Genomic DNA, 57,236 nt, shown 5'->3' with positions numbered 1-57,236 from the left:
CACGTCGCCCTGCGTCACCGTGTAGGTATCGATCTTTCCATCCGGATCCAGAATGGTCATGCGGGCGGTGCCCGCCGCGACATAACCCATTTCGGCGGTCTCAGGATGCCAGTGCGGCTCGCGCATGCCCCGATCGGTTATCCGTACCGAGAACATGGCAATGTCGCGCAGCGCTGGCCAGAGGGCGGCCTTAGTCGTGTGGGCGGTGCCGGCCGGGAAATCGATCTGCGGCGGCGTGGCCTCAACGCTATACTTGTAAGCATTGACATGGCGCGCCTGGCCCTCGACCAGGGTGTGGCCCTGCACAGCAACGATCTCAAGGTCAGCCTGCTGGCGATCAAAGTCCTCGAAGGCAGCGCTGGGCAGGTCATAGGTATTGCCCAGAACCGCATTGCTCATGGCGCCGAAGGCGGCCTTTAGGCCGAAGTCTTCGGGATGTTCATGGGAAAAAGCGAGGACGAACTCGGCAGGTTCGCTGCCGATGTTTTCGATACTGTGCATCGCCCCGCTGGGCACGAAGAACATCTCGCCCTGGCCAACCACAAAACTCTCACGCTGGGCGTGGTTGGCGGCGATGGTGATGAGTGCCTCGCCGCGCAGGCAATAACCCAATTCGTGCGCATTGGCGTGCCAGTGCGGCTCGCGCACCCCGTTTGGAGCCAGGCGCAACCCACGGATCGACAGGCCTCGCATGATCGGCAAATCGCCTGCATCTACATGGGTTATCGAACCCATCGGGCCGTCGAACCGTGGCTGGCCCGACAGTGTTGCAACGTGGCGGCTGGTGCTCTTGGTCATGGTCATCGTCTCATCCCCTGCTGGTTTCAAACCCGATGGCCACAAATTACGGCGGCCCCACTCAGCGCACTATCGGACGCGGGTTTGGCCGGCTCATACGTGCGTATAGGGCGACGGCTTGCGGTCGCTGCGGCTAGGTTCTGGCCAGCTATTTCCGAGCGGGGCGCTGCGCGCGCCCAGGAGCATGTTGATGCTGACCAAGAACGACGCCAGCGCTGCGCAACGCAGCGACACCGGACTATCGGTGATGCTGGCGCTCGTCGCCGGCTATGTCGATGTCTGCACCTTTCTGGCATTCGCGGGCTTCTTCGTCGCCCAGGTGACAGGCAGCTACGTCGTGGCTGGATCAGGCCTCTTCGGCGACGGTGACGGTCTGGGCGTCAAGGTGCTCGCCATCCCCGTTTTCCTCCTCGCTGGCATGGTGACCACCGCCATCGTTCGACTATCCGGACCGCGTCAGCACCTGGCGATGGTCGGCTTGCTCGGCCTTGAGGCCGCGCTCCTGTGCGGCCTCACCATTGCGAGCCTGCACGACGGCGCGAACCCCATCACGGCCGGGCCGGCCCTGTTTGGTCTGGCGGCGATGGGCATCCAGAGCGCGACCGTGCGGCTGCTGCTCCCCAGCTCGGCCTCTACCAATGTCATGACCAGCAATACCACCCAGATGGCGATTGAGCTTGTCGACAGCTGCCGCAGCCGCCGGCCCACAGTCAGGCTGCTGCAGACCGGCAGTGTGATGCTGGGGTTTCTCGCCGGCATCATCGCAGGCGCTCTCGCCCATCGCGTCGCTGGTCTCGCCTGCCTTGGCCTTGCGGCGCTGGCGCTCTGCGCGCTGGTGGCCCGCGAAATTCTTGTGGTCACCGCAAAAACGCGTCCCCACGCCGGAAGCCTATGATATGTCTCGGCCATATGTTCCGGCTGGGGGCACCATGTCACGCTATGCCTTTGTCGCGGCTATCGTTCTGGCCACAGGCATCTTCATCTTCGATACGCTGACACCGCTCAATATCGCCGTCGCCGTGCTCTATGTGGCCGTCGTCCTGCTGTCGCTCAACTTCACCAACCGGCGCGGTACCCTGCTGGTCGGAGCCGGCTGCATGGGCCTGACCATCCTCAGCTTTGCCATTACCCACAGTGCCGATTTCGAGGCCGGCGCCACAGCACGTGGGCTGTTCAGCCTGGCGGCCATCGGCGTCACAACCTTTCTGGCGCTGCGGCTGGCCTCGACCATCACGGTGATCGCCGACAGCGAACAGCGCTATCGCTCGATCTTCCGGGCGGCCGGCGTGGCCATTCTCGAGATGGACTTTTCGGCCCTCAAGGCGCGACTGGAGGCCCTGCGGGCCGAAGGCTTCACCAGCGTCGCGGCCATCGCGCGCCAAAGGCCCGATCTAGTTGGCGAGGTCACTGGCCTGATGCGGCTGATCAATGCCAACGACCGGACGCTGACCATGTTCCGCGCCCCCACCCTGGCAGTATTTGCCCAGCGCCTGCCGTCGCTGATTCCGCCCGAGATAGCGCCATCGACCTGGCGACTTCTCGAGGCCATCTGGTCGGAACAATCCAGTTTCGAGACCGAAAGCGTGTTCGATACCGTCGACGGCAAGCGGCTCAATGTTCTGTATACCGTGGCCATGCCAACAGACCGTCCGGCGCTCGACAGGGTATTGGTCAGCTTCATGGACGTCACAGCCAGGCATCAGGCCGAGAACGATCTGCACCAGGCGCAGGCCGAGCTGGCGCACGTGTCGCGCGTGGCGACCCTGGGCGAACTGACCGTTTCGATTGCCCATGAGGTGAACCAGCCGCTGGCGGGCGTGGTGACCAATGGCGAAGCCGGACTTCGCTGGCTGCGGCGGCCCGAGCCTGATCTTGCCGAGGTTTCCGCCGCCATCGAACGCATGATCGCCGATGCGCGCCGCGCCAGCGAAGTGATCAAGCGTCTGCGCGCGCTCGCCAGCAAAGCCGTGCCACAGGCCGCGCCGGTCGATGTCAACGAGCTGGTGCACGACACGCTGGGAGTGGTGCAGCGCGAGATCGCCGGCCACCAGGTCAGCCTCAAGTTGGCCTTGGCGGACGGGTTGCCACCGGCGTTGGGCGATCGCGTGCAATTGCAGCAGGTGCTGATCAACCTGATCGTCAACGCCATCCAGGCCATGGCCGCGACAGGCACCACCCAGCGCGATCTGACCATCCGTTCGAGACCCACGGACACTGGATTGTCCGTTGAAATCACCGACACCGGCCCGGGGTTCAGCAGCGATGCCGCCGCAAAGCTCTTCACGCCCTTTTTCACCACCAAGGACGAAGGCATGGGCATGGGCTTGCCGATCTGCCGCTCGATCGTGGAAGCCCATGGCGGCACCCTGCGGGCCCACTTGCTCGCAGAGGGCGGCGCTGCGTTCGAGTTCAATCTACCTGCACATACGGAGACACAACCATGACGGCTGTCGCACCCACGGTCTTCGTCGTTGATGATGACGCCTCGCTCGGCGATGCCCTCGATAGCCTGTTCCGCTCGGTGGGCATGCGGGTAGAGCAGTTTGCCTCGCCAAACGACTTCCTGGCACGGGGCCCGGTCATCTCGGAAAGCTGCCTGGTGCTCGATATCCGCCTGCCCGGCGTCAGTGGCCTCGAGTTCCAGACCCAGCTGGCCCAGATGGGCAACGCCATCCCTATCGTGTTCATGACCGGCCATGGCGACGTTCCCATGTCGGTCAAGGCAATGAAAGCGGGCGCCCTCGACTTCCTGACCAAGCCCTTCCGCGATCAGGACATGCTCGATGCAGTTTCGGCGGCCCTAGCGCTTGATCGTGAGCGCCGTGCCGGCGATGCCCAACTGGCCTCCCTCCGGGCGCGCCACGCCACCCTCACCCCGCGCGAGCGCGAGGTGATGGATCTGGTCACCACCGGCCTGATGAACAAGCAGGTCGCCGGCGAACTGGGCGTCAGCGAGATTACCGTCAAGATCCACCGGGGTCATGTCATGGAAAAGATGGCCGCGCGTTCGCTTGCCGAGCTAGTCAAGATGGGCGAGGCCCTGCGCCCGTCAGGGTAACGCCGACGACACTAAACCTGTGTATGATTGAACTGGCGCCCCGGTGGGCGCATTTGGATGGCATTAGCGCAGCGCGCTCCAGTATGCTGCGCGAGGAATTTCAATGTCACACGTCAAGACCATTGCCATTGTCGACGATGACCCTTCGGTGCGTCAGGCGACATCCAGCCTGATCCGCTCGCTGGGCATGCACGCCACCACCTTTGCGTCGGCAGAGGACTATCTTGCCGCGCTCGGCACGTCCGATGTCAACTGCCTGATAACTGATGTCCAGATGGATGGGATCGGCGGCGTGGAACTATCCCAGATCCTGCGCGACCGGGGCAATGCAACGCCTGTCATCTTCATAACGGCCTTCCCCGACGAGCGTATCCGCGAACGGGTCATGGCCGCCGGCGCCATTGGCTTCCTGGGCAAGCCCTTCGAGAGCCAGATGCTGATCGACTGCATCGAAACCGCCCTTGCGGCGTGAGGTCGGCTTCCCTCTGACGCGTGTTCCACATGCAAAAATGGCCGCCCGACACGGGGCGACCCTTTCTGCGATACTGGCAGCACTTGCCTAGCGCTGGCGCAGCGCCCAGGCCATGCCCAGCGCGCTGAGCCCTTGGAAGATCAGGTCCACACTCAGGATGGCGCCCAGAAGCCACAGGCTGACCCCGGGCCATGCCAGAAGGACCGCCAGACCAGCCAAGGCGGTCACCGTTCCCATGGCAGCGAGCGACCAGGAAGGACTGCCCTTGTGTTCAAGCGCGGCCGAGCCGATGCGGGATGCGCCGCCAATCACCAGCAACACGCCGATCAGCAACGTCAACCCGGCACTGGCCAGCAGCGGGTTGGTAAATGCCAAAACGCCCGCGACGGTGTAGAGCACGCCGCCAACCGTCCAAAGGATCTTGGCCTGCCAGCCCGGGGCGGTGAAGGCAAAGCCCACCTGCGCAAGACCGGCAATGATCATCATTGCGGCAATATAGATGATCGAAAAGACGGTTGCGAGCATCAGGCTTGCGCTGCCAGCAGACCGGCGACGAGCAGGGCCAAGCCCAGCGTAGCCAGCCAGATCCGGCCGTTGCGGGGTTTGTCGGAAACAATGCTGCTGGCGGTTGAGGTGGATATGTCGTCCATTTTCATCTCCTGTCTTCAAGGGTTGGAGGGACGGTCTGGTGCAATGCGTACCCGCGATCAGCCCGCGTCGGCGGCGATGAACTCCGCCCCGACATACCGTCCTCTCGATGACTACAAGGATCGCATGGGCACCATCGTGGGGTCTGTCATACGTGTAGGCGGCCCGGACGTGTCTTGGTTTGATTGCCCCATACGCAGGTATGGGTCGCCCGCCGTGACAGGAGGTCGCCCGGCCGCAAGGCCTGCCGATCATCGGTTAGGCCGGACGGCTTTTGACCCATCAAGGGGCAGAAGAGCGGGCAGCCAGCGCGGCATGGATCTGGGCGATTACGGCAGCCCCTTCGCCGACCGCCGCAGCAATGCGCTTGGTGGAGCCTGCCCGCACGTCGCCTATGGCAAACACGCCCGACATGGAGGTCTCCAGCGGCAAACGACCGGCCGGCGGCGGGATGGCAGCCATACCCGCACCCGTCACAATGAACCCGTGGCTGTCCGTTTCGACACAGCCGTCCATCCAGCTAGTGTTGGGATCGGCGCCGATGAACAGGAACAGGTGTCGCAGCGCCAGCCTGCTGTCCTGCCCACTCTTCCGATGGCGCAGGACCACTGCATCGAGCCCGGCGACCTCATCGCCCTCCAGCGCCGACACCTCGGAGCTGGCATGCAGCACCACATTGGGCAGCGATGCGATGCGGTCGATCAGATAGCGCGACATGGTGGCCGTCAGATCGGGCCGGCGGATCATCCCCCATTGAAGCCAGGCTGTGCGAGGGCGAGGAGATTGCGCTGGTTGGCGGCGGCAATTCCGCTGGCCAGGCTGTGGCCTTTCTGGCGCCGCGGGTGAAAAAGCTGCATCTGGTGCGCCCCGGAGGCCACCACCGTGGTCCGGGCCCGGATGACCTGCCCGTCAGACAACGTCAGGGCGGTCAGGCGCTGATCCGTCAGAGACTTCAGGGCGGTCACCGACTGCGCCAGCGCTATTTTCGTGCCAAATTTGAGCGCCTGGCTGAAGGCGCGCCCGGCCAGCGCCTGGCCGGAAATGCCACTGGGAAAGCCGAGATAGTTTTCGATTCGGGCCGATGCGCCGGCCTGCCCACCAATGGCATGGCCTCCAGCACGACTACGCTGAGCCCTTCTGACGCGGCATAGACCGCCGCCGCCAGTCCCGAGGGACCAGCACCGATGATGGCTGTGTCATAGACGACGTCCGTGTCGATGGTCGGCGATATGCCGATGCAATGCGCCAGCGCAGCATCGTCCGGACAGCGCAGCGTGCTGCCGTCAGCGCAGACCACCAGCGGCAGAGTGGCCCCGCCGGGCTGCATCTGCGCAACGAAGGCCCGAGCCCTCTCATCAACTGATACGTCCAGCACGACATGGGGAAAGCCATTGCGGGCCAGAAAGCCACGCAGGCGCACCATGTCCGGACTATTGGGAACACCGATGAGGATCGGTCCCCCGCTGCCGGCGTCGATCAGCGCAGCCCGCCGAAGCATGAACGCACGCATCACCATTTCGCCAATATCGGCCGAACCGATCACCAGCGCCCGCACCTGCGCCGCCGTCAATAGCACCGCCTGACACCCCTGCGCACCGGCGCGGCCGCCGGCCAGCGTCGGCTGCCCCGTCAGCTGGTTGATTTCCCCGCTGAACTGCCCGGGGCCAAGCGTCTGGATCAGGCGCTCATCGTCGAGGCCCGCATGCGAAAAAATGTCCATCGTGCCGGCGACGATGAACCAGGCAGGCGCGTCTGTCGCGCCCACTGCATAGGCCAGGGCACCTGGCGTCAATGTCGCCGGGGCACCGCCGCTCCGCCGCTCGACCACAGCGAGTTGATCAAGCCGTCAGGGTGGGAAAGCGTCGATCCTCAGTGGTCTCGCTGGTAGCCATGGCCCAAACCCTCCTGGCAATAATTCAGTAGTAGCGGGGGATTGGCCCCAGCTGCGGCGTCTGGGAAGGCAGATCGATCATCATCTCGTCGACATAGCACCAGCCCCAGCCCTCGGGCGGGTCATAGCCTTCGATGATCGGGTGACCGGTATGGTGGAAATGGGCGGTGGCATGGCGTCCGGGCGACTGATCGCAGCAACCGACATGGCCGCAGGTGCGACAGATGCGCAGGTGCAGCCAGCGCTGCCCGCTCCTAAGACACTCCTCGCAGCCGCGGCTACCGGGCGTCACCTCGCGTATGGTCTGTACATGCGTGCAATGGCTGGACATGGGAGTCTCTCCTGGGCCGAAAGAAAGTGGGCCACACAGTGGCTGCGTGGCCCCGGGCGCTGATCAGGCCCTGATGAAGGCGAGCACGTCAGCATTGAATTTTTCGGCCTCGGTTTCGGCCAGACCATGCGGCGCGCCGGGATAGATCTTGAGCTCGGCGCCCTTGACGATCTTGGCCGTCTTGAGGCCGGCCGCTGCAATCGGCACGATCTGGTCAGCATCGCCGTGCACCACCAGCGTGGGCTTGTCGATCTTCTTGAGGTCCTCGGTGTAGTCGACCTCGGAGAATTCGCGGATGCAGTCATACTCGGCCTTGATGCTGCCCTGCATGCCCAGCCGCCAGAAGGTGTCGCGCAGACCCTGGTTGACCTTGGCGTCTTCCTTGTTGAAGCCGTAGAACGGCATCGACAGGTCCTTGAAGAACTGCGACCGGTCGGTGGCCGTTCCCTTGCGGAGTCCGTCGAACGCCTCAATCGGCGTACCCTCGGGATTGGCTTCGGTCTTGAGCATCAAGGGCGGCACGGCACCAACCAGCACCATCTTGGCGACCCGTGCCGTGCCGTGCCGGCCAACGTAATGGGCGATCTCGCCGCCGCCGGTCGAGTGCCCGACCATGATCATGTCCTTGAGATCGAGCGCCTCGATCAGCTCGGCCAGATCGTCGGCATACTGGTCCATGTTGTTGCCGGCCCATGGCTGGTCCGATTTGCCGTGGCCGCGGCGGTCATGGGCGATCACGCGGTAGCCCTGCGAAGCAAAGAACAGCATTTGCGGCGCCCACGCGTCGCCGGCCAGCGGCCAGCCATGCGAGAACAGGATCGGCTGACCCGTGCCCCAGTCGGTGTAGGAAATTGCGGTGCCGTCGGTGACCTGAAAAATGCTCATTTTGCTCTCCACTGTCGCGAACCCGCCGGTGCGGCCGGTTGATAGGGAGAGCATCGGCCAGACGATGATTTGGCACCATTCTACGAGTGGTTCGTGGCATCATACTTGTGTATGCCTGTTGATTTCCGTCGAGAAGTGACCCTGGCTTTCCACTGAGAAGTGACCCGCCTTTTAATTGTGTTCTTGGTCAAATGTGGTGGTCAAGGGTCTGGGTTTCTCCTTCGTTTTTGGCGGCGCATGGGCCGAGCTGTTCTTGAAGCGGAAGCTGTCGTTTCCGGTCTCGAGGATGTGGCAATGATGGGTGAGCCGGTCGAGCAGCGCCGTCGTCATCTTGGCATCGCTGAAGACGCTGGCCCATTCACTGAAGCTGAGATTGGTGGTGATGACCACGCTGGTATGCTCGTAAAGCCTGCTGAGCAGGTGGAAGAGCAAGGCGCCGCCTGAGGCACTGAACGGCAGGTAGCCGAGCTCATCGAGGATGACCAGATCACAGTGAGCCAGGCGGCCGGCAATCTGGCCAGCTCGCCCCTGCATTTTCTCCTGCTCGAGCGCATTGACCAGCTCGACGGTCGAGAAGAAGCGGACGCGTTTCTGATGATGCTCGATGGCCTGCACCCCGATGGCGGTGGAGACATGGGTCTTGCCGGTACCAGGGCCACCGACCAGAACGATGTTATTGGCTTCCTTGAGGAAGTCGCAGCGATGAAGCTGGCGCACCAGGGCCTCATTGATCTCGCTGCTGGAGAAGTCGAAGCCATTGAGGTCGCGATAGGCCGGGAAGCGAGCGGTCTTGAGCTGGTAGGCTGTCGATCGAACCTCACGCTCCGCCGTCTCGGCCTTGAGCAGTTGCGACAGGATGGGGATGGCAGCCTCGAAGGCCGGAGCACCTTGCTCGTCAACTCGCCTACGGCCTGGGCAATGCCGTGCATCTTGAGGCTCTTGAGCATGATGATGATCGCGCCGGCGGCGGGGTTATGACGCATGGCGGTTCTCCGAGGCTTTGCGCAGGGCGTCATAGCGCTCGACATTTTGGCTCATTGGTCAGCATCAGGGCTTGGGGCGCATCGATGGTCGGCGGCGTGATGGCTTTGTCGTCAACCAGGCGGTGCAGCAGGTTCAACACGTGAGTCTCGGTTGGGACGCCTGGAGCGGCTCACTGGCGGAGTCGCCAATGAGGTTTGGAGCATGCAAGTCGGTGGGTGGTTTGCAGTCGACCGCGTTGGCACGCGGAGCGACGCTGATCTGGCTTTGGAGACCGGGCTCCTCCAGCACCCGGAGGGTTGTGGTGCGCGGGATCGATCCCGCACTTGTCCACTGTCCCGGGACTGAGGACGAGACTGGAGGACTGCGGTTGCTGGCGGCATGCCGAGCGGTTGCTGTGGAAACGGTCGACCCACCGCCGAGACCACCAGTTTGCAGCCGTGATCGTTGACACTCAGTGTGTACGATGATTAGGTGTCCTCTGTCCGAGGACAGAGGACATGATGAAGAGCCAGGATGTTGTCGTTCTGCTCAAGCTGGCGAGCTTGGAGGACTACTCAAAGGATATCGGTGACGAATCTACGCCGCTCGGGCTAGCCGCGGGCGAGGATCCCTATTCTGTGCGCGGACTCGAGGCAGCCCTCGGAATCAGCAAGACGGAGATCGGCGCTTCGCTCAAGCGCAGCATTGCGGCGGGCCTCGCGATCAAGGACAGGAAGACAGACCGGCCTAAACCGAGCCGGCGCCATCTCCGCGAGTTCATTGTCCACGGTGTGAAATTCGTCTTTCCGGCGAAACCAGGCGCCATGCAGCGCGGGTTGCCGACGGCATTCGCGGCCCCCGTGCTACGTGAATCCCTGCACAGCGCTGGCAATCTCATCTTCGTTTGGCCCTACGCGCATGCAAAAGAAATGGGTCAGTCGGTCGACCCGCTGTTCAAAAGCGTGCCGGAGGCCTGCGAGAAAGACAGGCGGCTCTACGCCTATCTGGCCCTCATCGACGCGATCCGCGTCGGCAATCAACGCGAAAGCAAGCTCGCCGCCGACCTGCTCGTACAGAGGCTGGGATGACCGTCCAAGGTCAGTTGAAGGCCATGTTGAAGGCCGTCGCCGAGGCACTCGGCGAGGAGTTGCGCGCGCGCCTGGTCTTCGTCGGCGGCTGCACGACCGCGCTCTACATTACTGACCCCATCGTTCTCGAAGGGGTGAGAGCGACCGATGATGTCGACCTTATCGTCGATCTCGCTGGTTTCGCAGAATGGGTCGAGCTGACGGAGCACTTGCGCGCACGCGGCTTCACCGAGGCGGCTGACGATTCCGTCATCTGCCGTATGAAACTCGGCGAGCTCAAGGTCGACTTCATGCCGGACGACGAGGCGATCCTCGGGTTCAGCAATCGCTGGTATGCAAAGGGGATCGCGACGGCCGTACCAGAACAGCTGGAGGAGGCGCTCGAGATCCGGCGCCTCACGCCGCCGCTGTTTGTCGCGACCAAGTTGGAGGCATACCGCGGACGCGGCGAAGGCGATCTCATCGCCAGCCGCGATGCCGAGGACATTCTGCTTTTGGTCGACGGGCGGGAGGAGATCGTCGAGGAAATCGCAAACGGCGAGCCGGAGATCCGGGCCTACATCGCCGAACAGGTTACCATGCTGCTCGCTGATCCAAGCTTCGACCATTTCCTGGAGGGAAACATTCGCGGACCAGTGGGCCGCACCGACATCGTCTACGACCGGCTGGTCGCGATCAGCACGCTGGATCTGGATATGCAAGACTGCAGATTATCCGACACTCAAAACGGGTAGATTGCCCCATCACCACCGCCGAGTCCGACGTTGTCGGCGGCGAATGGAATGGCGAGGTCACGGACGACACAGGCTGCGGAAGGCCACACGGGACGTGATATACACGACCTCCACTTTTTGTCACACCAACTAACCGTGCGCTATTCAAACTGACGCGACTGCGGTGTAATCTAGCGTCAATTCGCGGCAACCAAGCTTCAAAAGAGAGGGCATATCGCTGCCAACGCTCAGCGCAGAGCGCAGCAGGAGAACCGCGATGAACCAGCAGGCGAACCTAGCCGATAATCTTAAAACTCTATGCGAGCAGCACGGCACCGTATCGGAAGCATGCCGAAAGTTGGGCATCAATCGTCAGCAATTCAATAAGTATCTCGCCGGAACTCACGCGCCGTCGCAGAAGAATCTCCGCTTGATCGCGAATTTCTTCGGATTGAGCGTCGATGTCATGACATACAATCCGCATGACTTTCAATCGCTTGTCGAGGGAAACCACTTCCATCTGTTCAAGCGGATACAAAAATCGCCTAAGATGATGATGTTTATCACAGAAATACTGTCCGCGAATGCGACAGACGCGGCAGATTTTCTTGGGGCCTACGAACGCTACCACTACTCCTCGATCTACAAAGGTCAGATACTCAGGTCAATATTTTATCTCTATTCGAAAGACGGGATATTGATGCATAGCTACGTTGAACGGTTCCCGAACCTCGATGGCTCTAATAAGATTGACTATATTTTCAAATACCACGGATTCAGTTTCTATATTTCCAATCGCCTGTTCTCAATCGATTTCGAGACCATCCAACGTAACGAGATGACATTCAGCAATCTCGCCTCAATCGACCGAAATTCGAAGAAGTTCATGTTCGGGGTAACCAGCGGAATCGCGGCGAGCATGGTGCGACAGCCGGTTGCGCAAAAGGTGGCCATGCATTTTGTGGGAGACCGGAAGACTCGGAAAGGCGACCTGCGCCGTGCCACGGTGCTTTCACCGAGCGACGCTTCGATACCCAAGGAAGTGATCACCTATCTTACATCCGGAACGTCGACGATAGACTCCATTTGAGATTGACCGTCACCGCTCAAGCGAAGTGCGTCAGAGTGCTCAAGTGTCATGCCGCCTGCGAAATTGCGCTGAGCGCTGCTTGCGGGTGAAGTCAGCTGCCGTCGATGCCTGTCAGCCGCGCGCGTCCACGCCAGTTGGTGGGTGCAGATGGTAAGCACCATCGCAGACGTGCCGGAGCCGCATATGTCGAGAACCGTCAATTCCTACATGATGCCGTTCTCGAACGTAGCGCATCTGTCTTTAACGGACAAATTCCGGGCGACGCAACTTGCCGGCTTCAAGGAGCTGTCGCTCATGCCGCGTGACGTCGAGAGACTGATCGAGGGCGGCAAACCGGCATCGGACATCGTCGCGGAGGCCGCGGATCATGGTGTGCGCATCACCCGGCTCGACCCGTTGAACACCTGGCCGCGGATCTGGCGCCCGGATAATATGGACGAGGCCTACATCGCCACAGTTAACACGCCACCGGACCAGTTTTTTCGCCTGACCGACGCGCTCGGCTGCACCCATGCGAGCCTGAACGCCACCTTTCCGTTGAATGCAATGTCGACAGACGAGATCACGGAGCACTATGTGGCGATCTGCGCCCGCGCGGCTGCGCATGGCCTGAAGTGTGATCTCGAATTCATCCCGCTGTGGGGCGTTCCAACGCTGGAAATGGCATGGAATGTCGTCCGTGATTCCGGCGCGTCGAATGGCGGGCTGGTGTTCGACGTGTGGCATTTCGTGCGCGGAGGCTCCGACATTGGGCTCCTCAAGACGATCCCCGGCGACATGATCCATTGCGTGCAGGTCAACGATGGCCCTCTGGCGCTGCCGAAGGGGGTGACGATCAAAGACAATTGCTACGACCGCCAGTTTCCTGGCGACGGTGAATTCCCGAATGCCGAAATCCTGCGAATCCTGGCGGACACAGGCGGCCTCAACCAGGTCGGACCCGAGGTGTTTTCGCCTACGCTCACGTCAATGAGCGTCGAGGACGTGGCGCGCAAGTCTGCGGAATCGACACGAAACGTGCTTCTGGCCGCAGGTCTGGCGGTCTGAGCTTGAGAAAAGGCTCGACGGGTTCGATCCGACGCCACGCCCCACTCACTGACTGGACGAGGTGTTTCGTTGAAACGGCAAGAGCGACCCAATCAGGCTCCAATCTGGCATTCCTTAACAGCGGTGCAAACGATGGCGACGAAAAACTCGGCCATTTGGAAGGAGGATTTGTGACAATTCAAATTTGCGTTGTAGGCCTGGGCAAGATCGCACAGGATCAGCATCTGCCGGTAGCTGCCAAGAACGCTGACTTCAACCTCGCAGCGGTAGTCAGTTCGCGCGGCTCTTACGGAAATGTGAAAACCTTCAAGACTTTTTCGGAACTCGTCGCAAGCGGGATCAAACTCGATGCCGTCACGCTGTGTATGCCTCCGAAACCGCGCTTCGATATCGCACACCGAGCAATCGACGCCGGATTTCACCTTCTTCTCGAGAGGCCGCCGACATCGACAATCGGTGAACTGGAGGCACTGCTGGCCCATGCTGCCGCCCACAAACGCATTGTCTTCACAGCATGGCATTCGCAACACAACGCGGCGGTCGACGAGGCAAAACGCCTCCTTGCTGGTTTGACGGTCCGCCGTCTGCATGTGTCGTGGAAGGAGGACGTCCGCTACTGGCACCCTGGTCAAGAATGGATCTGGGAGCCAGGCGGGTTCGGCGTGTTTGATCCTGGCATCAACGCATTCTCCATCATCTCGAAAATCATGCCGGTTCCGATCCTTGTAGCCGATGCGCTCCTGATGATCCCGTCGAACAAGGCAACACCCATTGCTGCCTCCATTCGCTTCAAGTCGCCCATTGGGATTGACGCCGATTTGACCGCCGAACTCGACTGGCAACAAACCGGTGAACCATCCTGGGACATAGACGTCGAAACCAACGAAGGCACGACTCTTCAGCTGAGCAACGGCGGGACGCAACTCCGTGTTAATGGCGAGGTTACTCTCGCCGGTTCATCGTCCCAGGAATACGAAGGCATCTATGCCCATTTCGCCGCGCTGTTGAAGTCCGGGAAATCGGATGTAGATTCAACGCCGCTACAACTGGTCTCCGACTGCTTCATGCTGGGGCGACGGGTCGACGCGGACCCGTTTGTCTGAAGGCGACACTTGCTCGGGTGCGCCCAATCCAAGCCATCTGACTGACTGAATCCGCGATTGGGTCGTGGAGTAGTTTGTGGACAAGTCGGAGGGCACTCGTCGCCGCCCAGTTCTTCTGCGCCCGCCCATCTGCACACACAAATGCGCCCCGCAGCCGGGCTGTCCGGACTACGGAGCGCACTTCGCCTTGGGAGGCAATCGAACCCGATTTGGATCGGGGTGGCGGATAGATAGCGGTGGACCTAGTGGCTAGATTGTGTCGGGTTCCACAGCCGCATTCCTGCATTTGCCTCATAGGCCTTGCCGGATGGATAGCTGATAAGTTCCATTTGAAGGCCCCATGGCGCTTCGAAATAGACCCACGACTCGCCCGCTCCGGGACCGTGTTTTTCGAACTCCGGTTTGTCGTAGACTTTAACCCCATGGCTGCGGAGATGTTCGCTGGCTGCGTTGATATCATCCACATAAAAGCACAGATGATAGCCGCCAATGTCGCTGTTTCGGGGGAATACTGTCTTTTGATCAGGGGCCTCGAAATCGAAAAGTTCAATGTTGCTCCCATTGCCACAGCGCATGAAGACGACCTCTTTCATGTGTGCGCGCGGGTGGATATTCATTTTGTCTTGCATGAAATTCCCGGTGTCGTCCTTCAACGATCCGCCGGAGTAGATGAATTCGCATCCGATGATGTCTCGAAAGAAGGCGATCGCCTCTTGCATGTTCGGCACCACCAAACCGGCGTGATCGATCCCTGCCAGTCCAGGGAGGCCCTTCGTCTGATTGTTCATGTCTGTCTCCTTTTTTGAATCCGAAAGATCAAGTTTCCCGGCGCGCCGCCTTCATGGAATGGTGGCAGAAAGGCGCAGCAACCGGCGTGTCAGGTCAATGAGCGCAAGATAAAGTCCGCCCCTCGTTCCCCGATCATTATTGTCGGAGCATTCGTGTTGCCCGACACCACGGACGGCATCGCTGAAGCGTCGATGACGCGCAGGCCGTCGAGGCCGCGGACGCGTAGTTCCGGATCCAGGACGGCGAGGTCGTCGGTCCCCATTCTGCAGGTGCCGCTGGGATGCAAGGACGACTGCGCATACTGCCGTATGTACTGCTCGTAATCGGCTTTCGTCATAAGTTGCTTGCCCGGCATATGCTCACGTTCGATGTATTTTGAGAGCGCCTTCTGGGACATGATCTCTTGGCCGCGTTGAACTGCCTCGACCAGGCAACCGAGATCGGAAGGCTCGGAAAGATAGTTGGGCACGATATGCGGAGGCTGCGCGGGGTCGGAACTTCGTAGCCCCAACCATCCTCTGGACTTCGGTCGGATGTGGGTCGCGTTCAAGGTGCAGCCGAACCCGCCAGGAACCGGGGCGCCGGATTCTATGCCGCTGCCGCACAGGAATATGTACTGAATATCCGGCCGATCGGTGGATTGGCTCGAGCTCCAGAACGCCCCCGAATCCATGACGTTCGACGTAACCGGCCCGCGTCGGAAAAGCAGATACTCCAGGCCTGCCCAAGACTGCCACAGAGGGCTTTTGTAGCGATCGTAGCTGTAGGGTCCCGACAGTTGATAGGTCATATAGATGTCGACATGATCACAGAGATTTTGTCCGACACCAGGCAAATCGTGCACCACGTCGACACCGCAGGATCGCAAATGCGCCGCGGGACCGACGCCGGAAAGCATCAGCAGGTGGGGTGAGTTGATCGCTCCCGCGGATATGATGACTTCACGATCGGCATAGATAGTCGACGTCCGTTGCCCGTCGGCTATCTCTACCCCTACGGCGCGTCCCTGTTTGAAGACGATGCGCAAGACGCGACAATCTGTTCGCACCTTCAGATTTGATCGCCTCTGCGCCGGCTTCAGAAAGGCAACGGCTGCACTCGAGCGCCGGGCGTTGCGAATTGTCAGCTGATAGAAACCACATCCAGCCTGCTCCCCGGAGTTGAAATCCGCATTGAAGGCAAGGCCAGCCTCCTGACAGGCTTTCAGCCATGAACGGCTCAGCGGGTGGACATAGCAGGGATCCGAGACGCCCAGCGGGCCGCCCTCACCATGAGCTTCGTTGGACAGCCGGTCATTGTCCTCGGAGCGTTTGAAAAACGGCAAGACCTCCTTGTAGGACCAACCCGTGGCCCCTTGCTCCACCCAGCGTTCGTAGTCGTCCGGCGCGCCTCGAATGTAGAGCATGGCATTGACGGAACTGCCTCCACCAAGAACCCTGGGCTGGACCATTGTTTGAGCGCCAAGATGCTTGTCCGCCTCGCTGCGGACCTGCTCAAAGCGCTGCAGCAGATTGCCCTGTGCGGTCTTGTAGTAGGTGACCGGCATATGGATGTAGGGGCTGTTGTCTCGGGGGCCTTGTTCAAGCAAGAGCACCGAAACATCGGGATTCTCGCTGAGCCTGGAAGCCACCACGCAACCGGCAGACCCTCCTCCAACCACGATGAAATCGACCATACTCCCTCCAAACAATAGTAGCGCCACGCGTGAGAACGGATTTCCTCTCCGAATTAGGCGTAGCGCCGGGCGCCGGTCCCATAGGGCAGATTCAAGCCGCCATAGCGCCGAAGACGGATGTTGGCCTGTTCCGCGTGACCAACGAAGCCTTCGAGCATGCACAGACGCGAGCAATAGGCTCCGACTTCCGCGGAAGCAGCGTCAGTGTCGATGCGCTGGAATGTGCAGGTCTTGAGGAACTTGCCCACCCACAGCCCACCGGTGTAGCGCGCCGCAAGCTTCGTAGGCAGCGTGTGGTTGGTGCCGATCACCTTGTCGCCATAGGCGACCGTCGTGCGCGGCCCGAGAAACAGCGCGCCATAGTTGGTGAGATTCTCCTGGAAGTAGCGGTCATCCCTTGTCATCACCTGCACGTGCTCACTGGCGATCCTGTCGGCCACCTGGAGCATTTCCACTGCGTCCTCGCACAGAATGACCTCCCCATGATTGGCCCACGCCTTGGCCGCGACCGCCGCCGTCGGCAGGATGGCCAGCAACCGATCGATCTCGTTGAGCGTGTCTCGAGCGAGTTTTTCGGAATTCGTGATCAGAATCGCCGGGGTATCGACGCCATGTTCGGCCTGGCCAAGCAGATCGGTCGCGCAAAGTTCGCCATCCACGGTTTCGTCGGCGATCAAAAGCGTCTCGGTCGGGCCTGCGAAGAGATCGATGCCGACCCGCCCGAAGAGTTGCCGCTTGGCCTCCGCGACAAAGGCGTTACCGGGGCCTACGATCATATCGACGGAGGCGATCGTCTCGGTGCCGAGGGCCATCGCCGCAACGGCTTGCACGCCACCCAGACAATAAATGACGTCGGCGCCCGCCAGATGCTGTGCGGCCACGATCGCCGGCGCCGGCTTGCCTCGAAAGGGCGGCGCGCAACTGATCACCCGCGGACATCCCGCCACCTTTGCCGTGATGATCGACATATGTGCGGAAGCAAGCAATGGGTAGCGGCCTCCCGGTACGTAGCAGCCAACATTCTCGACCGGTATGTTCTTGTGACCGAGGAAAACGCCCGGCAGCGTTTCGACCTCAAGGTCGAGCAGACACGCCCTTTGTTTCTCCGCAAAATTGCGCACCTGTGCTTGAGCAAAACGGATATCGCTGAGTTCACCCATCGAAAGCTGGGACAGGCAATCCTCGATCTCCTGCTCGCTCAGGCGAAAATCTTCACGGTCCCAGCTGTCGAATTTCGCCGAGAGCGCCCGCACCGCCGCGTCACCATGCTCTGCGACGTCGGTGATGATCGCCTCGACCGTCGCGCGCAGTTCGCCTTCGAACACAGCGGGGCGCAAGTTCTCGTCTGCTCGCTTCAAATGGCGTGCCATGGTCATCTCGTCTTTCCGGTTGGCAGGATGCGACACCGCCGGCTTTCGCACCGGCGGCGTCCAAGGAGGGTCAGAGGGAATTCAACCCTTCGACAAGCTTGTCGACTGCCTGCTGCGAGGTCATGTCGGGCGTATTTGCGAACTGTGTAATGACGTCCATGTACGGAGCGCGGATGTCGCGCGGCAGCGCATTGTTTTCGACGAACGAGGGAATGAGCGTGCCGTCTTTCATGCCTTCCTCACGGTCAGCAAAGGCCTGCTTGGAGCAGTCATTGAACCTGTCACGCGGTACATCGAGGCGTGCCGGAATAGAGCCACCTTTGAGGTTCAGGTTCTCCTGAACTTCGATCGACATCGCCGCGCTGGCGAGAATTTCCTGCTTCCTCTGCGCTTCGGGATTCGGCTGCTTGAACATGCCAAAGAAGTCGGTGAGAAAGACGTACGTGTGGCCGTGTCCGGGCGCGGCCGTGCAGAGATAGTCAACGCCAGGCTTCATGTTGACGGCGACGAACTCGCCATTTGCCCAGTCACCCTGGAACTGCATTGCGGCTTCGCCCTTGATCACCTTGCCCGTCTCGATCGCCCAGTCGGTGCCGGCGCGGTTGGGGTCGGCATAGGCGAGCACCTTGCGGAAGGTGTCGAACACCTTGACCATCGTGTCGCTCTTGATGGCTGCGTGGTCGGTCGCCATCACTGCCTTCTTGTAGAAGTCGACGCCGGCCTGGCCGATCAGGATGTCTGTCCAGATTTCGCCCTCCTGCCAGTCGTCACCACCCAGCGCCAGCGGTATTATCCCACCCGCCTTGATCTTCTCGGCAAGCGTCAGGAACTCGTCCCAGCTTTCCGGTACCTTTCCGCCGAACCGGTCGAGAACCTTCTTGTTGATCCAGAGCATGTTCTCGCGCCGCTGGTTGAGCGGCACCGCAACGATCTTTCCATCGACCTTCATGTAGTCGAGCAGAGCGGGAGCGACGAGCTTTTCCCATCCTTCCTTCTCAGCGGTTGCCGACAGATCGCCGAGAGAACCGGCTTGCGCATATTCCAAGACGAACTGACCTGGCATCTGCGATGCGGCGGGCGGATTGCCGGCCGCGAAGCGCGCCTGCAGCGCCTGTGTCATGTTCTTGCCGCCGGCGCCGGCGATCGGCGAGTCCACCCACTTGAGACCCTGCGCGTCGACAGCGTCCTTCAACACCTTCATTGCCGCAGCTTCGCCCGCGGCGGTCCATTGATGGACGACCTCGATTTCGTTTTCGGCGGAGTAGGCCGGTATGCTGATTGCCATTGACGCGACGGCCGCTGCACTCAGCAGAACTGGCCCGAAATATTTCCGCTTCCCCTTGATGCTCATTATGGTTGCTCCTTGTTCGGCAGACATTGGTGCACGAAGGCTCAGACGCGCCGAAACGTCTGCCGCCTTTTTCATTGTCGGTTGTGGCGTGTTGCCTCGAAGGCCCTGGGTTGATCTACCCGGTCGCGAACCGCGTCACGTCGATCGGTGGCATGCCCGCGTCCTCTCCAGCCTGCTCGATGCGCATGCCTGTGTCGACGTCGAATATCTGGATGCCATCGATATCGACCAGGAAGGTTTCGCGGCCTGCCCTCAGCGCCGATTTCGGATGGCACCGCGCAATGACTTTGTTGCCGCCAAGGGTAAGCGTGACGAAAGTGTCGGAGCCCGTTGGCTCGACAAGGTCGACCACCGCATCGACTTTCTGGGTGTGTTCATGATTTTTCTCGTGCGGCAGAAAGATCGCCTCGGGGCGGATACCCGCAATGACCGCCGTCCCCTCTGGGGCGGCAGATGGATTGGCAGGACCCGAGATCGCAAGGTGGATCGGTTTGTCGCCAGCGCCCTCGATTTCAAGCAGCACACGGCCATCCTTTCGACGCATGCGAGCCGGGATCAGGTTCATTGGCGGCGAGCCAATGAACCCCGCGACGTAGGTGTTGGCGGGGCGACCGTAGATTTCGTCGGGCGAGCCGATCTGCTGTATCACCCCCGATTTCATCACCACGATCTTGGTCGCAAGCGTCATCGCTTCGACCTGGTCGTGCGTCACGTAGACGATTGTCGCCGAGAGACGCTGGTAGAGTTTCTTGATCTCGGCGCGCATTTCGACGCGAAGCTTTGCGTCCAGATTCGATAGCGGCTCGTCAAACAGGAAGATCTTGGGCGAGCGCACGAGCGCGCGGCCCATTGCGACACGCTGCCGCTGACCACCCGACAGTTGACCCGGCTTCCGGTCAAGCAGAGCGCCGATCTGCAGCGTCTCCGCGACACGGGCGATCGCCTTGTCGCGCTCTGGCTTTGCCACGCCGCGCACTTTCATGCCGAAGGCGATATTATCGCGAACCGTCATCGTCGGATAAAGCGCATAGGATTGGAACACCATGGCGATGTCGCGATCCTTTGGCTCAAGTCTGGCGACCGAGCGCCCGTCAATCAGAATGTCGCCGCTGCTGATTGGTTCGAGGCCTGCGATGGCGCCGAGCAGGGTCGACTTGCCGCAACCCGACGGGCCGAGCAATACGAGGAATTCGCCGTCCCTTGCCTCGACGTCGATGTTCTCGAGCACCGGGAGGTTGCCGTAGGACTTGTGAAGACTGCGGATGTTGAGTTGTGCCACGGCCCTACCCCTTTACAGATCCGGCCATCAGACCGCGGACGAAATACTTTCCGGCGAACACATAGACGAGGAGCGTCGGCAACGCGGCGAGCATGGCCAAAGCCATGTCGACGTTGTACGGACGCTCTCCGGTGCTGCTCGAGACGATGTTGTTGAGCGCCACCATGATCGGGACATTTCGTCCCGAGGTGAAAGCCACGCCAAACAGGAAGTCGTTCCAGATGCTGGTGAACTGCCAGATGATCACCACCACCATGATCGGCAGCGACATCGGCAGCATCACGTGGCGAAATGTCTGAAAGAAACCCGCGCCGTCTATCCTGGCGGCCTTGGCGAGATCGCTTGGCACAGAGATGAAGAAGTTCCGGAAAAACATCGTCGTAAACGGCAGACCATAGACGACGTGTGCAAGGATCAGGCCGTTGATCGTGCCGGCGAGGCCGAGTTTGCCGAGTGTTTGAGCAAGCGGAATCAGAATTGCCTGGTAGGGCGCAAAGCAGCCAAACAAGATGATCGCATAGACGATGTTCTGCCCGCGAAAATTGACCTGCGTGAGGGCGTAGCCGTTGAGTGCGCCGATTGCCGTGGGAATGAGCGTTGCCGGAACGACCAGGTAGATGGTGTTGAGAAAGAATGGGCTGAGGCCGGTGCATTCGACTCCCACGCACGCGTTCGACCACGCATCGATCCAGGGCTGAATGGTTGGGTGGCGCGGGATGCCGACCAAAGTGCCGAGACGTATCTCCTCCATCGATTTCAACGACGTGGTGATCATCACGAACAATGGCCCGACAAAGAAGAGAACGAAGATGAGAAGGGTGAAGTAGACCGCGGCCCATCCCAGGACTCGTGCGACATCGATACGCGCCGCCGAACGCGGCACCGGGCTAGCGAGCGTTGCGGCGTTCATGGCGTATTTCCGAATAGAGGTAAGGGACAATGATGGCGATCACCGTCATCGTGATCATCACCGCGCTTGCGGCGCCTTGAGCGAGCTGGCCACGTCCAAAAGTGTATTGGTACATGAAGGTCGTCGGCAGATCGCTGGAGAACCCCGGACCGCCATTCGTCAGAGACACGATGAGGTCGAACGAGCGTAGCGCCTGGTAGAGCAGGATGACGATGACGCTGAAGAAGACCGGGCGCAGCATCGGCAGAACGATCGACCAGTAGATTCTCGGCAGGCCAGCGCCGTCGATGCGAGCTGCCTTGAAGAGCTCCGCGTCGACACCTCTCAGGCCCGCCAGGAAAATCGCCATGACGAAACCACAGGACTGCCAGAAGGCGGCAAGCACTATGGTGTAGATGGCCATCTTCGGGTCGATCAGCCAGTCGAACTTGAAATCGACATAGCCCATATCGCGCACCAGTTTCTGGATGCCGAGGCCAGGGTTGAGTATCCATTTCCAGGCGATGCCGGTGACGATGAAGGAGATCGCCATCGGGTAGAGGTATATGCTGCGGATGACGTTCTCGAGCCGCACTTTCTGGTCAAGGAAGATCGCAAGCACCAGGCCGGCAACAACTGAAAGGCCGATGAAGAGCGATGCGAAGATCCAAAGATTGTCGACCGCGATCTGCCAGCGATCAGCCTTCCACAATTTTGCGTATTGCTCGATGCCGACGAAATCGTACTTGGGGAAGAAGCGCGACGAGGTCAGGGAAACGACGACCGTCCACAGGATGTAGCCGTAGACGACCAGCAACGTGACCAGCAAAGTCGGCAGCAACACCAGCCAGGATTTCGAGGGCCAGCCGGTCAAAATTTCTGTGATCGTTGCTCGGGGGCTATTCGTCGTCACGTGACTCTTGCGCCTCTCAGGTTTGGTGGCGGTATTGTCGCTGCTGCCCTGACCATGCGGTCAAAGATGCTGCTCTTGCGCACGTTCTCGCCAATAGTCGTCCTGACCTTCGTCGTGATAGGCGGGGATCGGGAAGTCCCACCAGCCTGGGACGAAAGCGCCTGCCGCATCGCGCGCCGTCGGCACTTCGACGAGCGCTGGGCCGCCGCAGGAAAATGCAGCTTCGAGGGCCGGCTTCAGCTTGTCGGCGCTCTCGACGCGCCAGGAGTCGATGCCGAAGCTCTTGGCAATTTCAGCGAATTGCGGCGAGTAGGCGCCGCCATTGCCCATATTGAATTCGCTGGCGACATGGCGGCCGAGGATCTTGCGCTGTCCGCCGCGGATCGACATGTAGCCGGAATTGTTTTGTACGACGATGACGATCGGGATGTTGTGCATCGCTGCCACCGCCATCTCTTGCATCGACATCATGAAGTCGCCGTCACCGAGGATGACGCAGACCTTTTGGTCCGGGCAGGCGAGCTTGGCGCCGAGGGCAGCAGGCAGCGCCCAACCCATCGAGGAGTAGCTGCCGGAGGTGATGTGCGTGCGTGGCTCGTAAACCGGATAGGTCTGTTTGACGACGCCTTGCGTGTTGCCTGAGCCGACCAGAAGAATGTCCTCGCGACCCATGATTTCGCGAAGTTCCTTCAGCGGACGCTGCGTCGTGAAAGGGAACTGGTTGCTGTCGCGACGTACGGCGAGCTGCGTTTCCCAATCGGCCTTCTCACGAGCGACCGCATTGTGGAATGCTTCCCGCCGGGCAAGCGTCTTCTTGGACTGCTCGGACGAAATGGCATCGATGATATCGGCAAGCGCCATCTTGGCGTCGGCGACAAGCCCGACCGCAGTCGGGTAATTCTTGCCGATCTCCTGATGGTCGATGTCGATGTGGACAAGCTTCGCCGGCGGGATCGAGAAACTGACGCCTTTGCGCCAGCTGGACGCGGACCAATCGGTGAAGCGGCAGCCGACGGAAACAACGAGGTCCGCCCCGGCAGCGATATTGTTGCCGGCCGAAGTTCCCGTCTGGCCTACCGCTCCTGCGAAAAGCACATGATCTTCCGGGAAGGCACTCTTGCCGTTCCAGGTCGTGACAACCACGGCGCCGGTCTTTTCGGCCAACTTCCTCACTTCCGGTGCTGCTTCCGCCGTGATGGCACCGCCGCCAACCACGATCACCGGACGCTCTGCCGCAAGCAACGCCGCGGCGGCAGCCTCGACTGCCCGCTGGTCAGGTCGGGCGCGGCCCATCGCCATCCTGAGATCTAGGTCGTGGATGTCCACCTCGGCTGCCTGCGACTGGATATCCATCGGCACTTCGACATGCACCGGACCCGGACGACCGCTGAGCATGGCGTTGAAGGCGCGATGCATGATGAAGGGCAATTCATCGACGCGACCAGCTTCGAAAGATCGTTTGACGGCGCCGCTGGCGATCTGCGGGAAGAAATTGGTGCGGTGGCGATCGAGCTCCTGCATGACCCCGTGGCCGCGCATATGCGTCGCCGGCCCGCCGGTGAAGAGCGGCACCGCCGTCGAGTCGGCGTAGGCTGTCGCCAGGCCGATGATGGTGTTAGCGGCACCGGGTCCAATCGAAGTCATCGCCGCCATCGGCTTGCCCGAGGCGCGCCAGTATCCATCGGCCATGTGGACGGCGCATTGCTCATGCATCACCTGGATGACCGGGATTTCGCTGCCCTTCTGCAGGAAGGCATCGAGCATCGCCCAGCATCCATGCCCCGGGATGGCTGCCACGTATTTGATGCCGTACTTCTTCAATGCGGTCGCGATGACCTGGCCGCCAGTAAGCTTCATGTCTGCAGAACTCCCCTCGTCAGCGGTCGGCCGTCGCACGTCTTCGTGCGCCGGCATGCATTTGCTCCGCTCTTTTCTGGCTTGCCTCCGGTATGCACGACCACTCCTCTGGGAGGTCGGTCCGGATCGGCTGATTGTCCTGCGATATGACTTCGCCGACAGCCAACTCGCAATTTCTCAATGATGTCTAATGTGACGCAAGCTGAAGCTGCCAGTGCGTAAAATGCTGTCAGCTTATGCTGCCGCCCGTTCTGCGATGGCGCCGGGCTTGCGAAGCGAAACCAAATCGGCCGTTGAAATTTCGGCGCCAGACCCTCTGCCCGCTGTTGGATCGACGGCTCGACCATTGCCGCTGACAGGGCAATGCCAGCCAGTGACGCAGGCATTGCGTCAGATCGCGCTGATCGAAGGGCGTCTGCGAAATTGCTGAAGCCCGCCCTTTCTGTCCTTTTGATCGTCAGTCGATGTGACATGGCGACAGCGGTCGCAGGACGGCATCGCCCTACGGTCGCGATGGGTGGAGGAACGATATGAGTGTTCATCGGGGCACCGGCCTGCTGCAGCATCGATCTCTGAATTTCGCGGACGATTTCGTCGCCGCCGATTTCTTCGAAAATGGCGCCGGCCTGCACGTCGAAAGCAGCATCGTCGTCAACCTGTCGAGCGACCGGCTGATCATCGACGATGCGATCAAGACTTCAATTGCGCCGTGGCGCTCGGCTATGCTGTCGAAAGCGACGATCGAACAGAGCGGCCGGATCGCTGTCCTGAAAGTTTGCAAGACAGTCGACCTGGGCGGCGTCATGTTCCGCGGCTGGGACTGGCTCGGCAACCGCATCCGGTCTTTCCCGCGCCAGACCCCGCTCTTCATCTCGCCGCAGGACACGATCGGCGAAGTCGAGGTCGACCCGCTGTTCTTTACAGGCGAGGTCGCCGTGGAACGGCAAATGCAGCGCTTCGTGCTCAAACTGAACCTCTGGTGGTCACCTGCTGAAACCGACTGCTTCATTCACGACAAACCATCCCTTCCTGGAGATCCACACGCAGATATTCGGAACCGGCCGCATGCAGAAATTCCGGGAGAACGACCAGGCGACGCTTTATCAAGATGTCCTCATGGCGCCGGGCTTTACCCATGAGGCGTTTTGCCGGGTCAGCGGAACGAACCAGTGGAAATATCCATGGCATCGCTATTTCGCCGACACCGATGCGGTTTGGTTGGCCATAGAACTGCACCCGATCGGCTGAGTTGATCGTTGCGTGGTGAGCGACTGTGGGCGGTTTTTGCCGTAAGCTCGAACCGTCCAGTCAATGGTAGAAAATGTCCAACCGCGTCAGATCGTTCACTGACTCGGCAATGGCCCGCAGGATCGCCCCGCGCCTCCCCGACGCTCTGGCGGCGGCCCCTTTTGTAAGATCCGACGCACGGCCCGCCCCATGTTTGTCAACAAGGCGACGAGCAAAGTCGTGAACCCTGGCCAGATATCGCCACCTTTGAGATACGCATTCGGCGAGTGCGCCGAAGTCAAAATGCTGCAATGTCAAGCTGTGCAGTGCTCTTATTTGCATTTTCGATCTCCATCGATGGAATTTTCAGAATTGACCTGAAGTCTTCTTGCGCTTGCGGAAACATTCCTGCCTTTGTGATTTTTATCTGGCGGCTTTTATTGTTTTGGAGTAGGCGCCCGCGAGCGGGCTCGATCTAGGAGCGTTTCTGCCGATTCCGGTAGACATCAATGGTCACGGCCGTGACGATGATCAGGCCCTTGACGATTTCCTGGTAGTAGGCGTCGACCCGCAGAAACGTGAAGCCTGACGACATCACGCCCAGGATCACCACGCCGATTACGGTGCCCCCTATCCGGCCCACCCCGCCGGCAAGCGACGTTCCGCCGATCACGGCTGCGGCAATCGCATCGAGCTCATACATGTATCCCATGCCGGACTGAGCCGTCTGCGCGCGCGCCGCGGTGACGATGCCGGCGAGACCGGCAAGCATTCCGGCGATCGCGTAGACCTTAACCAGATGCCTTTCGACATCTATGCCGGAGACCCGCGCTGCCTGGACGTTCGCGCCGATGGCATAGGTGTACTTGCCGTAGCGGGTGTAGCGAAGCGCAACATGGAAGATTATGGCGACGACTATGAAGACGAACACCGGCCATGCAGCCGAGCCAATGGCGGTGAATTGATCGGTCAGCCCCGAAATGGGCTGGCCTTTTGTATACCATTTCGAAATGCCCCGAGCTGAAACCATCATGCCGAGCGTTGCGATGAACGGCGGGATCCGGGCATAGGCGACAAAAACACCGTTGGTTATCCCTGCAATCAAACCGACCAGGACACCAACGCCGATCGGGACGATGGCCGGCAGATCGGTCAACGAAGGATAAAGCGCTTTCGACCATTCCGCGGATTGGGCAAACCCAGCCGCCAGCATCGCACTTGCCGCCACGACGGACCCCGAAGAAAGGTCGATGCCGCCGGTGATGATGACCTGCGTCACGCCGATTGCGATAATCCCGACCACGGACACCTGGAGGATGGTGATCGTGAGGCGCTGCGGATTCCAGACGAAACTCTGCCCGATCAACAGCCAGCCGCACACCTCGCAGAGGACAACGATCCCCACCAGGACCAGGAAGATATTGAGCTCCTGAGGTTTTCGCCAACCGCCAAGGCCGCCACGGTACTCAGGCATGGCGGCTGTTGTGTCTTTTCCCATCGTACAGTTCCTCTTTCCTCGCCTACTTCGAAGCGAGTTCCATTATTTTGACCTGCGTCGCCTCATCGCGGTCCAGAACGCCGGTGATCTTGCCTTCATGCATCACCATGATGCGGTCACTCATTCCGAGGATCTCCGGCATCTCTGAGGAAATCAGAATGACGCCGGCGCCCGCGCTGGCGAGCGCTGAGACCAGAGCGTGGATCTCGGCCTTGGCGGCAACGTCGATGCCGCGTGTCGGCTCGTCGAGGATGAGGATGCCCGGTCTGGTCAAAAGCCAGCGTCCGATCAGCACCTTCTGCTGGTTGCCGCCGGAGAGATTTTCGACCGTGGTGTGGATACCTGAGCTTTTGACGCGCAACGTCCTGCTCATCTCGCGGCATGCCGCGGCAATCGCCTTGCCTTGCACGAAACCGGCATTGACGAATTGGCTTTGAAGAGCGGCAATCTGCATGTTCTCGAGAATGTCCAGGACGAGAAAACAGCCGCTTTGTTTTCTGTCTTCTGTCAGGAAGGCCATTCCGTTGGCGATCGCATCGCGTGGCGATCTCAGATCGACGCGTTGCCCCCTTATCCGTATCTCGCCGCTGGTGGCGGGTGTCACCCCGAAGATGGTTTCGGCAACATTGGACCGCCCCGACCCAATCAGACCGGCGAGGCCCAATATCTCGCCCGCCCGCAGATCGAAAGAGACGCCCGAGAAGACGCCGCGCAAAGTCAGGTCCCGAACCGAAAGCAAGACATCATCGGTCGGCACGTTCTCTTTCGGAAACAGCGTCGAGATGTCTCTGCCGACCATCATGTGGATGATCTCGTCCCGGCTGGTGGCTGCTGCCGTATGGGTGCCGATATATTTGCCGTCACGAAAAACGGAGATCTCGTCCGATATTTCGAAGATCTCGTGCATCTTGTGCGAGATGTAGACGATGCCGATGCCCTGCTTTCTCAAATCCCCGATTATCTCGAAGAGATGGGCCGACTCGCGCTCTGTCAGTGCCGAGGTGGGCTCATCCATGATCAGGACACGCGAGCGATAGGAAACCGCCTTGGCGATTTCCACCATCTGCCTGCTGGCAATCGACAGATGGCGAACTTCCGCCTCCGGATCCAGGCTGATCTTCAGCTCCGCGAGAAGATCGCGCGATAGGCGATTCATGCGCCGATGATCGACGATCCCAAATCGATTGCGTGGCTCTCGGCCGATCCAGATGTTCTCCGCGACCGTCATCGAGGGCATCAGGTTCAATTCCTGATGGATCATCCCGACACCCTGTGTCAGCGCGTCGAGCGGGGTCTTGAACTGGGCGGAAATGCCGTCGAGGAAGATTTCTCCTGCATCGGGTTGGTATATCCCCGCCAGGATTTTCATCAGCGTGGATTTGCCGGCGCCGTTCTCGCCCATCAGCGCATGGACGGTACCCCGCCTGAGTTGAAAGCTCACGTCGTCGAGAGCCACCACGCCCGGAAACGACTTGCTGATTCCGGTCACGCTCAGCAGGCAGGGCTGACGCTTGTCCTCAAGACCAGGTGGGATTGGCGTAGCGGCGACTGTGGTCTGCATCGAAGTCGTCCCAAATCCAGATCGAACGGAACAGTCCGCGCGCCGATCAATGACCGGCGCGCGATGCTGGCGGTCAGTTCCTTTTCAGGTACTTGTCCATATTGTCCTTGGTGACGAGTTCGAGCGTGGTGAAGACCTTCTTGTCGGTCTTCTCGCCTCGGGCCAGCTTCAGAACCGTGTCGAGCGCGCCTTTTCCCTGGCTGATCGCGTCCTGGAAAACGGTCACCTTGAGGTCGCCTGACTTCATGGCTGTCAAGGCGTCCTGCGTTGCATCGATGCCGGCAACGACGTAGTCGCCGGTTGATCCGCCACTTGCCTTGATGGCCTGAAGCGCACCCAGCGCCATCTCGTCGTTGTTTGCGATAACGGCATTGAAGTTGAGACCCGCCGACAGCCAGTTTGTGGTCAGGTCGAGCGCCTGCGTGCGTGACCAGGTGGCCGTCTGCTCTTCGACGATCTCGATGCCCTTGCAGTCATCGGACTTGAAGACCTCGTGCACCGCCTCGGTGCGGCCACGCGCAACCAGGGTTCCGAGTTCGCCCATCAGAATGACGGCTTTGCCCTTGCCGCCCAGCAGGCGACACACCTCTTTCGCCTCCAGGCTGCCTGCCTGGATCTGGTCAGAGCCGACGAAAGCCTGCTTCTCCGGCAGCTGATCGACGTTGGAAGGCTGATTGTTGGCGAAGACCAGGGGAATTCCGGCCTTGTCGGCGGTCTTGGACATTGCGACGCCGGCATCGGCCTCTACCGGGATCACGATCATGCCGTCGACCTTGGCGGCAATGAAGTTTTCGATCTGGCTTTGCTGCCGGGCGATATCGCCCTGCGCATCCTCGATCAGCAACGTCACGTTCCCAAGGTCTTTGGCGTGCGCCTCCAGGCCACTGCGAAGAATCGCGAGAAAATTGTCGTCGAACCGCTGCATGCTGAAGCCGATTGTTTCGGCCTGAGCAGGGACGCCGAGCAACGTTAGACATGCGGCGGCCAGCAAAAACTTCTTCATGTTCCGTCTCCGTCGGTTTTTTGATGATGGAAAGCTTTGTATTGCCGACTTCGCCCCGGTACCCGTCGGACTAGCGGCAGCATCACAAGAAAACGATCGTGCAAGTTTCAGGCGTGGCGTTGCCCCAAGCGAGACGTGTTCAGCGCCGTTAAGCCTGCTGCGAAGCTCTTCGGCTTGCTACAGTTGGTAAAACGATACACCTGCTTTTTTTCACCTGTCAACTCCCATTTGACGTGTTTGCCTTCATCAGAGTCGAGCTATCTCGCCAAAGCCCGGGATATCGACGACATGATAGGCGACATCGCCAGATCGGCGATCGATTGACAGGGAGAATTTTTAGTGTACCGTTTTACCAACTTGCTCGACCGCACAACGGCGGAGCTGGACTCGCGACCATCGAGGTTTTGTTCTCCTGCGGGAGTTGTAGAATGAGGGTCTCTGGGACCTTGGGAGATTTGAACGACATGCCGCCGAAAAGTGGATCGCCCACAGATGCCGCGGACCGCGCCACCATTCAGGACGTCGCGAAAGCGGCGAGCGTATCCGTGAGCAGCGTCTCGAACTACATGAACAATCGATTCCACCGGCTCGGGACGGAGACCAGGACGCGCATTGCGACGGCAATTGCTGAGCTTGATTTCCGACCGAACCAGGCAGCGCGCCAATTAAAGACCGGTAAGGCCCGTGTAATCGCCCTTGTCGTGCCGAGCATCGTTAATCCCTTCAACGGGCAGATGGTGTTCTCGATCGAGCAGGCCGCAGTGAAGGCGGGTTACCGGGTTCACCTGTGCAACACCATGCGCGATCCGAAGCTCGAGAAGGAGTTTCTCGACAATCTGGCCGCCGTAGGCGTTGCGGACCTCATCACGATCGCGCCCCTGAACACCAGGCGGGGTTATTACTCGGCCTGGAGCGACCTCTCGATCGTGGCCGTGGACGCCAACAGGCTCGATTTGAAGCTTGCTCGGCTCGATACGGTCAATCTCGATCACGAGGCTGCAATCGGGATTGCCGTGGAACATCTGTTTGCTCTCGGTCATCGGCGGATTGCGTATGTCACGGATCCCCTCATCACCCACAGCCGGGTGATGAGGTTGTCCGGCTTCAAGAAAGCGATGAGAGATCACGAGCTCGATGACAGCCAGGCAGTGGTGCTCGAGCGTCACCAGAGCGCACTTGATGTCGCAGACGCCCAGATGGTCGAGGTCGGTCGCGATGCCGCTTCCGATGTGGCGGCGCTGTCGCCCAGGCCCACAGCCATTATCGCGTTCAACGACATGATCGCGCTGGGGTTGCTTGCGACTTTCCGTTCCGCCGGCATTGCCGTTCCAAAGGACATGTCGATTATTGGCGTGGACGATGCCTGGATCAGCCAGCTCTCATTTCCCGCACTGACGACCATACGTCAGCCTATCGAGGCGATGGCCAGCGCAGCCGTCGAGCGTGTTCTCAAACCGAATGCGGCGCCGGCCAACGCCGGCTCCGACACGGTCTTCCTGCCCGAACTCGTCATTCGAGACACATGTGCGCCGCCACAGGAAGATGCCGCCACGCGTGTCGGCAAACGACACTTGGAATAGCAGTCCCAAACAGCGCCCTTCTTCCAACAACCCCAGAATATCCGGCCGGATGCATCCGCGCCGGCACGAAAGAGGCTTGCCTTATGGATACCCACGCCACCGAGATCAAACCCAGCGCAAATCATATCAGGATGGCGTGCGACACCGGTGGTACTTTCACCGACCTCGTCGTTGAAGATGGCAACGAGATCAGGCTGTTCAAAGCGTCGACGACACCTGACGACCCGGTGCGCGGCGTGCTCGATGCCTTGGATCTCGCAGCTAGGCACTATCGACTAGGCCTTGGGGATTTCCTCAGCCGCGGCGCCATGTTCGTGCACGGCACCACCCGGGCCATCAATGCGATCATCACCGGCAAGACGGCGAAAACAGCCTTCATCACGACCAAAGGTCATCGCGATATCCTGGTCATGCGCGAGGGCGGGCGTATTGAACCGTTCAACTTCACGGTCGCCTACCCTGAGCCCTATGTGCCTCGGCGATATACGTTCGAAGTCAATGAGCGCGTCGATGCGCGCGGCAACATCGTCGAGGATTTGAACGAAGCCGACTTCATCACGACAATCAAAAAACTGGAGGCTCTGAAAATTGAAGCGGTTGGCGTTTGCCTTCTGTGGTCTGTCGTCAACTCGGCTCACGAGCGACGTATCGGAGACCTGCTGAAGGAGCATCTGCCTGACGTTCCATACACGCTCTCGCACCAGCTCAATCCAACCCTGCGCGAATATCGCCGAGCTTCCGCGACCGTCATCGATGCATCGCTGAAGCCGCTGATGTTCAAGTATCTCGATGGCTTGACCAACCGGCTGCAGGACGCCGGTTTCAACGGCCGGACACTGATGGTTACCTCAAGTGGCGGCATCATGGATGCCTCGGCAGTTGCACGCGCGCCAATCCACTCGATCAATTCTGGACCGGCGATGGCGCCCGTCGCCGGCCGCTACTACGCAGAGCGCGATTTTGGCAACGCCATCGCGATTGTCGCGGACACGGGTGGAACCACCTTTGACGTCAGCCTGGTGCGTGACGGGCGCATCCCCTGGAGCCGCGAAACATGGATTGGCCAGCGCACGCGCGGCCATATGACCGGCTTTCCATCTGTCGATATCAAGAGCATCGGCGCCGGAGGTGGCTCGATCGCATGGGTCGACAATGGCGGAATTCTGCAGGTCGGTCCGCAGAGCGCGGGCTCGACGCCGGGGCCGGTCGCTTACGGCCGCAGAGGAACCGAGCCCACCGTCACGGACTGCGCCTTGATCCTGGGCTATATCGACCCGGACTTCTTCCTGGGCGGCGCCATGGTCCTCGACCGGGAGGGCGCGACCCGGCAATTGCGTCTGAAAGTCGCCGAACCGCTCGGCATCAAGGTTGAGGAAGCCGCTGCCGCTGTGTTGAGGCTTTCAACCGAAAAGATGGTCGGAGCGATCGAGGAGATCACGGTCAATCAGGGTATCGATCCCACCTCGGCCGTCATGATCGGCGGCGGCGGTGCCGCCGGACTTAATGCGGTCGCAGTTGCCAGGCGCCTTCAATGCGCTGGTGTGCTCATCCCCGAAGCAGGTGCGGTCATGAGCGCGGCCGGGGCCTTGATGTCGGAGCTTTCGTCGGACTATGCGCAACTGCAATTTACGACCAGCGACAGATTTGCGGGCGACAAGATCAACGAGGTTCTGGCAGAGCTGAGGAAGCGATGCCTTGAGTTCGCGGAAGGGCCCGGCGCCGGGGCTCTCAACTACCACATCGAGTATTCCGTAGAGGCGCGGTATCCGCATCAGATCTGGGAAATCGACGTTCCTCTCCCGCTTGATCAGGTGAAGAGCGACGGCGATTTGAAGCAGGTCTCGGATGCCTTCCATGACACCCACCAGCGTATTTTCGAGATCAGCGATCGCAATTCCAATGTCGAATTCGTGACATGGCGCGCCAAGGTCAGATGCAGACTGACCGATCGGGCCGCCGGCACGATCCCCCCCGAAGGCGATTTTGCCGGTGGTCGCGCAAGGCGACCGGTCTACTTCTCCGAACTCGGTTGGAGCGACGTCTCGGTTCATCGCTACGAAGCCATGCAGCCGGGCGAACCAGTTGCCGGCCCCGCCATCATCGAATCATCGTTCACGACCGTCGTGGTCGATCCGGGCACAGTCGCAGAACGCACGGCCAGCGGTGGCCTGCGTGTGACATTCTAAGGAGGCGCTTTCCCATGTCTGAGCAAATTTTGAAGAAGGCGCCGGACGGCGTTCAGATGGCGATGATTTCCAGCCGCATGGAAACCATCGCCCGCAAGATGCAGAACACTCTTTTCCGAACCGCCCGCTCCGGGATCCTCAACACGGCCCATGATTTCTCGTGTGTCGTTCTGACCGCCGACTGCAAGCTGCTGGCGGCGGCGGAGAGCTTGCCGAACCACACGCTCATCGGCCCTGATTTGATGTGCCAGGCGGTGCTCAAGCACCATCCGGTGCTCAAGCGCGGCGACTGCTTCCTCCACAACAGCCCGTATGAGGGAAACTCGCACGCGGCCGACCACTGCATGATCGTCCCGGTCATCGACGATGAGGGCATCCTGCGCTTCTTCGTCCTGGCCAAGGCACATCAGGCGGACTGCGGCAATTCCCGTCCATCCAGCTATCTCGCTGACGTCAAGGATTTGTACGAAGAGGGCGCGCTGATCTTTTCGGCGACGAAGATTCAGGAAGACTACGAGACCAACCACGACATCGTGCGCATGTGCCAGGCCCGTATCCGGGTCCCGGACCAATGGTGGGGTGATTTCCTTGCGAGCCTTGGATCCGTCCGCATCGGCGAGCGCGAACTGCTCAACCTTGGCCGCGAGATCGGCTGGCACATGCTTGAGGGCTACGCCGCCCGCTGGTTCGACTATTCCGAACAAAAGATGATCGAGGCAATCAGGAGGTTGTCTTCGGGACGTGTCGTCCTGGAGTCCGCTCACGACCCCTTCCCCGGCATCCCGCACGGCATTCCCGTCAAGGTGGACGTTGAAGTCGATACGGCCCAGGCCAGGATCATCGTCGATCTGCGCGACAATCCCGATTGCCAGCCCTGCGGCCTCAATCTCACGGAGGCAACCGCCAAGAGCGCGGCGATGATCGGGATTTTCAACGGCATACTCGATCATCATGTTACCGCCAATGCGGGCAGCTTTCGACGCATTGAGATTCGGGTTCGCGAAAATTGTTGTGTCGGCATACCGAGGCATCCGGCCTCGTGCTCGGTGGCGACCACCAATCTCGCCGACCACGTCACCAATCCGGTGCAGCGGGCGATCGCCGAGCTTTCGGCTGGCTTCGGGCAAGCCGCGACCGGCCCGATCCAACCGCCAGGAATGGGCGTCATCTCCGGGCGCGATCCCTACAACAATGACGAGCCCTTCATCAATCAGGTCCATATCGGCATCAGTGGTGGCGCCGGCACGCCGGTCACCGACGGCTTCCTCACCATGATCCATGCCGGCAATGCGGGGATGTGCCATATCGACAGCGTTGAAGTCGACGAGCTCCATCATCCAATCATCATCCAGGATCGCCATATCCTCGGCGACACCGAGGGGGCAGGCACGTTTCGCGGCGCGCCGTCGGTCTATAGCGAGTACGGCCCGTGGGGCGGAAACTCCCTGACCGTCCTCTACACCGCCGATGGTACCATCACGCCTGCCGCAGGCGCCCGCGGCGGTGGCGCCGGCGGTGTGTCCAGGGCGGCAATGCGCAAGGCTGATGGTTCGGTCGTCGATCTTCCCCCCTGCTACGGGGTCACTCTGCAGCCGGGTGAGCACATGGTCTCTCACTCCGCAGGCGGCGGTGGATATGGCTCGCCCCGGGAACGCGATGCGGCGCGGGTGCTACACGATCTCGCCGAAGGGTGGATCAGCGTGCAGCGCGCACGAGACATCTACGGAGTAGCCGTCAAGGGGTCTCCCGAAGACGACAATCTTGAATTGGACATCGTCCAAACACGCATCCTGCGCGCCGGCCGGAGCGAACTGGCGGTGGCCGTTTAGCCCGGATTTTTTTGTCAGGCTGCCCGACAGCGGGCACGATTCAGATCAAGGAGAACTACGATGACAGACGTCGATTGGTCCGCTGGCGCGGCCTACATTGATGGTGAATTCATGCCTCTCAAGGATGCCAAGCTCGGCATCACCGAGTGGGGTTACCGCCGGTCCGACGTTACCTATGATGTCGCGGGCGTCTACTACGGCGCATTCTTCCGGCTTGACGACCATGTCAAACGCTTTCGCACCTCGATGACGAAGTTGCGGATGAACCCGAAGGAAAGCGACGAAGAGATCAAGAATATTCTCGCCGAACTGGTGCGGCGCACCGGCTTGCGCGAGGCCTATGTGGCGATGGACTGTGTCCGCTCCCGCCCGCCGCGCGGCGTGCCGCTTCATCCCGTAAACGGCCGCAGCTATTTGATTTGCCATGTCATGCCTTGGGTGTGGGTGTTCACCCCAGAGCAGCAGGAACGCGGCGTGCACGCAATGATCGCGTCGCCCCAACGGATTGCGCCGGAATCAGTCGACCCGACGATCAAGAATTTCCACTGGGGCGACCTGACACGCGGGAATTTCGAGGCGCACGATCAAGGCGCCGAGACCTGCATTTTACTGGATCGCGATGGAAACGTGACGGAAGGACCGGGCTTCAATGTCTTCGCCGTCATCGATGGCAAGGTCATCACGCCGAAACACGGTGCGCTCGAAGGCATCACTCGAAGAACAGTCCTGGAACTCTGCGACGAATTTGGAATTCGCTGTGAGGTCCGGGATATCTCGCGTAGCGAATTCGAAGCTGCCGACGAAATCTTTTTCTCGACAACCGCCGGCGGCATCATGCCGGTGAGCCGCCTGGGAAAAAGGATCCTGGGGAACGACCGGCCGGGTCCGATTTCCGCGCGGCTGAGAACAGCCTTTTGGGACAAGCGGCAGGACGGCTGGCATGCGACGCCAGTGTCTTACGCTTCTTGATCGAAGGCGAAATGCAGATGCGACGGCTTTTCGACCTCGATGGTAAGATTGCCCTGGTTACGGGCTCGGGTCAGGGCATTGGCCTGGCGCTTGCCCGTGGCCTGGCGGAGTGCGGTGCCCGTGTTGTCCTGAACGGCCGCCGTGAACAGCTGTTGAAGGACGCCGCCACGGATCTGCTCAAGGACGGTCTGTCGGTGGAGGTGGAGGCCTTCGACGTCACGGATGCCCTGTCTGCGCGTCAGGGGGTCGAGCGGATTGAGACCTCGATCGGCTCGATCGACATTCTCATCAACAATGCCGGCATCCAGCACCGATCAGCATTGGAGAATTTCCCGGAAGACAAATGGGACGATCTCCTTCGAACCAATCTCTCCAGCATTTTCTATGTGAGCAAAGCCGTGGCCAAAGGCATGATAGGCCGCGGGCGCGGAAAGATCATCAACATCGGCTCTGTTCAGAGCGAATTGGCCCGTCCGGGCATCGCGCCCTACACGGCGACAAAAGGGGCTGTCAGAAACCTGACCAGAGGCATGTGTGCGGATTGGGCAAAGCATGGTTTGCAAGTCAATGCCATCGCGCCAGGCTATTTCAAGACGCCGCTCAACGAAGCTCTCGTTCGAGACCCCGAATTCTCCACGTGGCTCGAGCGGCGCACACCGGCCGGTCGGTGGGGCAATGTTGAAGAACTCATCGGGGCTGCAGTGTTTTTCGCCAGCGACGCGTCTTCATTCGTCAACGGCCACACGCTCTACGTGGACGGTGGTATCACAGTGACGGTGTGAACGCCTGGCGCTGCCCTCGCTTCTCCATCATCCAGAAAGTGGACGCGGATTTTCATGCAGCAAAAACACTCTCGACGGAACTCAGCCTGTTACCCTTCGCTTAAGGGCAAGGTCATCTTTATCACCGGAGGCTGCTCTGGCATCGGCGCAGCGATGATCCAAGGATTTTCCTGGCAAGGTGCAAGGGTGGCCTTCGTGGATATCGAGAAATCCTTGTCTGAGGCGCTTGTGACGTCGCTGAGCGAGCACGTATATCCACCGGTGTTCATCGAATGTGACATCCGCAATATCGCCGCTCTCCAGATGACGATAGAGCGTGTCGGGCGAGATCTCGGTGACGTTTCAGTTCTGATCAACTATGTCGCCAACGACACACGGGACAACAGGATGGCGATCAACCTGCGGCCAATGTTCTTCGCTACACAGGCCGTCATCCCGCAGATGAAGCGTCTCGGAGGCGGGTCGATCATCAACTTTGGATCGTTGAGCGCGCGTACAGCGTCGATCATCCCCACATACATGACGGCCAAGGCTGGCGCGCACGGTCTGACAACGGGGCTAGCTCGAGAACTCGGTCCTTTCAATATCCGGGTCAACACACTTCTTCCGGGTTGGGTGATGAAGGAAAGACAGAGGCGCGAACATCTGACTCTGCAAGGAGAAGCACGGATCGACGCGCTGCAGTCCGTTCGAGTACACGTTCAGCCCGATGATATCGCAGGGCTCGCACTGTTTCTGGCCAGTGATGATGGTGCGCTCTGTTCGTCGCAAGAATTCGTCATAGACGCCGAGTGGACCCCATAACACTGAACGCGTCCAATCAGACGGTTTGCCCCAATGCCGGGGGCGAACGTGAGCGGACATTGCTGCGCTACAGGCTTCACTTTTCCAACCAGACGGTACGGACGGACCGTAGACGCGGGTACTCGCCGTCATCAGAAAGGCGGAAGGGCATTTAGGAGACTTGCCTCGGCCCGCGCTTATATCGTCGAGGTGAGTCTTCAAGAATCTACTCGAGAGGGACTGAATTATGAGCTTCACGCCTGCTGAGGATGCTCACGCGGTTATTCTTCCTGCCTTCGATGGAATGATGCTCAGTGATCCGGCAAAGCGCTTTCTCGATCGGGGAGGAATCTCCATTCTGCTGGGAGAAAGCCGGGAAGAATATCTAGCCCGCGAAATGAGTGATACCAGACGTGGGTCAGAAACGGCGGAGTCCTTCCTGAGGATAACCGACGACGCCCGGGGCAGGTCGGGCATGCTACTTGCGGCAGTGGATCAGGAGATGGGGGGGATTTGCCGACTGCATGATTTGGTTCCGCAGTTTCCTGCACCAAGCGAGCTGCCCTTTGCGTCGGAAGAACAGATTTCCGAACTTTCAATGTTTATCGCGACTCAGGCCGCCGGCATGGGGATCAATGTTTTCCTGTCTCCTATCCTTGACGTATTGACCGGTTCCAACAAATGGCTGGAAAGGCGCACATGGTCGAAGGACCCTCTACTGATCGCGCGCCTTTCTGCAGCCTACATCCGCGGCGTTCAAAGCGGGCGTGTCGCAGCGACGGGCAAGCACTTTCCAGGCTACAGCACGACAACTGGCGATCCGGCAGTCGATGCTACTGCAATCAATCCCCTTGCCCTCTCCGACGTCGAGGCGGGTCTGGCACCCTTTCGTGCTGCCATCGCTGCCGAGGTGGAACTGATTATGGTCGGACCTGCCATCGTGACGGCCTACGATCAAGCAAAGGCTGCACTCCGATCCAAGGCGGTGGTCCGGATGCTGAAGGAGACCCTCGGCTTCGATGGTGTCGTGATGGCCGATGACTTAGATTCCATGGCCACCATGCGTGGCGATAGCGTTGCCGCGGTCGCAATTGATGCGCTTAACGCTGGTTGCGATTTCCTACTTCTCGCCGACATCGGCACGCAACTGGACGAGATCGCCGATGCAATCGAAACAGCAACTCGGTCCGGAACGATTTCGGCCGAGGCGTTGGCAAAATCTGCTAACAAGGTTCGGCACCTATCACGCAAGTATGAAATGAGAAAGGTGTGAAACCCCTCACATTCCAGTCTGCCATTTATGCGACTTTCGAATGTAGCACATATCATGAACATGGGATGACGGGGTATTGGGTTCGAATTCGCAGCCAGGGGTCAGCTTCGCGCCCAAAGTCGGTCATCCAGACAGCCGATGCGGTTTCACTCGATCTCGCCGACCGCCTGTCGATGCTGGTCTATGCGGCCGCCACGGCGGCGAACGGCGAGCTTCTCCTCCCGATAGAGCCGGAACAGCTTCTTCTGGTTCACGACCAGGCCCTCCCGCCCCAGCATCACGAGAAGACGCCGCTGGCCGAACCGGCGACACTCCTGCGCGAGGCGACGGTCCCTGATCTCGTCGACCTCGGCCTGGAGTCCGCCGAAGCCCAACCTTAAAGAGCCGCGAATTGCTTTTTTGTGCTCGGGCTCGCAGGTTCGCGCCTAGCTTCGGATGCCTACGTCGTCGCCAGAGGACGCTGACTGGAGAAGGTCGCCAGGATCGTTCTGCACATACATCCAGCGAAGGAGCCGAATTTGGTGACCTAGTGCGCTCACAAATCACCAGGAACGCGAGGGCCCAACCCATCGTTGACTCCTTTTGATCGAGCCGCCTCATGCCGTCTACGTCGATACGCAAAACGGAATACGATCCGGATAGCAGAATGCTCTCGGTGTGGTTCGTCGCCAGTGGTAAGCTATACGAGTTTGAGGACGTGCCGCCGGAGACCTTCGCTGAGTTCAAAGCCGCCTTTGCCAAGGGCCGTTATTTCAACGAACACATCCGCAATCACTTCCGGTATCGGCAAGTTGCGTCCGGCGACGACCCGGACTGACGGTAGGCCAGTGAAACATAGGCAGGAGGTCGCCCCCAACTGCCGGTTGGTAGACGCGGCGTCGCCGACGCGCATATGATTTTCGACGATCCCTGCACCGGGCACACCCGATCCCCCGCCCACACCCTGTGCTTGGTGAATGACTGATCGCCCGCTGAGCCGAACGGTGCGGCGGGCTTTTTTGCGTTTACGGGTCGCTCATCGCTTGGCAAATGAGCGCAACTAAGCGATCGAGCGCATCCTTGTGGAGCGCGCCTTTAGGGCGCCAGGCCAGGAAATCATCCACGCTCAGCCAGTCCACCGGATTTGACTCAGCATTTGGCCGGCTGAATTCCACATAGAGATGCAGATCGTCAGGCACCAAGACGAGTCGCCACGTTCCCTCTGCGTCGGCGGCGAGGCTGCAGGCTAGGACGGTCATGGCGATCACTCCTTCGCCCCGAGATTGCCTAGTCCGCAGGGCAAATCCATCGCAAGAAGTTGGTATTGACAGCGCTTTTTTGCGTTTGTCGGCCGGGATTGACCTGCACTCCCGATCATGAGCGGAATGAGAACATTCAGTTGGGGGCAGGGGGTCGGGAAATGACATTTCAGGCAGTCGCATTGATGGTGATATTGGTTGCCGCAACGCCCAACAATGATTGGCCTCCCAACGCCGTAGAAAGTGTATGGATGAAGGCTGAAAGCGTGATCACCGAAAGCCGCAAGATGAAAGCAAAAGGGATGATGCCGGCGTCCATTGATTGCCGAATCGACAGCATCTCCGGAACCGCCGCGGTTTACTCGATGAAAATCGTCTGGGTGCCAAACGAGGCCGGCATTATATGGCGCTTCGGAGTAGGCACAGCCGAAGAAAACGCCAAATTAGAAGAAGGAAATCGGGCATCAGGTATTCGCAGCGTGTGGTCGAAGCAAATGGTTGACAAGGCTTCGGGCTGGCACGCCTCGTGTGTGCTTTGGGAGGGGCCGGGCTACAGATGAAAATGCCGGATGCCCTTTATACAGCGCGTAGGTTCTCATTGATTTCGCCATAGACATTTCCGGCATGCCTGCCGGGGACGAGGTCGACAGCATCATCATCCTGCCGCCGTCAGGCGCGCGGTCCGAAGCGCACCTGCGCGGGGTCGAGGCGTTCCTGAAGAGCTGTTTTCCCGAATACGGTTTTTTGCCAAGGGCGACATTTTTGCGGTTCGAAGGGGACTACCAGGTGTTACCGATCTGGGATGTTCACTGATTGCATCATTGCCTTGTGACCGATGCGTCGATTTTTTCTTTTTTCGCTATGGACTGACGGCGGGAGGTCTTCCAGGGCTCCTGTCTTCATCCCATTGATAACTCACGTTTTTTTGGTGGCAGACCTGTGGAAGACCTTGCGAGGCCATCCTCGCTCAACCATCTTAAATCCAGAACACCAACAGACGCGCTGCCGACACAAGGTCGAGACCGTCAGCGAGCCCTTGTCCACCAACCACCGGCACGGGCGGCCGCGAAGCACACTTTGCTAGGCTCACGCTTTAGCCCAGCTTTTAAAGACGCAAAGCCGCGCTCGTACTCGCGAGTATTAATGTACTTCATGTCCCGGTCCATGAACTTTGAAAAGCCGGCATCATTATAAATGACCGGATTAGGGCACAGCAACCACGCTGCCTTCTGATAGCCAGTGTCGAAAGCGATCGAACCAGCGTTCGTATTGGACGACACAAGCCAGGTGCCGCTGAGGGCCAAAGCAGCAACCGACTGGCGAGCAATGAGAATAATCATTGTTTTATTCCCTCATTGAGAATCATCAACAGAGACACTACCCGACCTCGACAATGATCTCCACGCCGGCCTCCACACCACGCCAGCACAGGTCCCGCTCACCGGTTGATTAGCAGAGAGCCCACGGCATCGGCTACGCTAACCTTGCTTGGGGGGCTTGAGACGGGCCCACAGCACTGCGGCGACAACCCAAAGCGCGACGAATAGCGAGACGTTGGAAATCGGATGGGCGCTGTATATTGCTACCGTCACGCGCCCATGCCGACGATCAAAAAGACTAGGCGGCGTGGACAAATTTGCTTCGGTCAGCAGACTTGCTATTACAGTTTGAGATGACCTGTTCGCGTTGCGAGAATCTGGACGAGTATGTGCGCTTCAGGACGCGAGGCGAGCTATTTCGCGCGGTCGGAACGATCCGGCAGGCCATGTCCGACGGAGACATCGAAGAGATCGACGCAGGCCCCATGAAGGGGACGATAGCATTTAGCGATCTATCCGAAGCGGGGCCGCTGGATGATCTCTTGCTCTATCGCTTCCGCTGCCCAGACTGCGAGCAAAACTTCGTGCTGGGCGCAGAGACGTATCACGGGAGCGGCGGGTCATGGGGTAAGTCAGCGCCCCTTGGATAAGTGTGATTGACGTAGCCTCGTAGGATTGATTCAAGGCTGCCTTTTGGAGGCAGGTTTGAGCCGAGGCGATCTGAAGCAGAATGGCGCATTTTGAAAGGCTTGCTGCCAATCGAGCCTGAGAACCGGGGGCGAGGCAGACGGCCCGAACAAAACCGCTCGATCATCAACGGCATACTTTGGCGCCTCCGGTGCGGAGCGCCGTGGCGAGACGTTCCGCCCAAATACGGCAGTTGGAACACCATTTATCGGCGCTTCCGGCGATGGAGCGAAGCCGGGGTGTGGGAGACCGTCGCGGTAACGCTGGCCGAGGTCATGGCGGATAGCGGCCACTACAGCATCGACAGCACTACAGTTCGCGCCCACGTCTCGGCAGCGGGCGGAAAAGGGGGGCTTATCGGCGCGCTCCTGGCCGCTCGCGGGGCGGGTTCACCAGTAAGCTTCACTGCCTGGCTGACGCCCTCGGACGACCGCTCGCTTTCCTCCTGACAGGCGGAGAAGCCGCCGACTGCAAGGCTTATGATGCCCTGATCCGCCTACCTGAACGTGCACCGGACCACATGCGTTGGTGGCGATGTGCCGGGCACGCTGCGGGTGCTCGACTACCCCCGAGCAATCAGTGATGTGGGAATCGCCGCGGCGCTGAAGAGTTTCAGGCCGGGGCAGCCGGCCGCGCTGAACTAGCGGGGACTATTGCTCTACCGGCAGCGGGGCGTGCTGCGGCTCGGCGTGATGAAACACCTGCCCCAGATCGCGCGCGTCGAACGTCTGGCCGCAGACTGGGCAATAGACGAAGTGCCTCGATTCGTCCTCCACCGGCCCGTCATGCGGCTTGCCTTGGTAGCCGGTAGCGATGTTGTCGGTTCTGATCCTCGTCATTCATCCGCAACGCAAACCGTCGCGTTTTGGTTTCCGTACGGAATCACCCTCTGTTCACTCTGGCTAATATAAGCCGACTCCCTAGGACGTAGACTCATAAGCGCGTAGCCAGATGCGGATTGCGACGAGTTTGACGGCAGCGAGGTAGTTTTCTGCCAGCTTGTCGTATCGGGTTGCGATGCGACGGAACTGTTTGGTCTTGTTGAAGAAGCGCTCGATCAGGTTACGCGCCTTGTAGAGGAAGGGGCTGAAGCAGATCGGGCCCTTGCGGTTGACCTTGGGCGGGATGTTGGCCCATGCCTTTCGTTCGATGACGGCATTGCGCAAGGTGTTGGCATCATAGCCCTTGTCGGCGAGCAGCATGGCGCCCTCGGGTAAATCCGTGATTAAGTCCGCCGCGGAGGCGATGTCACTCTTCTGACCTGCTGTGAGCATCAGCTTGATCGGCCTGCCTTTGGCGTCGACAAGAGCATGGATTTTGGTTGTCAGCCCGCCGCGGGATCGACCGAGACAATGATCTCGATCCCCCTTTTTGCCGTCGCACCCTGCTGATGGACGCGAACAATGGAGGTATCAATCATCTGCACCTTGCTGTCATGGGCCTTGGTGATGGCGTCCATGAGGCGGTCCCACACACCTGCTTTCCGCCATCTGACGAAGCGGTTGTAGCAAGTGGTGGGTGGGCCGTATCGCCCGGGCAGGTCTCGCCACGGTGCGCCGGATCGCAGCACCCAGAAGATGCCGTTGAGCACCCGCCGATCATCGACACGTGGCACGCCTCGCGGCTTGTTGGGCAACAGCGGCTCTAAGTCAGTCAGATCATATCGGCTCATGCGGAGCGTGAATCAGATTCCGCCGCAATATGAAAGCCTCAGTCGGAAAGCGACCCATTGCGGACGCTTTCCGACTTGTAATACCTTCCCTTCGCAAACATCCTAATCACAAAAGGCAACTTGCACCGGTGGAGTTCGGATGACGCGAGGTTTGATTCTTCTTGCATGGATTGTCGTCGGAGCGTGGACTAGTTCGGCATTAGCTCAAGATGCCACCGAGAAAACCTTTCCCCACGAGGGTGTTGACACCATCCAGCACCTCTTCGCGCAGCTGGTGACAACCCGAATGCCGGGGATTCCCGAGTTGAAGCGCCTCAACGCGCCAAGCCGCGTATGGCGCCGTTCGCTCGTATAAGATGCCATTTGCGTAGACCGACTCTCTATGCATGACCACCACGCCTGTCTCGCGCTTGATTACGGCGTCCCAAGTCGCCTGAAAGATCGATATCTTGACGAACGCTTCGTTGGCCGTAGTGATGGGCTGGCATGCCGGCTCTTCAAGGCGCGGACCGTTGCGAGGCTCCGCATAGGACGCCGAAGGTAAACACGCCGCGCAGGCGGCAAAGACGAGGAATCGTGTCAGCAGGCTCATCTTTCGGAGTAAAGCATTTCCCCTCGACCATCGCGAGATGGAATCCCGGCTGAACTTACTCCATATCCGGCACGTCGCCGCTGGCGAATAGTAGGGTCGGCGGGCCGGTAATTGCCAAGCGCCTGGTTCGCATCGCGGCTCAAGATCGGTGTCGTTTTCCATTTAATTCTGCGAATCCGACCTCAACGATTTCAGTATGTTGCCGGCGCACTTAATTTGAGAATGAGCAGTTAATTTGATAATGCACATTGGCTTTTGTGACTTTATGTGAGAATGACGCTCGCGATGTTTTTTTCTCGCGAGCCTGCGATGACTGACCCCTCTCCCGACGAGATTGATGAGGCGCTTTGGGACGAAGCGTGCAGACGGGCAGATGCGATCCGCAGCTTCCTGAAGCGCAATCCTGCCAGCGCGACGGCCGCAGATGTTGCGGAACTCGCGGCCAGGCTCGGCCTGAGCCAAGCGACAGCATACCGGCTGATAAAGCTGTTCCGCGCCGGCGGGACCATCCTGTCGCTGGTCGATCGTAAACGTGGGCGACCACAGGGGCACCGCGTACTGGACGATAAGCGAGAAGAGATCATCTGCGCCACGATCAACGCATACTACCTGAAGCGGACCCGGCCGACGGTTTCGCAGCTGGTCCGCGACGTGCAGACGAACTGCATATCGGCGGGGCTCAAGCCACCGCATCGCCGGACGATAGTGGCTCGCCTTAAGGAGATTGACCTCCAGAAGCGTGCCAAGCGACGCGGCGAACAGAAGATCGTCAAGGCGACGACGCCCGTTCCCGGGACGTTCGGTGCCTCCCGCCCCTTGGAGGTGGTTCAGATCGACCATACGAAGGCCGACGTCTTCGTTGTTGACGAGGAGACCCGGCAGCCGGTCGGTCGACCGTGGCTGACCCTGGCCATGGACGTATGCAGCCGGATGGTCACCGGTTTCTATCTCACCATGGACGCGCCGTCCCGGCTGTCGACCAGTCTGTGCCTGTTGCACTCCGTCTTCGACAAGTCGGCATGGTTGAGAGAACGCGAGATCACGGAGCCTTGGCCCGTTGCCGGGCTGCCGGACACGGTGCATGTCGACAACGGTGCCGACTTCCGCAGCCGGGCGTTCAAGCGCGGATGCCAAGACGCCGGCATCGCCATTGAGTGGCGGCCACCGGGTGAGCCCCGCTTCGGCGGTCACATCGAGCGCCTGATCGGCACACAGATGGGAAGGCTGCACCTGCTCCCCGGAACCACATTCAGCAACGAACAGGATCTGGGAGACTACGACTCGAAGCGGCACGCGGCACTGACACTGCGTGAGCTTGAGCGGTATATCGCACTCGACATCGTTGGCTCCTATCACCAATCAATCCACGGTGGACTGGGACACCCGCCGATTGCTGTCTGGCGAGACCATGAAGGTGAGATTCCATTTCGACTGCCACAAGATCGAATGCGCTTCTGGCTGACATTCCTGCCCGAGCAGGAGCGCACCTTGCGGCCGACCGGCATTCATCTGTTCGGCCTGCGCTATTGGTCGGCGGCGCTCAGCGCCGACGTCGGGCGTTCTGACCGGCGCCTGCTTGTCAAATACGATCCACGCGACATGGCCCGCATCTTCGTTCGACGGCCTTCAGGAAACTTCGTGGAAGCCCGCTATGCCGACGTGACGTTGCGTTCGATCACCCTGCACGAGGCGGTGACCGCGCGACGCACACTGCTGGCGAAAGGCCGCCGTGAAGTCGACACCCGCGCGATCATCCGCACCGTCATCACACAGCGGGAATTGCTCGAGACTGCCACCAAGAAGACGGCAGCGGCACGACGCGGGAAGGCTTCTTCGAAATCGAAGGTGGATGATCGGGGATGGGGCTCGCTCCGCGGTGTCGATTCCAGCAAACCTGTACCCTTTGTTGAGGATACAGATTGAGCTGGAGTGAATATGAACGATGAAATCTCCCACCTGACCGCCGGCGCCGCGGCGCTGCTTGCCGAAACGGACGAGCGACGCATTCGCGCGATACGATCACGCCGCTGGGTGCTTTATCCACGCGCCAAGCAGGCGCTCGACCGGCTGAGCGGGCTCCTCGACCATCCGCGAGGCACGCGCATGCCCTCGGTCGCGATCTACGGCGACAGCGGCATGGGCAAGACCATGATCATGAAGCGGTTCCGGGACCAGCACCCGCCGAGCTTCAATCCGCTGACGGGGACGTTGAAGACGCCGGTCCTGGCCATGGAAATGACCAGCCGGCCCGGCGAGCGGCGCTTCTACGCCGAACTCCTCACCCTTCTCGGCGCGCCACAGCGTCCACGCGCCGACATCGCCCAGATGGAGCAGGCGGCATTGCGGATCATGGAAGCGATCGGCGTGCAGGTGCTGGTGATCGACGAAGTGCACAACATCCTCGCCGGAACCTATCGCGAGCAGCGCATCGTTCTGAACACTCTTCGCTTTCTCAGCAATCGTCTGCAGATCTCGCTGGTCTGCTTCGGCGTCAACGAGGCGCGGGAGGCGATCAGCGGCGACGTTCAGCTTGCGCGCCGGTTCGAACAGTTCACCTTGAGCCGGTCGGGCTGCGAACGAACAGTTCGAGACCCTGGTAGCGTCAATCCTGCGCAATACGCCGCTGCGTCGGCCTTCGGTGCTCACCCCGAAATCGCTGCGGCGTACGCTGCAGATCACCGAGGGTATCACCGCCAGCATTTTCCACATGATCAACAGCCTCGCGGTCGACGCCATCGAGAGCGGACGCGAACACATCACCGACGAAGTGGTCGAGAACTGGGAACCGGAATTCGATGCCGAGGCGGCATTCGCATGATGGAGAACACGCCGCCACGGCAATTGCCGGTGCGGTTGCCGCCCCATTGTGATGAACTCCTGTCCTCCTGGATCAGCCGGCATGCCGCCTTTTACGCGGTTCCACCACTCGTCATGCTTCGGCATTGCCTGCCGGAGGCGTCCTCATTGCGAGCGGCCGATCTTCAACTGAGCAGTGATCAGGAAATCCGCCTAGCTAACATGTTTGCCACCGAGCCGACCGTGATGCGTCGAATGACCTTCGCAAATGTCGCGCAATCATCGCTTCGGCTCATCTCCGCCCAGCCGACGCAGGTCTGCACGAACTGCAGCCCGGGACATACGGAACCGGCGCCAGTCCTGCGAAGCCAGCTGCTGGGATGGCGCATCACGTGCCCTCTGTGTGGAAGTCAACTCCGGGATCCCGGCGGGCGCGAACTCCCCTCCCCTTTCCGGCAGTATTGCGCTGCAGCTCTGCGTGGCGAAAAGCTGCTCGACGATGAAGCTGAGCGTGGTATCGGGACCTGGGCATCGCCAGCAGACATTGCTCGGCTTCTCCTGATGCGACGCATTCCAATACCTATACCCCGCGAGCACGATCTCTGGCGCTTCCGGGTGCTCGGCGCAATCATCCCCGATCTCGACCATGTCATTGCCGAGCAACAGGAGAATCTGCCCACACCTGCAAAGCCGATCCTACCGCTTCACCTGCGGCCGGCTCTGTTGGCAGGGGTAGCCATCGTCGAGCGTGTCGGACCAGAGATGCTTCGAATGCTGCGTGGTCACATGATGGGTGACAACAGGGTGAGATTCACTGACGCCGCCGAGAACATGATAGCCCGAGCGCGCAGGTCGAGAGCCTCTTCTCAAATGCAGCTAATTTGAGAATTGACGCCCAAGATTCTCACAATTAATGCCAAGCCTTAACCATACCGGCGCATTCTACAATTAAGTGCCAAGCGACACTTGCCGCCATGGATGACGATGATGATCGCCGCCTCGCGGCGATATTTCAGCGCCTTGGCGGTGCTCTCCTTCACATCGAGGGCGAAGCCGTCGCGCTCCAGCACGGCGGCGCACGGCACCTTGTCCTTCAGCTCTTCCAATTCTGTCTTTTCCATCTTCGCCCGCACGCACTCCCTCGCGCTCCCTGCTCTTCAATGCCCGCCCCGGTGTTTCGGGGCAGGATCCGGAGGCCGCGGCGCGCAAGTGGCAGGAGCCTTAGTCTCGACCCAGGCGCCGCTCCTCCTCGGCCTCGATGGCGCGCACGATTTCGATGTCCATCTTCGCCCGCAGCGTCAGCCGGGCGGCCTCAGCCGCCACCTTGGCCCAGTGAAAGAATTCGGCTCTATCGTCCCACATCAAGGCTTGGCGGCGCGTCGTATCACGCTTGTGGCCGCGACAAAGCTCGCGGGGATGGGTCCGCCAGCGCCGGCGGAGTCTGTGCTCCACTCAATGCCGGATCGTGCCAAACCCGCCCGCGTCGGAATGCTCTTCTCGAAGAACCCGCCCGCTTCCCGTCAGGATGGGTGCTCGGAGTCTGCCGAGATGTGTCCCTCAAGATCGGTAAAGCAATCCTAGCCCGGCCGGATAACGGTTTGGACGCAAATGCCGTAAGTACCGTTGGCCGCAGCCACTGTGAGAGCAGCGTTCCATCACCTCGACATGCAATTCAAACGTGGAGTAAGGAGGCAACGGCCTGCTCGCAATCGAGCAAGCCAAAGCCAGTTTTTGCATCCTTCCCTGCGATATCCAAATCACGCGCAGCCTTTTTCAGGATGGCCCGCAGATCGGCTCCTGTCAGGTCGGGCTTCACTTGCTTAAGAAGGGCACACGCCCCCGCGACCTGGGGCGCTGCGAAGCTTGTGCCCACACCAGCCTGCACGCTGCCGTCTGGCATAATGGAGTTTACAGCATACCCTGGCGCGGCGATTTCGACCGACTCCAGTTCGGCAAGATCATCGGGCCCATAAGACGAACCGTCCCACCATTTCGTGTCTCGTTTTGTGCCCCCTACTGCCATCACGCCGGAGCATCGCCCGGGATTAGTAACCCAAGGCTTTGGAAAGGTCCCGGAATTTCCGGCGATGCCGATAAGTATGCCTCCAGCTTTGACATAATCATCAGCGGCTCGCGAGACATCGTCCCATGGCAACTCATGCGGATCGTCGGCGCCATCCGGGTCCCATTGGCTCATGGAAAGTACGTCAAGCTTGTTTGCGGTTGCCCAAACGATCGCTGCCGCCAAGTATTCTGAACGTCCACTTCCATTTTTGTTTACGCGTAGCGCGTAGAGATCGCAGTCAGGCGCTACCCCGATCATGCTGGGGTGCGTTGGCAGACAACCGATTATTGCCGCACAGAAAGTTCCATGAAAATCTGATCCACCGTACCAATTCGGAGCGCTTGGATTGAAGGACAATCCGTCCTTGATTGGCAAGAATGGCAAGTTGGGGGCGATCTCAGAATCGATCACTCCAATTCTGATTCCTTTCCCAGTCGTGGTAGGCCAGCACTTTTGAGCGTTGATTACGTCGAGGTGCCAAGGTCGGTCGTTTGCAATAAATTCTCCAGCAACGCGTATTGGTGATGGGAGGAGCGGTGAGCCGGTGACACGCCGATCTTCTCTCAGCTGTGTTACACGAGGGTCGGCTTTTAGATCCGCAGCCTCTTTGTCAGTAAGCGAAGCGCTTAGCACGCCGATCGTCGGAAATTCTAATACTGCGTCCTGCGGAAGGCCGCCTTTCTCCGCGATGAGGAAGTTGACAGCGTCGACAAAATTTTCAGGAGGCCTGTTGATCAGGTCCCTGAGGTTTACTTTGGAGTCCCGGTTGACAGATATCGTGTATCGCTGCATCGATCCCTCCCATCGCAGAACTTATCGTAAGATATAAGTGCAAATTCGGGCAAGACATGCAAAGGTTTTGCTTAAGAAGACGAGGCGGCTGAACTAAAGACCCGGCAGGCTGTGCCGGCTGCTCGGCGAACCCGGTCGAGGAATTTTATCGCAATCAGATCCGCTGCCGCCAAGAATGCGCTCGTACCCACCCGGGGTCGCTCCGTATGCACATTATGCGCACGGCGTCCGCCTCGCCTGCCTCGCCAAAGAACATCCGGTCGGGTCTTGCACCCCTAGGCACTTTCTTCGTGGAATGCAATTCCCGTATTCGAAGGGGTCGCGAGTCAAGAAACAGCGCGCCGCTCTCGAGCGACTGCGGCAGCGTTGAGCATATCGATACCAGATGACGTCTCACATCTGCTTTGATGATGCCCAATTGCCGGCGGACCCTCTGACCGATGTATCCCAACAATCGGAGAATTGGCCACAGCCGCCATAGAAGGTCTAAGCGCTGGCATGTAGGGTGAGGCTAAAGGTCAGGGAGAGGAAACGCGCTTTCTGCGGCACTTTTGGATCGTGGCTTAGGTCGGCAGAGTCCGGGCAAGGGGCACAGTGTCAAGCGACGGCGACTTACGGGTCCATAATCTGACGCGTGGCGTGGTTGCGACTTTCTTTGCGGGGTGAGCCGCGGGATCCGGTGCAGAAGGCCATGATGGAACCGCTAATTGTCCGCGGTTAGTCGGTTTAATCATTCGACTCGGACGGCGGACTGTCGACATAAGGCGCAATGACAAGTTCTTCGACCAAGGACTGATATCTCTCACGGTCTTCTACCGAAAGCCCCTCGTCAGTTATGATCCGCTTGAGCTTTTGAATCGGAACGACGTTGTAGAGCACCCGACTTCCAAACTTGCTGCTGTCAATGATCAGCGTCGTTTCTACCGCTGCGCCAACCATTTCCCTTTGCAGTTGCACGAGGTCCAGCAAGGTATCGCTAGGGCCGGCTTGGTCTAAGGCATGCGTACAAAGGAAATAGTGATCGCAGTTCAACTCGCGCACAAATTTTGTAGCTGTCTCACCCAAGAGGACGTAGGCGCCGGGTCGACAAACGCCGCCTGGAACGACCAATGAAATGTGATTCTTGTTAGCCAGTACCCCCGCGATGTGTACGTCATTCCTGATAACAGTAACCCTCCTCCCGGAAGCCAGCTGTCGATCTCAGCCACTCCGAACGGCAGGACCTTGCGCACGCGACCCGCACCGCCCTCCAGGTGCGCAATGCGCTCCTGAAGGCGGGCGATGACTGGGTTTGCCACGCTATCGGCCATGAAAAATCCGGTTCCTAAAAGCAGTGCAACGCGCTGGGCGCAGTTATGTTCATTATTTGTTCTCTTTGAGAACCTGAGTCAATTGGACTACGGCGAGCATCTTTCGGATACTCGGCCAAGAGAGGCAATTGATTGGCCTCAGCGCAACCGCACGCCGTCGATGTAGATGTTCCTTGTAATCCGGCCCCACCTGGGATTCATGCGCACGCCGCTGCGCGGTCGTGACCGCAGGAAATCTGCGACGTCGTCGAGGCATGCGAGCCGCGTTGGGGTCACGTTGGAGCCGAAGTCATGGCATGCGAAGAACCCAACGGATCCGCGTTCGACGCGTCCTGTTACCACGCCCGCAACGACGCGTTCAATTTTCGCCACCGGCACCGCGCTTGCCTCCTCTGACTCTGCCGGGTGCCTTCGCGATCAACTTTCGCAGAGCCGGTTGATCGAGGCGCACCGACGTGCCCCGCCGCTCGAAGAGTAGCAGCTCGATGCCGAGAGCCGAGAGGGCTCGCGCGATCGTATCGCCTGGTGCCGCCGGCAGCACCATGATCTTTCTGCAAGCCTGACCGCCGAGGTGCTCGTACAGCTGAAGCTGGCCGAGAGCACGCTGAATGTCGGCCGCTGTTGCGTCGGCCTTGATCTCGAACAGGAGCCTGTCTTGCATTGTCTGGGCGAAGAGATCGGGACCATATCGCCCGAATCGGCTGTTGGCGTGCTGGATCCCCAGAGCATCGAGTTCCTTGACCAGTGCATGCCAGATGTCGGCGTGTCGCCGTTCGGCCGTCCTCGCCGGCATCGGGGGCAGTGTATACGCCCCTTGGCGCTCGGGGCTCGATAGGGCCTCGGCTGCATTGATCCGCTCCAACATCTGCCGGGCAGCGTCACCAAGCTGATAGTGGACCCGAACACGGGCGCAGAGGTCCACGAATGCTGCAACATCGTTCTGGACCTGGTCGGCAGGCTGGTCGAGACCGGCGACGCGGTGACCGGATGCAACCGTGCCATCGGCGTAACGGACGTCGACGCGCCTTGCTGTCGCGACCGCATTGAACATGTCCTCGGTAATCCGGACACCCCGCGGATGGAGGCGGCCCTGGTGCAGCAGCCATCGGTGACCACGGTCATCCCTCGCCAGCACGCCCTGCCGGTTGAGGTTCTTGCCGCTTCCGGGAGGATTGATCTCGACGAGCATGTTCTGGCGAAGCCGCATGGGCTGCTGCCCGAAGACGTTCCAGTATCTGTCGGGTGGCGTCTCCGAGAAATGGCCCCACACGCCGAGCCGCTCTTGCCAGATGGCTCCGTGTCCCAGGCCAGCGATCGCGTGTCCGCCAGCGCTGAACTTGCGCTCGAAAAGCTCCATGCTGGCGTGGATGGCCGCGGCTGTTTCGATGGCCTCAAGCATCGCGAGGTTCTGTCACTGCGTGCCAAGCCACAGCTTTCACAGAACGGGACTGGCGGTCACCAGGCATCCGCATCGATCGAAAAGAATGGTTTCTAGACAAATAGTAATGATCAAGGAAAGCTTGAGGGACCACGGGCCCGGGCGACCCCATGTCACAGAACCGCCTTAAGTGCCTCGATGACGCGTTTGTCGGGAAGATATCCGGCGATTCCATGTGCGTTTGATGTCGGGTTGTCGACATCGCCGACGTTTTCGATGTTTGTAGCGAAGGTGCTCTCATCAAGACCTTTGCCGAGAGCAACGAAATCCGCAGGGTCGTAGAAATTCACCCACCGCTTCACAAATTGTGGCTTTTTTCGAGGTGGACCGAGCTTTGCCTTCACAGCGTCGATCCCGAGCGGCGATCCCAGTGTAATCAACAATGGCACTTCGACGCTTGTCGCGACGTCAGTCATCTCGCGCAGCAATTTGAAAGCGACAACGGTTCCCAGTGAATGCGAGATGATTATCAATCGTTTGCCGTCAAGCCGAGGCCGGACGAGATCGTCGACCGCTTTACCTGCACCGTTTTTCGCAAGGTAGGTGTAAGCCTGCTTGACGACCTGCAGCATCAGGGCGCCCTTCAATGGCGAAACGACTTCGAGAGCACGGACGATACCAACAAGGCGCCGGCCCAACCAAGTGCCCATCGGAACGGCTTCCGCGCCCGCCGCCTGTTCCGCCGCGCGTGCAGCCTGCGCGATATCTGCGTCCGAGATGTTTTGCCCGACGGCGGCCTGCTCCAGCGCGCGAACGAGGAAGTTTATCTCGTCGTTGTTTGCGGGATCGAATGCACCGTCCGCCACGCCCATGGCAATCGCCGCTTTGACATCGCCGGTCGTCCAGCGCGCAAGTTCTTTTCCGTAATAGGCCATTTGCGTGTTGACGCCGTCGAGCAGGCCAGGTGCTTCATCAGTGATCAGCTTGCTCCATTTCGCAAGGAGATCCGCCTCGGTGTAGGCTTCTTGCGAGATTCCATGGATCAAAACCAAGTTCATCCAACACTCCTTAAGCTTAGCATCTCAATGGCCTTTTCTGCTCCCTCGCGCTTGAAGGAGGTGAAGGGAGACGGCAACAGGTATCTCGACAATTCGTGAATTGCGCGAGCCGCGGGAGCCTCTGGAGGTGTCGGGTCGCTCACGAAATCCCATCCCTGGCGAAAAATCGGCCAAGCTCCTCCCACGATACCTTCAATCTCGGGGGTTGCTTGCTTGACCCACTGTGGCAGCCGCCGGTCCGCCCGATTGGGTTTTCGGGCTTTGACCGCCGGCACCAACACCGTCGGGTGCTGCCATTCATGCGGCATGTCGATCAGTCCCATGAAGGCAACGTCGAACGGTATCGGCTGGCCCTGGTCGGCGTAAAAATAGGCCATGCGACGGATGCTATCGACGTCGCCGCTGTAGTCATAAAGGTAGCTCGAAAGCGCCCCCAACGTCGGATTGACGTGCTTCATTTCGCGGAGCTTTACAGCCAAGTCGTCGACCTGATTGGCCGTCAGTTCTCCGAGTTGCAGCTTGGTAATGGCGTCAATCGACGGCTCCAATTGATCGACCGGGTCGCTCCACGGCGGCATGCAAGCCCAGCCAACAACACCATGTGCGTCCCGGGTAAGTACCGTCACAAGCTTGCTGTACATGACAGCGGAGGCAAATATTCCATCCTCAAACTCAATAATGATCTGGGCACTGCCTGCCGGATGGATTTGGAATTTGAATGCCGACTGTCGGCCGCCCTTGCGGTCTCGAACATGACGCGCACGGTTCGTCCAAATGCGGCGAACTTCGCCGCCAATGACAATGAGATTGAAGTTAGAATGGGCAAAGTCTGGATCGATGCCCCCAAAGCTGCGGCGAATCTCTCTGCGACGCCTGTCCTTCTGACCATCTGCGACAAAGGCCTCGACGCGTCGCTTGGCTCTGCCGACGTTCCATTCGGCCAGTCCGGTATCGTCGCCACGTCGCTGGATTTTCCTCGCCAGAAGCTCTGCCTCCGCGAGATCATCGAAGGCTGTCTTTGCTGCAGCCGGCATTCTCTTGAGAGGTTTTGTCGTATCGATAGCGGGATTTTCCCTGCCGAAATCGGCACCCAACATGTCCTTCACCGTGATGACACTGGTGATGTCGACATCTTGCGATGGCACGACGGGATTGGTGGGCCGCTCCCAGACTGGCACCGGCCATATCGGCGCAGGCGGCATCGCACCTGCAGGCGGTCGGCTACGGTCGAAATAGATCAGGTGATCGCGGGGTGTCCCGGGGACATTTTCTGGCCGGCACTTCAAACGATATCGCTCGCCGATCTCCTGCAACCGTCTCTTCAGGAAAAGATCCAGGGATTCTGGCGTGACCTTTCCCTTGATATGCTGGTCGAAAGCGTCGTCTCGGCGGCCCCAAAGTGCTTCCAACACCGCTGTCGAAAAGACACATCTTGCGTCTTCGGGTGAGTCCCCTGGGATCATGTACGCTTGCTGCCCGTCCATAACTGCGTTGTACCGGTCAAGAACGGGCGGGATCGCCTCGTACGGCCCTCGGCCAAGAATGCCGTCCGGCGTCAGTTCGGTGATCTCAATGTCGTTCGGCAATGCGCGACATGCATCGCTGAAGATCGTCAGGTTGCGGATACCGTGGCGATAAAGTTTGCTTCGTAGTGGCTCTACTGCGATGGCACGCAGCTCGGTGTTCCAGTCAGTCGGCAACCAAAGATTCTGCTCGGCCCCGAGCCTGAAACCGTGACCGGCAAAATGAAGGACGAAGGCGTCAATCTCGTCCCCATCATCCCTCAGCAAGTTGGTGAGCACGTTTCGCAAGCGTGATATCGTTACGGGTTCAGCCTTGTCCTCATCCGTAACGACTTCGACAACATCGAATCCTGACCGCCGCGCCCAATCTCCAACCTCTTCCGCGGCGGGGAGCGCACCAGGCAAAGGTTGCAGATGTTCGGCGCGCGAGGCTCCGATCGCCAGGCAGATTCTCTTCAAACGACCCCCCTATTGACCATCCGCTCGGTGCCGGATTTGTCTTCATCCCCAGTTCATTGCTGAAGTTGATACCATATTTGTACGGGCCACTCATCATCCGCGGAGGCAATATGCCGAGGAACCATGGGAGGTGAAGCTAATGAAAAGCAGGAAAAGGTCCGGCGCCGGCGTGAAGCGGGATGCGAGGTGGCGCTACTCGGACCTCGACACCTATGATTTCGTTCTTCAAGGGACAGGCGGCAAACACCTTTAGTGGTGATTCAGGCCTTCCTGCGAGAGCAACCGACCGGCGACGGCAGGACGCCTACCCCCTGCTTGGGTTACCTTCGCGGGTTATGATTGCGAGGTGTCCGTATTGCCTGTTTTGGTCCCCAGTTTACCCCACGCCGTCACCGTTTCGAAGTGATGGCAGGGCGGATCTGTCTCTAAGCGGCTGTGCGCGTGATGGCGCCTGTCCGGGATGGCATCTCCACATTATCGATCAGCCGCGTATCGCCAAGCCAAGCAGCCGCGAGCAAGCGGGCGGGCCTGTCAAACGTCTGCATCGGCGCCAGGTCCTCCTCAATGGCGCTGGCGAACGCCGGCATTGACCGCAGCGACATCGGCCTGTTGTTGCTCGCCACCTCCACACCCGACCACCTGCTGCCGCCCAGCGCGCCGCTGGTCGCACATCGGCTCGGGCTCAGCCGAGCCGGCGCGATCGACCTGACCGGCGCCTGTGCCGGTTTCATCTATGCACTGATGTTTGCCGACGGCTTCACCCGCCTGCACGGCAAAGCGAGCCTTGTCATCGCCGCCAACATCCTCAGCCGCCGCATCAATCCGGCCGAGCGCGCGAGCGCCGTGCTGTTTGCCGATGCCGCCGGTGCCGTGGTTTGGTCCGTGCGAGGATACCGACCAAGGCGTTCTCGGCGCGGCAGTGGATTCGGACGGCTCGCGCTATGGGCTGATCCAGATACCCGCCGGAGGACGCAACAGACCGTTCCATGGCGACCTCGATCTCGAGCAGACCCGCATGACGATCACCGACGGGCGTGAAGTGTTCGCCAAGGCGGTGGAGATGATGACTGCCTGCTCGCAGGATGCGCTCACTGCTGCCGGAATGCTGCCGCGGGATATCGATCGGTTCGTGCCGCATCAGGCCAATGCCCGCATTTTCGACGCGGTCGGTAGGACCCTCGGCATCTCGGATGAAGCGATCGTCAAGACGATCGCCGACTACGGCAACTCTTCTGCCGCGACGATCCCGCTCTCACTTTCGCTCGCCCATCGGGCGCAGAAGTTTCGGCCTGGCGAGAAAATCCTCTTGGCGGCAGCGGGTGCGGGGCTCAGCGGTGGCGCGGTTGTCCTCGGCATCTAGACTAGTTTCCGTCCACAAACGTCAAACTGTTGATTTTATTGCCTAAATCGTGACTTTGCGCGGGCAAGGCCCGGCGGTTTCAGGTA

The 57,236-nt window shown here is 59.9% G+C and carries 52 protein-coding genes and 8 pseudogenes (1 of these 60 running past the window's edge); 26 read left to right on the top strand and 34 right to left on the bottom strand.

Annotation, left to right across the window (positions count from 1 at the left end):
* Positions 1-804, bottom strand: the 5' portion of a protein-coding gene (locus NKH16_RS19525; RefSeq protein WP_352901211.1) for a cupin domain-containing protein. The gene continues 246 nt to the left of window position 1, outside the view; 804 of the gene's 1,050 nt are visible here — the first part of the coding sequence; its start codon is at positions 802-804; its stop codon lies beyond the left edge, outside the window.
* A 184-nt stretch (positions 805-988) separates the two neighbouring features.
* Between NKH16_RS19525 and NKH16_RS19520 the strand changes: the two genes are divergently transcribed.
* From NKH16_RS19520 to NKH16_RS19505, 4 genes are all read left to right on the top strand, one after another.
* Entirely contained in the window at positions 989-1,693 is a 705-nt protein-coding gene (locus tag NKH16_RS19520) for a YoaK family protein (RefSeq protein ID WP_352901208.1), read from the top strand.
* A gap of 34 nt (positions 1,694-1,727) precedes the next feature.
* Entirely contained in the window at positions 1,728-3,242 is a 1,515-nt protein-coding gene (locus NKH16_RS19515; protein ID WP_352901205.1) for a sensor histidine kinase, read from the top strand.
* Positions 3,239-3,856, top strand: a complete 618-nt coding sequence (locus tag NKH16_RS19510; RefSeq protein ID WP_352901202.1) for a response regulator transcription factor — start codon at positions 3,239-3,241, stop codon at positions 3,854-3,856. Before NKH16_RS19515 ends, NKH16_RS19510 begins: the two co-directional genes overlap by 4 nt.
* A 103-nt stretch (positions 3,857-3,959) precedes the next feature.
* The gene (locus NKH16_RS19505) at positions 3,960-4,328 is read left to right on the top strand and encodes a response regulator transcription factor (RefSeq protein ID WP_352608321.1); all 369 of its coding nucleotides are present in this window, start codon (positions 3,960-3,962) and stop codon (positions 4,326-4,328) included.
* A gap of 87 nt (positions 4,329-4,415) precedes the next feature.
* Here NKH16_RS19505 and NKH16_RS19500 read toward each other — a convergent pair whose 3' ends face one another.
* The 9 genes and pseudogenes from NKH16_RS19500 to NKH16_RS19460 form a co-directional block, all read right to left on the bottom strand.
* Entirely contained in the window at positions 4,416-4,853 is a 438-nt protein-coding gene (locus NKH16_RS19500; RefSeq protein WP_352901199.1) for an HdeD family acid-resistance protein, read from the bottom strand.
* Positions 4,853-4,978 (bottom strand): hypothetical protein, encoded by a 126-nt coding sequence (locus NKH16_RS19495; protein ID WP_352901196.1) that lies wholly within the window; start codon positions 4,976-4,978, stop codon positions 4,853-4,855. Before NKH16_RS19495 ends, NKH16_RS19500 begins: the two co-directional genes overlap by 1 nt.
* 280 nt (positions 4,979-5,258) lie before the next feature.
* Positions 5,259-5,723 carry an NAD(P)/FAD-dependent oxidoreductase gene (locus tag NKH16_RS19490; protein ID WP_502911717.1) on the bottom strand — a complete coding sequence of 155 codons (465 nt, stop codon included), beginning with the start codon at positions 5,721-5,723 and terminating at the stop codon, positions 5,259-5,261.
* A complete protein-coding gene (locus tag NKH16_RS19485) occupies positions 5,720-5,941 on the bottom strand; it encodes a hypothetical protein (RefSeq protein WP_352901325.1) in 222 nt (73 codons plus the stop codon). The genes NKH16_RS19490 and NKH16_RS19485 overlap by 4 nt, the downstream gene beginning before the upstream one ends.
* A gap of 14 nt (positions 5,942-5,955) precedes the next feature.
* Positions 5,956-6,768: an NAD(P)-binding protein gene (locus NKH16_RS19480; protein ID WP_352901193.1), complete on the bottom strand. Its 813-nt coding sequence runs from the start codon at positions 6,766-6,768 to the stop codon at positions 5,956-5,958.
* Between the two features lie 124 nt (positions 6,769-6,892).
* Positions 6,893-7,198, bottom strand: coding sequence for a UBP-type zinc finger domain-containing protein (locus NKH16_RS19475; RefSeq protein WP_352901191.1), 306 nt, complete (start codon positions 7,196-7,198; stop codon positions 6,893-6,895).
* 63 nt (positions 7,199-7,261) lie between these two features.
* Positions 7,262-8,083 carry an alpha/beta fold hydrolase gene (locus NKH16_RS19470; protein WP_352901188.1) on the bottom strand — a complete coding sequence of 274 codons (822 nt, stop codon included), beginning with the start codon at positions 8,081-8,083 and terminating at the stop codon, positions 7,262-7,264.
* 171 nt (positions 8,084-8,254) lie between these two features.
* Positions 8,255-9,066 (bottom strand): annotated as a pseudogene (gene istB, locus NKH16_RS19465) (IS21-like element helper ATPase IstB).
* A pseudogene (locus NKH16_RS19460) lies at positions 9,056-9,227 on the bottom strand (IS21 family transposase); the annotation flags it as partial. The pseudogenes istB and NKH16_RS19460, both read right to left, overlap by 11 nt.
* Here NKH16_RS19460 and NKH16_RS19455 point away from each other — a divergent pair.
* From NKH16_RS19455 to NKH16_RS19430, 6 genes and pseudogenes are all read left to right on the top strand, one after another.
* A pseudogene (locus NKH16_RS19455) lies at positions 9,218-9,355 on the top strand (aminoglycoside phosphotransferase); the annotation flags it as partial. The pseudogenes NKH16_RS19460 and NKH16_RS19455 overlap by 10 nt on opposite strands.
* Before the next feature lie 212 nt (positions 9,356-9,567).
* On the top strand, positions 9,568-10,134 hold the full coding sequence (locus tag NKH16_RS19450; RefSeq protein WP_352901302.1) for a hypothetical protein: 567 nt from the start codon (positions 9,568-9,570) through the stop codon (positions 10,132-10,134).
* A gap of 23 nt (positions 10,135-10,157) precedes the next feature.
* A complete protein-coding gene (locus tag NKH16_RS19445) occupies positions 10,158-10,868 on the top strand; it encodes a hypothetical protein (RefSeq protein WP_352901299.1) in 711 nt (236 codons plus the stop codon).
* Between the two features lie 256 nt (positions 10,869-11,124).
* A complete protein-coding gene (locus NKH16_RS19440) occupies positions 11,125-11,937 on the top strand; it encodes a helix-turn-helix domain-containing protein (RefSeq protein ID WP_352502287.1) in 813 nt (270 codons plus the stop codon).
* Between the two features lie 147 nt (positions 11,938-12,084).
* Positions 12,085-12,984 (top strand): sugar phosphate isomerase/epimerase family protein, encoded by a 900-nt coding sequence (locus tag NKH16_RS19435; protein WP_352502286.1) that lies wholly within the window; start codon positions 12,085-12,087, stop codon positions 12,982-12,984.
* Between the two features lie 2 nt (positions 12,985-12,986).
* Positions 12,987-14,087, top strand: a complete 1,101-nt coding sequence (locus tag NKH16_RS19430) for a Gfo/Idh/MocA family protein (RefSeq protein WP_352901185.1) — start codon at positions 12,987-12,989, stop codon at positions 14,085-14,087.
* A 242-nt stretch (positions 14,088-14,329) separates the two neighbouring features.
* Here NKH16_RS19430 and NKH16_RS19425 read toward each other — a convergent pair whose 3' ends face one another.
* The 8 genes from NKH16_RS19425 to NKH16_RS19390 all read right to left on the bottom strand — a co-directional run bounded on the left by NKH16_RS19425 (position 14,330) and on the right by NKH16_RS19390 (position 24,210).
* A complete protein-coding gene (locus NKH16_RS19425; protein WP_352502284.1) occupies positions 14,330-14,875 on the bottom strand; it encodes a VOC family protein in 546 nt (181 codons plus the stop codon).
* 89 nt (positions 14,876-14,964) lie between these two features.
* Positions 14,965-16,551: a GMC family oxidoreductase gene (locus NKH16_RS19420; protein ID WP_352901182.1), complete on the bottom strand. Its 1,587-nt coding sequence runs from the start codon at positions 16,549-16,551 to the stop codon at positions 14,965-14,967.
* A gap of 53 nt (positions 16,552-16,604) precedes the next feature.
* Complete coding sequence (gene hisD, locus NKH16_RS19415; protein ID WP_352502282.1) at positions 16,605-17,921, bottom strand: histidinol dehydrogenase; 1,317 nt, start codon at positions 17,919-17,921, stop codon at positions 16,605-16,607.
* 70 nt (positions 17,922-17,991) lie between these two features.
* On the bottom strand, positions 17,992-19,272 hold the full coding sequence (locus NKH16_RS19410; RefSeq protein WP_352718708.1) for an ABC transporter substrate-binding protein: 1,281 nt from the start codon (positions 19,270-19,272) through the stop codon (positions 17,992-17,994).
* A gap of 115 nt (positions 19,273-19,387) precedes the next feature.
* On the bottom strand, positions 19,388-20,551 hold the full coding sequence (locus tag NKH16_RS19405) for an ABC transporter ATP-binding protein (protein ID WP_352901179.1): 1,164 nt from the start codon (positions 20,549-20,551) through the stop codon (positions 19,388-19,390).
* A 4-nt stretch (positions 20,552-20,555) separates the two neighbouring features.
* Positions 20,556-21,461 (bottom strand): carbohydrate ABC transporter permease, encoded by a 906-nt coding sequence (locus NKH16_RS19400; RefSeq protein WP_352901176.1) that lies wholly within the window; start codon positions 21,459-21,461, stop codon positions 20,556-20,558.
* A complete protein-coding gene (locus NKH16_RS19395; protein WP_352901173.1) occupies positions 21,439-22,314 on the bottom strand; it encodes a carbohydrate ABC transporter permease in 876 nt (291 codons plus the stop codon). Before NKH16_RS19395 ends, NKH16_RS19400 begins: the two co-directional genes overlap by 23 nt.
* Before the next feature lie 99 nt (positions 22,315-22,413).
* Positions 22,414-24,210, bottom strand: a complete 1,797-nt coding sequence (locus tag NKH16_RS19390; protein ID WP_352901170.1) for a thiamine pyrophosphate-binding protein — start codon at positions 24,208-24,210, stop codon at positions 22,414-22,416.
* A gap of 530 nt (positions 24,211-24,740) precedes the next feature.
* Between NKH16_RS19390 and NKH16_RS19385 the strand changes: the two genes are divergently transcribed.
* Complete coding sequence (locus tag NKH16_RS19385) at positions 24,741-25,349, top strand: hypothetical protein (protein ID WP_352901167.1); 609 nt, start codon at positions 24,741-24,743, stop codon at positions 25,347-25,349.
* 563 nt (positions 25,350-25,912) lie between these two features.
* Here NKH16_RS19385 and NKH16_RS19380 read toward each other — a convergent pair.
* The 3 genes from NKH16_RS19380 to NKH16_RS19370 all read right to left on the bottom strand — a co-directional run bounded on the left by NKH16_RS19380 (position 25,913) and on the right by NKH16_RS19370 (position 29,499).
* Positions 25,913-26,935 carry an ABC transporter permease gene (locus tag NKH16_RS19380; RefSeq protein WP_352901165.1) on the bottom strand — a complete coding sequence of 341 codons (1,023 nt, stop codon included), beginning with the start codon at positions 26,933-26,935 and terminating at the stop codon, positions 25,913-25,915.
* Positions 26,936-26,957: 22 nt separating this feature from the next.
* Positions 26,958-28,496: a sugar ABC transporter ATP-binding protein gene (locus tag NKH16_RS19375; RefSeq protein WP_352901162.1), complete on the bottom strand. Its 1,539-nt coding sequence runs from the start codon at positions 28,494-28,496 to the stop codon at positions 26,958-26,960.
* 73 nt (positions 28,497-28,569) lie between these two features.
* The gene (locus NKH16_RS19370; RefSeq protein WP_352901159.1) at positions 28,570-29,499 is read right to left on the bottom strand and encodes a sugar ABC transporter substrate-binding protein; all 930 of its coding nucleotides are present in this window, start codon (positions 29,497-29,499) and stop codon (positions 28,570-28,572) included.
* A gap of 464 nt (positions 29,500-29,963) precedes the next feature.
* Between NKH16_RS19370 and NKH16_RS19365 the strand changes: the two genes are divergently transcribed.
* From NKH16_RS19365 to NKH16_RS19335, 7 genes are all read left to right on the top strand, one after another.
* On the top strand, positions 29,964-31,079 hold the full coding sequence (locus NKH16_RS19365; RefSeq protein ID WP_352824800.1) for a LacI family DNA-binding transcriptional regulator: 1,116 nt from the start codon (positions 29,964-29,966) through the stop codon (positions 31,077-31,079).
* An 83-nt stretch (positions 31,080-31,162) separates the two neighbouring features.
* Positions 31,163-33,265 carry a hydantoinase/oxoprolinase family protein gene (locus tag NKH16_RS19360; protein ID WP_352901156.1) on the top strand — a complete coding sequence of 701 codons (2,103 nt, stop codon included), beginning with the start codon at positions 31,163-31,165 and terminating at the stop codon, positions 33,263-33,265.
* A gap of 14 nt (positions 33,266-33,279) precedes the next feature.
* On the top strand, positions 33,280-35,094 hold the full coding sequence (locus NKH16_RS19355; protein WP_352824802.1) for a hydantoinase B/oxoprolinase family protein: 1,815 nt from the start codon (positions 33,280-33,282) through the stop codon (positions 35,092-35,094).
* A 60-nt stretch (positions 35,095-35,154) separates the two neighbouring features.
* Positions 35,155-36,063: an aminotransferase class IV gene (locus NKH16_RS19350; RefSeq protein WP_352901153.1), complete on the top strand. Its 909-nt coding sequence runs from the start codon at positions 35,155-35,157 to the stop codon at positions 36,061-36,063.
* Between the two features lie 17 nt (positions 36,064-36,080).
* Positions 36,081-36,845, top strand: a complete 765-nt coding sequence (locus tag NKH16_RS19345) for an SDR family oxidoreductase (RefSeq protein ID WP_352824804.1) — start codon at positions 36,081-36,083, stop codon at positions 36,843-36,845.
* A 54-nt stretch (positions 36,846-36,899) separates the two neighbouring features.
* On the top strand, positions 36,900-37,649 hold the full coding sequence (locus NKH16_RS19340) for an SDR family NAD(P)-dependent oxidoreductase (RefSeq protein ID WP_352901150.1): 750 nt from the start codon (positions 36,900-36,902) through the stop codon (positions 37,647-37,649).
* A 226-nt stretch (positions 37,650-37,875) separates the two neighbouring features.
* Entirely contained in the window at positions 37,876-38,901 is a 1,026-nt protein-coding gene (locus NKH16_RS19335) for a glycoside hydrolase family 3 N-terminal domain-containing protein (protein WP_352502267.1), read from the top strand.
* 185 nt (positions 38,902-39,086) lie between these two features.
* Here NKH16_RS19335 and NKH16_RS19330 read toward each other — a convergent pair.
* Positions 39,087-39,236 (bottom strand): annotated as a pseudogene (locus tag NKH16_RS19330) (IS3 family transposase); the annotation flags it as partial.
* Between the two features lie 263 nt (positions 39,237-39,499).
* On the opposite strand from NKH16_RS19330, the gene NKH16_RS19325 reads away from it, so the two are divergent.
* A complete protein-coding gene (locus tag NKH16_RS19325) occupies positions 39,500-39,718 on the top strand; it encodes a KTSC domain-containing protein (RefSeq protein WP_352901146.1) in 219 nt (72 codons plus the stop codon).
* A 187-nt stretch (positions 39,719-39,905) separates the two neighbouring features.
* Here NKH16_RS19325 and NKH16_RS19320 read toward each other — a convergent pair whose 3' ends face one another.
* Positions 39,906-40,139: a hypothetical protein gene (locus NKH16_RS19320; RefSeq protein ID WP_352901143.1), complete on the bottom strand. Its 234-nt coding sequence runs from the start codon at positions 40,137-40,139 to the stop codon at positions 39,906-39,908.
* Between the two features lie 161 nt (positions 40,140-40,300).
* Between NKH16_RS19320 and NKH16_RS19315 the strand changes: the two genes are divergently transcribed.
* Positions 40,301-40,699 carry a hypothetical protein gene (locus tag NKH16_RS19315; RefSeq protein WP_352901140.1) on the top strand — a complete coding sequence of 133 codons (399 nt, stop codon included), beginning with the start codon at positions 40,301-40,303 and terminating at the stop codon, positions 40,697-40,699.
* 64 nt (positions 40,700-40,763) lie between these two features.
* Complete coding sequence (locus tag NKH16_RS19310; RefSeq protein ID WP_352901137.1) at positions 40,764-40,952, top strand: hypothetical protein; 189 nt, start codon at positions 40,764-40,766, stop codon at positions 40,950-40,952.
* Positions 40,953-41,164: 212 nt separating this feature from the next.
* Here NKH16_RS19310 and NKH16_RS19305 read toward each other — a convergent pair whose 3' ends face one another.
* Positions 41,165-41,479 carry a hypothetical protein gene (locus tag NKH16_RS19305; protein WP_352901134.1) on the bottom strand — a complete coding sequence of 105 codons (315 nt, stop codon included), beginning with the start codon at positions 41,477-41,479 and terminating at the stop codon, positions 41,165-41,167.
* A 665-nt stretch (positions 41,480-42,144) separates the two neighbouring features.
* Between NKH16_RS19305 and NKH16_RS19300 the strand changes: the two are divergent.
* Positions 42,145-42,659, top strand: a pseudogene (locus NKH16_RS19300) (IS5 family transposase); the annotation flags it as partial.
* A 136-nt stretch (positions 42,660-42,795) separates the two neighbouring features.
* Here NKH16_RS19300 and NKH16_RS19295 read toward each other — a convergent pair.
* From NKH16_RS19295 to NKH16_RS19285, 3 genes and pseudogenes are all read right to left on the bottom strand, one after another.
* Complete coding sequence (locus tag NKH16_RS19295) at positions 42,796-42,984, bottom strand: hypothetical protein (protein ID WP_352901128.1); 189 nt, start codon at positions 42,982-42,984, stop codon at positions 42,796-42,798.
* A gap of 81 nt (positions 42,985-43,065) precedes the next feature.
* A pseudogene (locus tag NKH16_RS19290) lies at positions 43,066-43,817 on the bottom strand (IS5 family transposase).
* 199 nt (positions 43,818-44,016) lie between these two features.
* Complete coding sequence (locus tag NKH16_RS19285; protein WP_352901122.1) at positions 44,017-44,409, bottom strand: hypothetical protein; 393 nt, start codon at positions 44,407-44,409, stop codon at positions 44,017-44,019.
* A gap of 273 nt (positions 44,410-44,682) precedes the next feature.
* Between NKH16_RS19285 and NKH16_RS19280 the strand changes: the two genes are divergently transcribed.
* The 3 genes and pseudogenes from NKH16_RS19280 (at position 44,683) to NKH16_RS19270 (ending at position 48,090) form a co-directional block, all read left to right on the top strand.
* Positions 44,683-46,332, top strand: a complete 1,650-nt coding sequence (locus NKH16_RS19280; protein WP_352901119.1) for a TnsB C-terminal domain-containing protein — start codon at positions 44,683-44,685, stop codon at positions 46,330-46,332.
* A gap of 12 nt (positions 46,333-46,344) precedes the next feature.
* A pseudogene (locus tag NKH16_RS19275) lies at positions 46,345-47,227 on the top strand (TniB family NTP-binding protein).
* Entirely contained in the window at positions 47,224-48,090 is an 867-nt protein-coding gene (locus tag NKH16_RS19270; RefSeq protein WP_352901116.1) for a TniQ family protein, read from the top strand. Before NKH16_RS19275 ends, NKH16_RS19270 begins: the two are co-directional and overlap by 4 nt.
* Before the next feature lie 38 nt (positions 48,091-48,128).
* Here the strand turns inward: NKH16_RS19270 and NKH16_RS19265 are convergent, their stop codons facing one another.
* The 7 genes from NKH16_RS19265 to NKH16_RS19235 all read right to left on the bottom strand — a co-directional run bounded on the left by NKH16_RS19265 (position 48,129) and on the right by NKH16_RS19235 (position 55,790).
* Entirely contained in the window at positions 48,129-48,326 is a 198-nt protein-coding gene (locus NKH16_RS19265) for a hypothetical protein (RefSeq protein ID WP_352901322.1), read from the bottom strand.
* A 100-nt stretch (positions 48,327-48,426) separates the two neighbouring features.
* Entirely contained in the window at positions 48,427-48,567 is a 141-nt protein-coding gene (locus NKH16_RS19260) for a hypothetical protein (protein ID WP_352901113.1), read from the bottom strand.
* A gap of 310 nt (positions 48,568-48,877) precedes the next feature.
* Positions 48,878-50,062, bottom strand: a complete 1,185-nt coding sequence (locus tag NKH16_RS19255) for a S8 family peptidase (RefSeq protein WP_352901111.1) — start codon at positions 50,060-50,062, stop codon at positions 48,878-48,880.
* Positions 50,063-50,788: 726 nt separating this feature from the next.
* Positions 50,789-51,208 carry a DeoR/GlpR family DNA-binding transcription regulator gene (locus NKH16_RS19250; RefSeq protein ID WP_352901296.1) on the bottom strand — a complete coding sequence of 140 codons (420 nt, stop codon included), beginning with the start codon at positions 51,206-51,208 and terminating at the stop codon, positions 50,789-50,791.
* A 522-nt stretch (positions 51,209-51,730) separates the two neighbouring features.
* On the bottom strand, positions 51,731-52,771 hold the full coding sequence (locus NKH16_RS19245) for a hypothetical protein (protein WP_352901108.1): 1,041 nt from the start codon (positions 52,769-52,771) through the stop codon (positions 51,731-51,733).
* Between the two features lie 152 nt (positions 52,772-52,923).
* Positions 52,924-53,808 (bottom strand): hypothetical protein, encoded by an 885-nt coding sequence (locus NKH16_RS19240; protein WP_352692946.1) that lies wholly within the window; start codon positions 53,806-53,808, stop codon positions 52,924-52,926.
* Positions 53,805-55,790, bottom strand: coding sequence for a caspase family protein (locus NKH16_RS19235; RefSeq protein WP_352901105.1), 1,986 nt, complete (start codon positions 55,788-55,790; stop codon positions 53,805-53,807). Before NKH16_RS19235 ends, NKH16_RS19240 begins: the two co-directional genes overlap by 4 nt.
* Before the next feature lie 561 nt (positions 55,791-56,351).
* Between NKH16_RS19235 and bioZ the strand changes: the two are divergent.
* Positions 56,352-57,150: pseudogene (bioZ, locus tag NKH16_RS19230) on the top strand (3-oxopimeloyl-[acyl-carrier-protein] synthase BioZ); the annotation flags it as partial.
* Between the last annotated feature and the right edge of the window lie 86 nt (positions 57,151-57,236).

It is taken from the genome of Mesorhizobium sp. M1307, assembly GCF_040318155.1.
Lineage (GTDB): Bacteria > Pseudomonadota > Alphaproteobacteria > Rhizobiales > Rhizobiaceae > Mesorhizobium.
The sequence above is the reverse complement of the archived record's forward strand: the minus strand, read 5'-3'. Positions and strand labels throughout refer to the sequence as shown.

Coding starts and splice junctions, on each gene's coding strand:
- NKH16_RS19520 (WP_352901208.1), top strand. CDS start 989: ATGCTGACCAAGAACGACGCCAGCGCTGCGCAACGCAGCGACACCGGA.
- NKH16_RS19515 (WP_352901205.1), top strand. CDS start 1,728: ATGTCACGCTATGCCTTTGTCGCGGCTATCGTTCTGGCCACAGGCATC.
- NKH16_RS19510 (WP_352901202.1), top strand. CDS start 3,239: ATGACGGCTGTCGCACCCACGGTCTTCGTCGTTGATGATGACGCCTCG.
- NKH16_RS19505 (WP_352608321.1), top strand. CDS start 3,960: ATGTCACACGTCAAGACCATTGCCATTGTCGACGATGACCCTTCGGTG.
- NKH16_RS19500 (WP_352901199.1), bottom strand. CDS start 4,853: ATGCTCGCAACCGTCTTTTCGATCATCTATATTGCCGCAATGATGATC.
- NKH16_RS19495 (WP_352901196.1), bottom strand. CDS start 4,978: ATGGACGACATATCCACCTCAACCGCCAGCAGCATTGTTTCCGACAAA.
- NKH16_RS19490 (WP_502911717.1), bottom strand. CDS start 5,723: ATGATCCGCCGGCCCGATCTGACGGCCACCATGTCGCGCTATCTGATC.
- NKH16_RS19475 (WP_352901191.1), bottom strand. CDS start 7,198: ATGTCCAGCCATTGCACGCATGTACAGACCATACGCGAGGTGACGCCC.
- NKH16_RS19470 (WP_352901188.1), bottom strand. CDS start 8,083: ATGAGCATTTTTCAGGTCACCGACGGCACCGCAATTTCCTACACCGAC.
- NKH16_RS19450 (WP_352901302.1), top strand. CDS start 9,568: ATGAAGAGCCAGGATGTTGTCGTTCTGCTCAAGCTGGCGAGCTTGGAG.
- NKH16_RS19445 (WP_352901299.1), top strand. CDS start 10,158: ATGTTGAAGGCCGTCGCCGAGGCACTCGGCGAGGAGTTGCGCGCGCGC.
- NKH16_RS19440 (WP_352502287.1), top strand. CDS start 11,125: ATGAACCAGCAGGCGAACCTAGCCGATAATCTTAAAACTCTATGCGAG.
- NKH16_RS19435 (WP_352502286.1), top strand. CDS start 12,085: ATGGTAAGCACCATCGCAGACGTGCCGGAGCCGCATATGTCGAGAACC.
- NKH16_RS19425 (WP_352502284.1), bottom strand. CDS start 14,875: ATGAACAATCAGACGAAGGGCCTCCCTGGACTGGCAGGGATCGATCAC.
- NKH16_RS19420 (WP_352901182.1), bottom strand. CDS start 16,551: ATGGTCGATTTCATCGTGGTTGGAGGAGGGTCTGCCGGTTGCGTGGTG.
- hisD (WP_352502282.1), bottom strand. CDS start 17,921: ATGGCACGCCATTTGAAGCGAGCAGACGAGAACTTGCGCCCCGCTGTG.
- NKH16_RS19410 (WP_352718708.1), bottom strand. CDS start 19,272: ATGAGCATCAAGGGGAAGCGGAAATATTTCGGGCCAGTTCTGCTGAGT.
- NKH16_RS19400 (WP_352901176.1), bottom strand. CDS start 21,461: ATGAACGCCGCAACGCTCGCTAGCCCGGTGCCGCGTTCGGCGGCGCGT.
- NKH16_RS19390 (WP_352901170.1), bottom strand. CDS start 24,210: ATGAAGCTTACTGGCGGCCAGGTCATCGCGACCGCATTGAAGAAGTAC.
- NKH16_RS19385 (WP_352901167.1), top strand. CDS start 24,741: ATGAGTGTTCATCGGGGCACCGGCCTGCTGCAGCATCGATCTCTGAAT.
- NKH16_RS19380 (WP_352901165.1), bottom strand. CDS start 26,935: ATGGGAAAAGACACAACAGCCGCCATGCCTGAGTACCGTGGCGGCCTT.
- NKH16_RS19375 (WP_352901162.1), bottom strand. CDS start 28,496: ATGCAGACCACAGTCGCCGCTACGCCAATCCCACCTGGTCTTGAGGAC.
- NKH16_RS19370 (WP_352901159.1), bottom strand. CDS start 29,499: ATGAAGAAGTTTTTGCTGGCCGCCGCATGTCTAACGTTGCTCGGCGTC.
- NKH16_RS19365 (WP_352824800.1), top strand. CDS start 29,964: ATGCCGCCGAAAAGTGGATCGCCCACAGATGCCGCGGACCGCGCCACC.
- NKH16_RS19360 (WP_352901156.1), top strand. CDS start 31,163: ATGGATACCCACGCCACCGAGATCAAACCCAGCGCAAATCATATCAGG.
- NKH16_RS19355 (WP_352824802.1), top strand. CDS start 33,280: ATGTCTGAGCAAATTTTGAAGAAGGCGCCGGACGGCGTTCAGATGGCG.
- NKH16_RS19350 (WP_352901153.1), top strand. CDS start 35,155: ATGACAGACGTCGATTGGTCCGCTGGCGCGGCCTACATTGATGGTGAA.
- NKH16_RS19345 (WP_352824804.1), top strand. CDS start 36,081: ATGCGACGGCTTTTCGACCTCGATGGTAAGATTGCCCTGGTTACGGGC.
- NKH16_RS19340 (WP_352901150.1), top strand. CDS start 36,900: ATGCAGCAAAAACACTCTCGACGGAACTCAGCCTGTTACCCTTCGCTT.
- NKH16_RS19335 (WP_352502267.1), top strand. CDS start 37,876: ATGAGCTTCACGCCTGCTGAGGATGCTCACGCGGTTATTCTTCCTGCC.
- NKH16_RS19325 (WP_352901146.1), top strand. CDS start 39,500: ATGCCGTCTACGTCGATACGCAAAACGGAATACGATCCGGATAGCAGA.
- NKH16_RS19320 (WP_352901143.1), bottom strand. CDS start 40,139: ATGACCGTCCTAGCCTGCAGCCTCGCCGCCGACGCAGAGGGAACGTGG.
- NKH16_RS19315 (WP_352901140.1), top strand. CDS start 40,301: ATGACATTTCAGGCAGTCGCATTGATGGTGATATTGGTTGCCGCAACG.
- NKH16_RS19310 (WP_352901137.1), top strand. CDS start 40,764: ATGCCTGCCGGGGACGAGGTCGACAGCATCATCATCCTGCCGCCGTCA.
- NKH16_RS19305 (WP_352901134.1), bottom strand. CDS start 41,479: ATGATTATTCTCATTGCTCGCCAGTCGGTTGCTGCTTTGGCCCTCAGC.
- NKH16_RS19295 (WP_352901128.1), bottom strand. CDS start 42,984: ATGACGAGGATCAGAACCGACAACATCGCTACCGGCTACCAAGGCAAG.
- NKH16_RS19285 (WP_352901122.1), bottom strand. CDS start 44,409: ATGAGCCTGCTGACACGATTCCTCGTCTTTGCCGCCTGCGCGGCGTGT.
- NKH16_RS19280 (WP_352901119.1), top strand. CDS start 44,683: ATGACGCTCGCGATGTTTTTTTCTCGCGAGCCTGCGATGACTGACCCC.
- NKH16_RS19270 (WP_352901116.1), top strand. CDS start 47,224: ATGATGGAGAACACGCCGCCACGGCAATTGCCGGTGCGGTTGCCGCCC.
- NKH16_RS19265 (WP_352901322.1), bottom strand. CDS start 48,326: ATGGAAAAGACAGAATTGGAAGAGCTGAAGGACAAGGTGCCGTGCGCC.
- NKH16_RS19260 (WP_352901113.1), bottom strand. CDS start 48,567: ATGTGGGACGATAGAGCCGAATTCTTTCACTGGGCCAAGGTGGCGGCT.
- NKH16_RS19255 (WP_352901111.1), bottom strand. CDS start 50,062: ATGCAGCGATACACGATATCTGTCAACCGGGACTCCAAAGTAAACCTC.
- NKH16_RS19245 (WP_352901108.1), bottom strand. CDS start 52,771: ATGCTTGAGGCCATCGAAACAGCCGCGGCCATCCACGCCAGCATGGAG.
- NKH16_RS19240 (WP_352692946.1), bottom strand. CDS start 53,808: ATGAACTTGGTTTTGATCCATGGAATCTCGCAAGAAGCCTACACCGAG.